General features: G+C 65.4%; 54 protein-coding genes and 5 tRNA genes (2 of these 59 only partly in view). 47 read left to right on the top strand and 12 right to left on the bottom strand.

Annotated features, from left to right (window positions below):
• Positions 1 to 222, top strand: partial view of an NAD(P) transhydrogenase subunit alpha gene (locus ACSYAO_RS03685; protein WP_032130088.1) — the 3' portion only. The gene continues 858 nt to the left of window position 1, outside the view; 222 of the gene's 1,080 nt are visible here — the last part of the coding sequence; the start codon falls outside the window, past its left edge; its stop codon occupies positions 220 to 222.
• Between the two features lie 100 nt (positions 223 to 322).
• Here ACSYAO_RS03685 and ACSYAO_RS03690 read toward each other — a convergent pair whose 3' ends face one another.
• The 3 genes from ACSYAO_RS03690 to ACSYAO_RS03700 are packed head-to-tail and all read right to left on the bottom strand — an operon-like array spanning position 323 to position 1,695.
• A complete protein-coding gene (locus ACSYAO_RS03690) occupies positions 323 to 784 on the bottom strand; it encodes a DUF3106 domain-containing protein (RefSeq protein WP_049463518.1) in 462 nt (153 codons plus the stop codon).
• Between the two features lie 3 nt (positions 785 to 787).
• Positions 788 to 1,114 carry a hypothetical protein gene (locus ACSYAO_RS03695; RefSeq protein ID WP_032130086.1) on the bottom strand — a complete coding sequence of 109 codons (327 nt, stop codon included), beginning with the start codon at positions 1,112 to 1,114 and terminating at the stop codon, positions 788 to 790.
• A complete protein-coding gene (locus tag ACSYAO_RS03700; RefSeq protein WP_080356593.1) occupies positions 1,111 to 1,695 on the bottom strand; it encodes an RNA polymerase sigma factor in 585 nt (194 codons plus the stop codon). The genes ACSYAO_RS03695 and ACSYAO_RS03700 overlap by 4 nt, the downstream gene beginning before the upstream one ends.
• Before the next feature lie 98 nt (positions 1,696 to 1,793).
• Between ACSYAO_RS03700 and ACSYAO_RS03705 the strand changes: the two genes are divergently transcribed.
• Together ACSYAO_RS03705 and ACSYAO_RS03710 are read left to right on the top strand one after the other, a co-directional pair.
• A complete protein-coding gene (locus ACSYAO_RS03705; RefSeq protein WP_005408173.1) occupies positions 1,794 to 2,114 on the top strand; it encodes an NAD(P) transhydrogenase subunit alpha in 321 nt (106 codons plus the stop codon).
• Positions 2,111 to 3,571 (top strand): NAD(P)(+) transhydrogenase (Re/Si-specific) subunit beta, encoded by a 1,461-nt coding sequence (locus tag ACSYAO_RS03710; protein ID WP_005412324.1) that lies wholly within the window; start codon positions 2,111 to 2,113, stop codon positions 3,569 to 3,571. Before ACSYAO_RS03705 ends, ACSYAO_RS03710 begins: the two co-directional genes overlap by 4 nt.
• A gap of 318 nt (positions 3,572 to 3,889) precedes the next feature.
• On the opposite strand, the gene ACSYAO_RS03715 is transcribed toward ACSYAO_RS03710, so the two are convergent.
• Entirely contained in the window at positions 3,890 to 4,309 is a 420-nt protein-coding gene (locus tag ACSYAO_RS03715) for a hypothetical protein (protein WP_049463520.1), read from the bottom strand.
• 122 nt (positions 4,310 to 4,431) lie between these two features.
• Between ACSYAO_RS03715 and sufT the strand changes: the two genes are divergently transcribed.
• From sufT to ACSYAO_RS03745, 6 genes are all read left to right on the top strand, one after another.
• Positions 4,432 to 4,983, top strand: a complete 552-nt coding sequence (sufT, locus tag ACSYAO_RS03720; RefSeq protein ID WP_005415385.1) for a putative Fe-S cluster assembly protein SufT — start codon at positions 4,432 to 4,434, stop codon at positions 4,981 to 4,983.
• A 59-nt stretch (positions 4,984 to 5,042) separates the two neighbouring features.
• Positions 5,043 to 6,137 (top strand): branched-chain amino acid aminotransferase, encoded by a 1,095-nt coding sequence (locus ACSYAO_RS03725; RefSeq protein ID WP_049463521.1) that lies wholly within the window; start codon positions 5,043 to 5,045, stop codon positions 6,135 to 6,137.
• A 174-nt stretch (positions 6,138 to 6,311) separates the two neighbouring features.
• Positions 6,312 to 6,968, top strand: coding sequence for a hypothetical protein (locus ACSYAO_RS03730; RefSeq protein WP_049463522.1), 657 nt, complete (start codon positions 6,312 to 6,314; stop codon positions 6,966 to 6,968).
• A complete protein-coding gene (locus tag ACSYAO_RS03735) occupies positions 6,965 to 7,300 on the top strand; it encodes a transcriptional regulator (RefSeq protein WP_012510131.1) in 336 nt (111 codons plus the stop codon). The genes ACSYAO_RS03730 and ACSYAO_RS03735 overlap by 4 nt, the downstream gene beginning before the upstream one ends.
• A 1-nt stretch (position 7,301) precedes the next feature.
• Positions 7,302 to 8,324 carry a M23 family metallopeptidase gene (locus ACSYAO_RS03740; RefSeq protein WP_049463523.1) on the top strand — a complete coding sequence of 341 codons (1,023 nt, stop codon included), beginning with the start codon at positions 7,302 to 7,304 and terminating at the stop codon, positions 8,322 to 8,324.
• A gap of 378 nt (positions 8,325 to 8,702) precedes the next feature.
• Positions 8,703 to 10,442: a S8 family peptidase gene (locus ACSYAO_RS03745; RefSeq protein ID WP_004144921.1), complete on the top strand. Its 1,740-nt coding sequence runs from the start codon at positions 8,703 to 8,705 to the stop codon at positions 10,440 to 10,442.
• Between the two features lie 120 nt (positions 10,443 to 10,562).
• Here ACSYAO_RS03745 and ACSYAO_RS03750 read toward each other — a convergent pair whose 3' ends face one another.
• The 3 genes from ACSYAO_RS03750 to wrbA form a co-directional block, all read right to left on the bottom strand.
• Positions 10,563 to 11,048 carry an asparaginase domain-containing protein gene (locus ACSYAO_RS03750; protein WP_049463528.1) on the bottom strand — a complete coding sequence of 162 codons (486 nt, stop codon included), beginning with the start codon at positions 11,046 to 11,048 and terminating at the stop codon, positions 10,563 to 10,565.
• A 79-nt stretch (positions 11,049 to 11,127) separates the two neighbouring features.
• A complete protein-coding gene (locus ACSYAO_RS03755) occupies positions 11,128 to 11,463 on the bottom strand; it encodes a DUF2069 domain-containing protein (protein WP_032130425.1) in 336 nt (111 codons plus the stop codon).
• Positions 11,460 to 12,053 carry an NAD(P)H:quinone oxidoreductase gene (gene wrbA / locus ACSYAO_RS03760; protein ID WP_049463524.1) on the bottom strand — a complete coding sequence of 198 codons (594 nt, stop codon included), beginning with the start codon at positions 12,051 to 12,053 and terminating at the stop codon, positions 11,460 to 11,462. The genes ACSYAO_RS03755 and wrbA overlap by 4 nt, the downstream gene beginning before the upstream one ends.
• 77 nt (positions 12,054 to 12,130) lie before the next feature.
• Here wrbA and ACSYAO_RS03765 point away from each other — a divergent pair, with 77 nt between their 5' ends.
• The gene (locus ACSYAO_RS03765) at positions 12,131 to 13,405 is read left to right on the top strand and encodes a YihY family inner membrane protein (protein WP_032130426.1); all 1,275 of its coding nucleotides are present in this window, start codon (positions 12,131 to 12,133) and stop codon (positions 13,403 to 13,405) included.
• The gene (locus ACSYAO_RS03770; protein ID WP_049463525.1) at positions 13,402 to 13,974 is read left to right on the top strand and encodes a TlpA family protein disulfide reductase; all 573 of its coding nucleotides are present in this window, start codon (positions 13,402 to 13,404) and stop codon (positions 13,972 to 13,974) included. The genes ACSYAO_RS03765 and ACSYAO_RS03770 overlap by 4 nt, the downstream gene beginning before the upstream one ends.
• A 575-nt stretch (positions 13,975 to 14,549) precedes the next feature.
• Here the strand turns inward: ACSYAO_RS03770 and ppk2 are convergent.
• Genes ppk2 through hemA form a run of 4 tightly spaced genes read right to left on the bottom strand, consistent with a single transcriptional unit; the run spans position 14,550 to position 19,434 of the window.
• On the bottom strand, positions 14,550 to 15,332 hold the full coding sequence (gene ppk2, locus ACSYAO_RS03775; protein WP_049462703.1) for a polyphosphate kinase 2: 783 nt from the start codon (positions 15,330 to 15,332) through the stop codon (positions 14,550 to 14,552).
• Positions 15,333 to 15,378: 46 nt separating this feature from the next.
• Complete coding sequence (locus ACSYAO_RS03780; protein WP_049462695.1) at positions 15,379 to 17,085, bottom strand: O-linked N-acetylglucosamine transferase, SPINDLY family protein; 1,707 nt, start codon at positions 17,083 to 17,085, stop codon at positions 15,379 to 15,381.
• 5 nt (positions 17,086 to 17,090) lie between these two features.
• Positions 17,091 to 18,173, bottom strand: a complete 1,083-nt coding sequence (prfA, locus tag ACSYAO_RS03785) for a peptide chain release factor 1 (RefSeq protein WP_049462696.1) — start codon at positions 18,171 to 18,173, stop codon at positions 17,091 to 17,093.
• Entirely contained in the window at positions 18,151 to 19,434 is a 1,284-nt protein-coding gene (gene hemA, locus ACSYAO_RS03790) for a glutamyl-tRNA reductase (protein WP_010481752.1), read from the bottom strand. The genes prfA and hemA overlap by 23 nt, the downstream gene beginning before the upstream one ends.
• 63 nt (positions 19,435 to 19,497) lie before the next feature.
• On the opposite strand from hemA, the gene ACSYAO_RS03795 reads away from it, so the two are divergent.
• From ACSYAO_RS03795 to ychF, 8 genes are all read left to right on the top strand, one after another.
• The gene (locus tag ACSYAO_RS03795) at positions 19,498 to 21,183 is read left to right on the top strand and encodes a tetratricopeptide repeat protein (RefSeq protein WP_177179528.1); all 1,686 of its coding nucleotides are present in this window, start codon (positions 19,498 to 19,500) and stop codon (positions 21,181 to 21,183) included.
• Positions 21,180 to 21,839 carry a lipoprotein insertase outer membrane protein LolB gene (gene lolB, locus ACSYAO_RS03800; protein WP_049462698.1) on the top strand — a complete coding sequence of 220 codons (660 nt, stop codon included), beginning with the start codon at positions 21,180 to 21,182 and terminating at the stop codon, positions 21,837 to 21,839. Before ACSYAO_RS03795 ends, lolB begins: the two co-directional genes overlap by 4 nt.
• Positions 21,836 to 22,705 carry a 4-(cytidine 5'-diphospho)-2-C-methyl-D-erythritol kinase gene (ispE, locus tag ACSYAO_RS03805; protein WP_049462699.1) on the top strand — a complete coding sequence of 290 codons (870 nt, stop codon included), beginning with the start codon at positions 21,836 to 21,838 and terminating at the stop codon, positions 22,703 to 22,705. The genes lolB and ispE overlap by 4 nt, the downstream gene beginning before the upstream one ends.
• A gap of 11 nt (positions 22,706 to 22,716) precedes the next feature.
• Positions 22,717 to 22,793, top strand: a tRNA-Gln gene (locus tag ACSYAO_RS03810).
• A 140-nt stretch (positions 22,794 to 22,933) separates the two neighbouring features.
• On the top strand, positions 22,934 to 23,893 hold the full coding sequence (locus ACSYAO_RS03815) for a ribose-phosphate diphosphokinase (protein WP_005415400.1): 960 nt from the start codon (positions 22,934 to 22,936) through the stop codon (positions 23,891 to 23,893).
• A 109-nt stretch (positions 23,894 to 24,002) separates the two neighbouring features.
• Positions 24,003 to 24,620: a 50S ribosomal protein L25/general stress protein Ctc gene (locus ACSYAO_RS03820; protein ID WP_005415401.1), complete on the top strand. Its 618-nt coding sequence runs from the start codon at positions 24,003 to 24,005 to the stop codon at positions 24,618 to 24,620.
• Between the two features lie 48 nt (positions 24,621 to 24,668).
• Entirely contained in the window at positions 24,669 to 25,247 is a 579-nt protein-coding gene (gene pth, locus ACSYAO_RS03825; RefSeq protein ID WP_014036086.1) for an aminoacyl-tRNA hydrolase, read from the top strand.
• Between the two features lie 117 nt (positions 25,248 to 25,364).
• On the top strand, positions 25,365 to 26,456 hold the full coding sequence (ychF, locus tag ACSYAO_RS03830; protein WP_049462700.1) for a redox-regulated ATPase YchF: 1,092 nt from the start codon (positions 25,365 to 25,367) through the stop codon (positions 26,454 to 26,456).
• A 604-nt stretch (positions 26,457 to 27,060) separates the two neighbouring features.
• Here ychF and ACSYAO_RS03835 read toward each other — a convergent pair.
• A complete protein-coding gene (locus ACSYAO_RS03835; protein ID WP_049462701.1) occupies positions 27,061 to 29,793 on the bottom strand; it encodes a TonB-dependent receptor plug domain-containing protein in 2,733 nt (910 codons plus the stop codon).
• A gap of 170 nt (positions 29,794 to 29,963) precedes the next feature.
• On the opposite strand from ACSYAO_RS03835, the gene ACSYAO_RS03840 reads away from it, so the two are divergent.
• From ACSYAO_RS03840 to rplP, 28 genes are all read left to right on the top strand, one after another.
• Positions 29,964 to 30,983: a cyanophycinase gene (locus tag ACSYAO_RS03840; RefSeq protein WP_049462704.1), complete on the top strand. Its 1,020-nt coding sequence runs from the start codon at positions 29,964 to 29,966 to the stop codon at positions 30,981 to 30,983.
• Positions 30,984 to 31,087: 104 nt separating this feature from the next.
• The gene (locus ACSYAO_RS03845; protein ID WP_049462702.1) at positions 31,088 to 32,104 is read left to right on the top strand and encodes an isoaspartyl peptidase/L-asparaginase family protein; all 1,017 of its coding nucleotides are present in this window, start codon (positions 31,088 to 31,090) and stop codon (positions 32,102 to 32,104) included.
• A gap of 137 nt (positions 32,105 to 32,241) precedes the next feature.
• Positions 32,242 to 32,327, top strand: a tRNA-Tyr gene (locus ACSYAO_RS03850).
• 24 nt (positions 32,328 to 32,351) lie between these two features.
• A tRNA-Gly gene (locus ACSYAO_RS03855) sits at positions 32,352 to 32,425 on the top strand.
• A gap of 49 nt (positions 32,426 to 32,474) precedes the next feature.
• Positions 32,475 to 32,550, top strand: a tRNA-Thr gene (locus ACSYAO_RS03860).
• Positions 32,551 to 32,591: 41 nt separating this feature from the next.
• Complete coding sequence (gene tuf / locus ACSYAO_RS03865; protein ID WP_049416993.1) at positions 32,592 to 33,782, top strand: elongation factor Tu; 1,191 nt, start codon at positions 32,592 to 32,594, stop codon at positions 33,780 to 33,782.
• 103 nt (positions 33,783 to 33,885) lie between these two features.
• Positions 33,886 to 33,961, top strand: a tRNA-Trp gene (locus tag ACSYAO_RS03870).
• Positions 33,962 to 34,010: 49 nt separating this feature from the next.
• Entirely contained in the window at positions 34,011 to 34,424 is a 414-nt protein-coding gene (gene secE, locus ACSYAO_RS03875) for a preprotein translocase subunit SecE (RefSeq protein WP_049462865.1), read from the top strand.
• 10 nt (positions 34,425 to 34,434) lie between these two features.
• Positions 34,435 to 34,995, top strand: a complete 561-nt coding sequence (gene nusG, locus ACSYAO_RS03880; RefSeq protein WP_004154362.1) for a transcription termination/antitermination protein NusG — start codon at positions 34,435 to 34,437, stop codon at positions 34,993 to 34,995.
• 259 nt (positions 34,996 to 35,254) lie between these two features.
• Positions 35,255 to 35,683 (top strand): 50S ribosomal protein L11, encoded by a 429-nt coding sequence (rplK, locus tag ACSYAO_RS03885; RefSeq protein ID WP_004145248.1) that lies wholly within the window; start codon positions 35,255 to 35,257, stop codon positions 35,681 to 35,683.
• A 4-nt stretch (positions 35,684 to 35,687) separates the two neighbouring features.
• Complete coding sequence (rplA, locus tag ACSYAO_RS03890; protein ID WP_004154350.1) at positions 35,688 to 36,386, top strand: 50S ribosomal protein L1; 699 nt, start codon at positions 35,688 to 35,690, stop codon at positions 36,384 to 36,386.
• 386 nt (positions 36,387 to 36,772) lie between these two features.
• Positions 36,773 to 37,309 (top strand): 50S ribosomal protein L10, encoded by a 537-nt coding sequence (gene rplJ, locus ACSYAO_RS03895; RefSeq protein WP_010480377.1) that lies wholly within the window; start codon positions 36,773 to 36,775, stop codon positions 37,307 to 37,309.
• A 63-nt stretch (positions 37,310 to 37,372) separates the two neighbouring features.
• A complete protein-coding gene (gene rplL / locus ACSYAO_RS03900; protein ID WP_010480374.1) occupies positions 37,373 to 37,741 on the top strand; it encodes a 50S ribosomal protein L7/L12 in 369 nt (122 codons plus the stop codon).
• 328 nt (positions 37,742 to 38,069) lie between these two features.
• Positions 38,070 to 42,224, top strand: coding sequence for a DNA-directed RNA polymerase subunit beta (gene rpoB, locus ACSYAO_RS03905; RefSeq protein ID WP_049462864.1), 4,155 nt, complete (start codon positions 38,070 to 38,072; stop codon positions 42,222 to 42,224).
• 89 nt (positions 42,225 to 42,313) lie between these two features.
• Positions 42,314 to 46,537 (top strand): DNA-directed RNA polymerase subunit beta', encoded by a 4,224-nt coding sequence (gene rpoC / locus ACSYAO_RS03910; protein ID WP_049462863.1) that lies wholly within the window; start codon positions 42,314 to 42,316, stop codon positions 46,535 to 46,537.
• Between the two features lie 283 nt (positions 46,538 to 46,820).
• On the top strand, positions 46,821 to 47,195 hold the full coding sequence (gene rpsL, locus ACSYAO_RS03915) for a 30S ribosomal protein S12 (RefSeq protein ID WP_004145320.1): 375 nt from the start codon (positions 46,821 to 46,823) through the stop codon (positions 47,193 to 47,195).
• 12 nt (positions 47,196 to 47,207) lie between these two features.
• On the top strand, positions 47,208 to 47,681 hold the full coding sequence (gene rpsG / locus ACSYAO_RS03920; protein ID WP_004145321.1) for a 30S ribosomal protein S7: 474 nt from the start codon (positions 47,208 to 47,210) through the stop codon (positions 47,679 to 47,681).
• A 141-nt stretch (positions 47,682 to 47,822) separates the two neighbouring features.
• Positions 47,823 to 49,964, top strand: coding sequence for an elongation factor G (fusA, locus tag ACSYAO_RS03925; protein ID WP_049422946.1), 2,142 nt, complete (start codon positions 47,823 to 47,825; stop codon positions 49,962 to 49,964).
• 52 nt (positions 49,965 to 50,016) lie between these two features.
• Entirely contained in the window at positions 50,017 to 51,207 is a 1,191-nt protein-coding gene (gene tuf, locus ACSYAO_RS03930; protein WP_049416993.1) for an elongation factor Tu, read from the top strand.
• A 332-nt stretch (positions 51,208 to 51,539) separates the two neighbouring features.
• The gene (rpsJ, locus tag ACSYAO_RS03935; protein WP_005408208.1) at positions 51,540 to 51,851 is read left to right on the top strand and encodes a 30S ribosomal protein S10; all 312 of its coding nucleotides are present in this window, start codon (positions 51,540 to 51,542) and stop codon (positions 51,849 to 51,851) included.
• 11 nt (positions 51,852 to 51,862) lie between these two features.
• Positions 51,863 to 52,513, top strand: a complete 651-nt coding sequence (gene rplC, locus ACSYAO_RS03940) for a 50S ribosomal protein L3 (RefSeq protein WP_004145336.1) — start codon at positions 51,863 to 51,865, stop codon at positions 52,511 to 52,513.
• A gap of 12 nt (positions 52,514 to 52,525) precedes the next feature.
• Positions 52,526 to 53,131, top strand: coding sequence for a 50S ribosomal protein L4 (gene rplD / locus ACSYAO_RS03945; RefSeq protein ID WP_004145337.1), 606 nt, complete (start codon positions 52,526 to 52,528; stop codon positions 53,129 to 53,131).
• The gene (gene rplW / locus ACSYAO_RS03950) at positions 53,128 to 53,427 is read left to right on the top strand and encodes a 50S ribosomal protein L23 (protein ID WP_004145338.1); all 300 of its coding nucleotides are present in this window, start codon (positions 53,128 to 53,130) and stop codon (positions 53,425 to 53,427) included. The genes rplD and rplW overlap by 4 nt, the downstream gene beginning before the upstream one ends.
• Before the next feature lie 10 nt (positions 53,428 to 53,437).
• The gene (gene rplB, locus ACSYAO_RS03955) at positions 53,438 to 54,265 is read left to right on the top strand and encodes a 50S ribosomal protein L2 (protein WP_004145339.1); all 828 of its coding nucleotides are present in this window, start codon (positions 53,438 to 53,440) and stop codon (positions 54,263 to 54,265) included.
• Between the two features lie 6 nt (positions 54,266 to 54,271).
• Positions 54,272 to 54,541, top strand: a complete 270-nt coding sequence (rpsS, locus tag ACSYAO_RS03960) for a 30S ribosomal protein S19 (RefSeq protein WP_004154485.1) — start codon at positions 54,272 to 54,274, stop codon at positions 54,539 to 54,541.
• Between the two features lie 12 nt (positions 54,542 to 54,553).
• Positions 54,554 to 54,889, top strand: a complete 336-nt coding sequence (gene rplV, locus ACSYAO_RS03965) for a 50S ribosomal protein L22 (protein ID WP_004145348.1) — start codon at positions 54,554 to 54,556, stop codon at positions 54,887 to 54,889.
• A gap of 18 nt (positions 54,890 to 54,907) precedes the next feature.
• Positions 54,908 to 55,642: a 30S ribosomal protein S3 gene (gene rpsC / locus ACSYAO_RS03970; protein WP_004145350.1), complete on the top strand. Its 735-nt coding sequence runs from the start codon at positions 54,908 to 54,910 to the stop codon at positions 55,640 to 55,642.
• A gap of 5 nt (positions 55,643 to 55,647) precedes the next feature.
• On the top strand, positions 55,648 to 55,757 hold the beginning of the coding sequence (gene rplP / locus ACSYAO_RS03975) for a 50S ribosomal protein L16 (RefSeq protein ID WP_004154486.1). 304 nt of this gene lie beyond the right edge of the window; 110 of the gene's 414 nt are visible here — the first part of the coding sequence; the start codon lies at positions 55,648 to 55,650; its stop codon lies beyond the right edge, outside the window.

The raw sequence follows: 55,757 nt of genomic DNA on the forward strand, positions 1-55,757 counted from the left end.
GAGAGCGGCGGCAACTGCGCACTGACCCAGCCGGGGCAGTGCATCGAACATCAGGGCGTGACCATCGATGGCCCGCTTGGCCTGGCCAGCCGCGGCGCGACCCAGGCCAGCGAGATGTACGCGCGCAACCTGCTCAACTTCGTCGCCTTGTTCGTGCGCGAAGGGGAGCTCAGTTTCGACTGGGACGACGAGTTGCTGGCGAAGACACGCTGGCAGGCGTGAGCCGGTAGCGCCGGTTGCCTTCCCGGTAGATCCACGCCATGCGTGGAGGAACGGCCCAGCGTGCGGACCAGGGTCCGCACCCACCCTGCGGATGCCGGCGTTACCGCGGCTTCGCCGGCGGCGGGTTGTCGCGCACCCAGTCCTTGCGTTGTTCCGGCGTCATCTGCGACCAGCGCTCGCGCAGGGCGTCGCGCTGTTCCGGCGGCATGTTCCGCATCTGACCGAACAGGGCCCGGGCCTGCTCACGCTGTTCCGGGTTCATGTGCTCGAAGCGGCGCAGGCCACGGCGGGCCTTGTCGCGCTCCTCCGGGCTCATCGATTGCCAGCGCTGGCCATGCGAAAGCATGCGCTGGCGCTGGCCGGCATCGGCGCTGTTCCAGCGGTCGCGCAGCGGCGCCAGCAGGGATTCGCGCTGCGCTTCGCTGAGGTGTTCCCACGCCGGCAGCGGTGCGGCCGGCGCAGGGCGTGCGGCAGGGGCGGGCGCGGCGCTCTGCGCCAGGGCCGGGAAGGCCGGCAGCAGCAACAGGGTCATCAGCAGGGGCAGGGTGTGCAGTCGGGACATGATTCACTCCATCGCCAGGTCGGTATCGCCCAGCCACAGGTACAGATCGGGATTTTCGTCGTAGAGCGCGCTGTTGTCTTCCGCCGAGGCAAGCACAGGTGCCGGCGCAGGGCCCGTCAGGGTGCCGTGGCCGGTGAACTGCAGGCCGATACCCAGTGCCACCACCAGTGAACAGGCACTGGCCAGCCACCAGCGCCAGCGCCCGCGATGGGCGGCCGTGGCGCCGTGGCGAGCCTGGCGCAGCCGGGCCAGCGTTGCCGGCGACAGCGCGTGCAGCGACTGCGCGTGCAGGCTGCGCAGGGTGTCATCGGAAGGCAGGGAGCGGTTCACGGGTGGGTCTCCAGATAATCCTGCAGCGCCTGGCGGGCGCGTGCCAGATGGGTTTTTACCGCGCCTTCGCTGCAGCCCATGGCGCGGGCGGTGGTGGCCCCGTCCAGGTCCTGCAGCACGCGCAGGGTGAAGGCCTCGCGCTGGCGGGCGGGCAGGCGGCGCAACGCGTCCACCAGCTGTTGGTACTGCTGGCGCTGTTCGTGCGCCTGTGCCGGGTCCGGGCCGGGGTCGGCCCAGTCGATCTCGCCGCCGTCGGCGTCCTGGTTGTCGCGCCAGAACGGCAGTCGGAAGCGGCGCCGGCGCTGCACGTCGATCACGCGCCGGCGCAGGATGCTCCAGAACAGCGGGGCCCATTCGGCAGCCGGCTTGTCGGCGTAGTCCAGCATGCGCAGCAGCGCGTCCTGCACCGCGTCCATGGCGTCTTCGCGCTGGCGCAGGCCGGCCTCGGCGAAGCGGAACGCGCGCGGGCCAACACTGGCCAGGAACGCCTCCAGCGACGCCGGCAGGGCATCGGTCTCGGCGCTCGGGGGGACGGGGCTGCTCACCAGCACAGGGTACGGTTCCTCGCTCGGGGTCACCATCGACAACGCGTGAGCGCGGCTTCGGTTGACGCCGGGCGCGCACCGGGTTCAGCCCATGGTTATGATGGGACGACGAAGACAGAGCAGGAGCGTTGCCGGTGAGTGACGGGTTCGTAGCGCTGTACATCTTCATGCTGGCAGCCATCGCCGGCCACGTGATCATTTCGCGGGTGCCGGTGATCCTGCATACCCCGCTGATGTCGGGCTCCAACTTCATCCACGGCATCGTGCTGATCGGTGCAATGGTGGTGCTGGGGCACGCGCAGACACCGCTGGAGAAAGCTCTGGGCTTCCTCGCCGTGGTGCTTGGTGCCGGCAACGCCGCCGGTGGCTACGTGGTCACCGCGCGCATGCTGGAAATGTTCAAGCCGAGCGCGCCCAAGGGCGGCAAGGACGAGCCGAAGGAGCCGCAGGCTTGAACATCAGCACCGTCGAACTGCTCGATTGGCTGGTCAAGGCCAGCTACCTCGTCGCCGCCACGCTGTTCCTGCTGGGCCTGCAGCGCATGGCCTCGCCACTGACCGCGCGCAGCGGCATCCGCTGGGCCGGGCTGGGCATGCTGCTGGCCACGGCGGCGACCTTCTTCCTTCCCGAACTGCACAACGTGCCGCTGATCCTGGTGGCGCTGCTGCTCGGCGCGGGCCTGGCCTGGTGGTCGGCCGGCAAGGTTGCCATCACCGACATGCCGCAGATGGTGGCGCTGTACAACGGCATGGGCGGTGGATCGGCGGCGGCGATCGGCGCGGTGGAGCTGCTGCGCTACGCCTTTCTTGCCAACCGCGATACCAGCCACTGGAGCGCGCAGGCGCTGGCCGACCTCGCCGCGCGCCAGCCGTCGGGCACGGTGCTGCTGCTGGCGGTGGTCGGCGCAGCGATCGGCGCGGTGTCGCTGTCCGGCTCGGTGATCGCCTGGGCCAAGCTGGATGGACGCCTGGACAAGCGCGTGACCTGGCCGGGCCAGCAGGTGATGAACCTGCTGGTGGCGCTGGCGGTGGTGGTACTGGCGATCATCGCCGCCAGCACGCTCAGCACCTGGGCGATCGTTGCCTTCTTCGTACTTGCGCTGGCGCTGGGCGTGCTGATGACGCTGCCGATCGGTGGCGCCGACATGCCGGTGGTGATCTCGCTGTACAACGCGTTCACCGGCCTGGCGGTGTCGTTCGAAGGTTACGTGCTGGGCAACGAAGCATTGATCATCGCCGGCATGATGGTCGGCGCGGCGGGCATCCTGCTGACCCGGCTGATGGCCAAGGCGATGAACCGGCCGATCCGCAACGTGCTGTTCTCCAACTTCGGCGGTGGTGCTGGTGGCGAAGCGCAGGCGATCAGCGGCTCGCAGAAGCCGATCGAAGCGGCTGACGTCGCCGCGATGATGGCCTTCGCCGAGCGCGTGGTGATCGTGCCTGGCTACGGCATGGCCGTGGCGCAGGCGCAGCACAAGATCTGGGAGCTGGCGCAGCGGCTGGGCCAGCGCGGGGTGAAGGTGAAGTTCGCGATCCACCCGGTGGCGGGGCGCATGCCGGGGCACATGAACGTGCTGCTGGCCGAGGCGGGTGTGCCCTACGACCTGATCGCGGACATGGACGACATCAACCCGGAATTTGCCAACACCGATGTGGTGCTGGTGATCGGCGCCAACGACGTGGTCAATCCGGTCGCACGAACCGATCCGGCCAGCCCGATCTACGGCATGCCTGTGCTGGACGTGGTCAATGCGCGCAACGTGGTGGTGATCAAGCGCGGCAAGGGCACGGGCTTCGCGGGCATCGAGAATGCGCTGTTCTACGCCGACAACACCCGCATGCTGTATGGCGATGGTGCGGAAGCGGCGGCCTCGCTGGTGAGCGAACTGAAGGCGCTCGACGGCGGGCATTGAGCGGCGGCTGCATCGGGTAGGTGCGGACCTTGGCCCGCACGCATTTGCCGGCCAGCGGCCGGCACTACCCCCATCCACGCATGGCGGCTGTGCCCGGTAGGTGCGGACCTTGGTCCGCACGTTTCTGCCGGCCAACGGCCGGCACTACCGAATCCCTGCGTGGTGGTTGCATCTGGTAGGTGCGGACCATGGTCCGCACGGTTCTGCCGGCCAGCGGCCGGCACTACCCCCATCCACGCATGGCGGCTGCGCCCGGTAGGTGCGGACCTTGGTCCGCACGCATTTGCCGGCCAGTGGCCGGCACTACCTGCCGGTGGGTCAGCGCGCCAGCCAGGCGCCCACGGCCAGGCCCAGGGCCAGCCACAGCCACTCCACCGCGCCATTGGCCAGGGTGATCAGGGTCCAGGCCAGGTGCGGGCCCATCCGCATCGTGGCGTCCCACAGGTCCAGCCCGATCGAGCCGCCCATCCAGGCGCTGGCGATGGTCCAGTTGGCCACGGCCGCCACCAGCAGGGTGCCCACCACGACCAGCACGATGCGCAGCCGGCCCGGGCCGAGCGTACCCATGCGCAGCATGAACACCAGTTCCAGGGCGGTCAGTACCGCCATCCAGCCGACCTGCCGGCCGGTCATCAGCGCCAGCACCATCCAGGCAAGGGGAGCAACAAGCAGACCCAGCAACAGCATGATGGGCCAGAGCCAGGTCACGGTCCTGGCACGCGCGGCATTGGAGGACATCGAAGCTCCCTGAAGATCACCCACAGGATACTGTGGTTTGCCGCAGTGCACCGGCGGCGGCAGGGCGGCTGGGCTAGAATGCCGTCTTGCGTGGCCTTGGCCACGGCCCCATATCGGTCCCCATGTATTCCCGTAGCAGCGAACCTGTCCACTTCGAACGCGATTGCGAGGCCGTGATGGTCCCGCAGGGCGACACCGTGACCCTGCCCGCCGGCAGCTATGGGTACATCACCCAGGCGCTGGGCGGCAGTTATTCGGTGTTCGTCGAGGGCAACCTGTTCCGCATCGCCGGCAAGGACGGCGACGCCATCGGCAAGGAGGCACCGGCACCGCTCGAGCTGCCGGCTGACGCCACCGATGAACAGGTGGAACAGCTGGTGTGGCAGCAGCTGCGCACCTGCTTTGATCCGGAAATTCCGGTGAACATCGTCGAACTGGGCCTGGTCTACGAGGTCGAGATCAAGCACCTGGACGAAGGCAAGCGCGAGATCGACGTGAAGATGACCCTGACCGCACCGGGCTGCGGCATGGGCGAGATCCTGGTCGACGACGTGCGCAGCAAGCTCGAAATGATTCCGACGGTGGCCGAGGCCGACGTCGACCTGGTGTTCGACCCGCCGTGGAACCAGCACATGATGTCCGAGGCGGCCCGGCTCGAGACCGGCATGCTTTGACCCACGGCCCGCAGTGGCGCGGGCCGGGCATTACCCGCAACCAGAACAGGAAATCTCCGGTGTCCCAGTCCATTCCCAGCTTCGCCGTCACCCGTTCGGACCACCCGCGCAGCGCTGAAGAGCGCGCCCAGATCCTGGAGAAGCCGGGTTTCGGCCTGCACTTCACCGACCACATGGTGGAAGTGCGCTGGGACAAGGACACCGGCTGGCACAACGCCAACGTGCGCGCCTATGGCCCGCTGCAGCTGGACCCGGCCGCGGCCGTGCTGCACTACGGCCAGGAAATCTTCGAGGGCATCAAGGCCTACCGCCATGCCGACGGTTCGATCTGGACCTTCCGCCCGGATGCCAACGGCCGTCGCCTGCAGCGTTCGGCGCAGCGCCTGGCGCTGCCGGAACTGCCGGTGGAGATCTTCGTCGAATCGCTGAAGCAGCTGATCGCCGTCGACAGCGCCTGGGTGCCGTCGGCCGATGAGTCGAGCCTGTACTTCCGTCCGTTCATGATCGGCGACGAAGCTTTCCTCGGCGTGCGCGGCGCGCACAAGGCCGGCTACTACGTGATCGCCAGCCCGGCCGGCCCGTACTTCGCCAAGGGCGTCGCCCCGGTGTCGATCTGGCTGTCGACCGAGTACGCACGTGCGGCCAAGGGTGGCACCGGTGCCGCCAAGTGCGGTGGCAACTACGCCGCCTCGCTGCTGCCGCAGCAGAAGGCACAGGCACAGGGCTGCTCGCAGGTGCTGTTCCTCGACCCGGTCGAGGGCAAGTACCTGGAAGAACTGGGTGGCATGAACGTGTTCCTGGTCTACAAGGACGGCACGCTGGTTACCCCGCAGCTGTCGGGCAGCATCCTCGAAGGCATCACCCGCGAGAGCATCCTGCAGCTGGCCCGCGACCGCGGCATGAAGGTCGAAGAGCGCAAGGTCAGCATCGACGAGTGGAAGGACGGCGTTGCCTCCGGCGAGATCACCGAAGTGTTCGCCTGCGGCACCGCGGCGGTGGTCACCCCGATCGGCCAGCTGAAGGGCGAAGGCTTCTCGGTGGGCGACATCAACGCACCGGCCGGCGAAGTGACCATGTCGCTGCGCAAGGAATTGACCGACATCCAGTACGGCCGCCTGCCGGACCGCCACAACTGGCTGGTCAAGCTGGGCTGATCGCCCGCGTTGAACCGGTAGCGCCGGGCCATGCCCGGCGGCTCTTCTTGAAAGCCCGTTCCAGTGACGGGCTTTCTGCGTTGTGGGCCCGCCCGTCGACGGCAGCAGACGGGCGATTGACGCAAATAGGTTTGCACTGCAAACTAAATTCAAGCGACCCCGATGGAGCGTGTCATGCAGCAGCCGTCCGTCATTGATCCTTCCTCGCGCCTGCAGGCGCTGACCCGTGAATATTCGCGGTACTCGCGAAGTGCCGGGGGCCTGTCGGCGATGGCAGGCGGCATTGCCTGCCTGGCCTCGTTCCTTGCCGGCGCGCTGCTGCCGACCACCCTGGCGCTGCGCATCGTGCTGATTGCCGTGCCGGTGCTGTGGATCGTCGGCAAGCAATGGCTGGCACGCCGTTACTACCAGCGGCTGGGACAGGTCGAGGAGCAGGTCACGCCGGTCGAGCGCAATTTCCAGCGCTTCTTCATTGCCTTCACCGCGCTGGTAAGCGTGCTGGTGATCGGCAGCGTGCTGACCCGGCTGGCGCCGATGGGCGAGCTGCCCTGGGACCTGCGCGCCATCGGTTACCTGGCCGTGGTAGCGCTGCTGCCCTGGGTGGTGTGGCGCTGGCTGCGTACACCGCTGGAGTTCATCGTGGGCGTGTTCCTGTTGTGCCAGGCCGCGCTGGCCTTCACCGGGCAAACGTATGGCTTCGGCCCGAGCACGGCGGTGTTCCCGCTGGCATCCATCGCACTGATCGTGGTCGGCTGGCGTGACCACCAGCGCTTCCACCGGCTGCAGGTAGAGATGCGCGCGTTCATGGCGGCGCGGACGAACGCCGAATGACCCAGCTGCCTGACTCCAGAGCGCTGCTCCAGCTCGACCGCTTGATCCACGAGCCGGCACGCCTGCTGATCCTGTCGATCCTGGCAGGTGCCGAATCCGCCGAGTTCGGTTTTGTCGAACATCTCAGCGGGTTGAGCAAGGGCAACCTGTCCAGCCATCTGAGCAAGCTGGAGGCTGCTGGACTGGTCGCCATCGACAAGTCGTTCCGCGGCAAGCGCCCGCTGACCACCCTGCAGTTGACGCCGATGGGCCGCACTGCCCTGGCCGAGTACCGCACACAGCTGGCGGCGATCGTTGCCGGCATTCCCGATCCGGATCGAAAGGACGCCTGACATGACATTGCTCCCGCGCCTGTTTGCAGTTCTGGTTGTTTCCTTCTCTGCCCTCATCGGCGCGGCTGCGGCTGCAGATCCGCGCCAACAGGGAGCTGCGCTGACCACGCAGTTCTACGAAGGGCACATCGACGCACTGTGGGAACGGATGACGCCGCAGATGCAGGCGGGGCTGCAGTCCCCGCAGAACCTGGTGGCGCTGCGCGAGCAGGTGCTGGCGGGCTGGGGCGCAGAAACCGAGCTGGTCAGTGAGAAGGTCGAGAAGGTTGATGGATTCGACACCTATCTGCGGCAGGCGCGCTTCGCCAGGAGCCCGGACCTGATCCAGGTGCTGTGGGCCATCGATGCCGACGGGCGGATTGGCGGCTTCTACATCCGCCCGCTACAGACCACGCCGCCGCAGGCCGCAGCGAGCGGGTTCCTCGACTACCAGACCCGCACACGGCTGCAACTGCCGTTCGACGATGAGTACTTCGTGTTCTGGGGCGGGCGTACCGTCGAACAGAACTACCATGCGGCCCATGCCGGCCAGCGCTTCGCGCTGGATCTGCTGGTGGTCCGCGATGGCCGGTCGCACCGTGGCGATGGCCTGCGCAACGATGATTACTACTGCTTCGGTCGCCCGATCCTCGCGCCCGCCGACGGCACGGTGGTGGAGGTGATCGAGGGTGTCGCCGACAACGTGCCGGGCCAGATGAATGCCGCCCAGCTCACCGGCAACCGCGTCATCCTCGACCACGGCAACGAGGAATACTCGGTGCTGGCGCACCTGCGCCAGGGCAGTGTGCGTGTGGCGCAGGGACAGGCTGTCCGCAGCGGCGCGCACCTCGGTGACTGTGGCAACAGCGGCAACTCCTCCGAGCCGCACCTGCACTACCAGCTGCAGGCCGGGCCCGTGTTCGGTGTCGGCGAAGCGCTCCCGGCACAGTTCTCCGGTTATGTGGCCGATGACCAGCCAGTTGCACGCGGCGAGCCGGTCAAAGGTCAGCGGATCCGGCCGGCGCGCCTCCCGCAGGCAAAGTAGTCAGCGCGTCCGACGCGATGGGCAGGCACGCCGCGGGCACGCTGCGCCGTCGTTGGTGTCAGCAGTGGACGCCGATGTCGGCAAAGTCATCGCAGGACACGTGATGACCCAGTCAGGTGCGTGCAGGGCAGGAGAAAGTTCCTTCACCTTCACAAACCCTCGACCCGAAAAGTCTCAGAACGAACATTTCATCTTGCTGAAAAGACGCTGAAAATCTTGTGGTGTCCGGTTTTGGTCATTAGCGTCATCTGCACGGCGGATCGTTAGGGGGATCCGCTGGCTCGCCGGACTTCGAACCTCGCCAACGCAAGCCAGCCCAGGGTTCGGGCCGGTGCTTCTGCCGATTCCGGCATTCACACCACAAGAAAGGGAAATACGATGTCCCAGGTAACGCAACCGCGTGTGCGTCGAGTGTGGGTGGTCCTTGGTGCGTCCGTTCTGTCATCGCTGCTGCTGGCCACGCCTGCGCTGGCCGGTGATGTCCAGCTCAGCGGCCTGCAGTCCGCACAGACCCACCAGCGTTTCATCGTGAAGTACCGCGACGGCAGCGCGCCGGTGGCCAACACCACCGCACTGGCCTCTTCGCTGAAGAGTGCCGCCGCCGGCCTGGCCAGCAGCCAGGGCCGCGCGCTGGGCCTGCAGCAGGTCCGCAAGCTGGCCGTCGGCCCGACCCTGGTCAAGACCGATCGTCCGCTCGACCAGGCCGAATCCGAGCAGCTGATGCGCAAGCTGGCCGCCGACCCGAACGTGGAATACGTTGAAGTCGACCAGATCATGCGTGCCACCCTGACCCCGAACGACACCCGCTTCAGCGAGCAATGGGGCTTCGGCACCTCCAATGCCGGCATCAACATCCGGCCGGCCTGGGACAAGGCCACCGGCACCGGTGTGGTCGTGGCGGTGATCGACACCGGCATCACCAACCACGCCGACCTCAATGCCAACATCCTGCCGGGCTACGACTTCATCAGTGATGCGGCGATGGCGCGCGACGGCAACGGCCGCGACAACAACCCGAACGATGAGGGCGACTGGTACGGCGACAACGAGTGCCAGGCGGGCTACCCGGGTTCGAACTCCAGCTGGCACGGTACCCACGTGGCCGGCACGGTAGCGGCGGTGACCAACAACAGCACCGGCGTGGCAGGTACTGCGTTCAACGCCAAGGTCGTGCCGGTGCGCGTGCTCGGCAAGTGCGGCGGTTACACCTCCGACATTGCCGACGCGATCGTGTGGGCGTCCGGCGGCAGCGTCAGCGGCGTGCCGGCCAATGCCAATCCGGCCGAGGTCATCAACCTCTCGCTGGGCGGCGGCGGCAGCTGCTCGACCACCTACCAGAACGCGATCAATGGCGCTGTCGGGCGTGGCACCACCGTGGTGGTCGCCGCCGGCAACAGCAACACCAACGTGTCCTCGTCGGTGCCGGCCAACTGCCCGAACGTGATCGCAGTGGCGGCCACCACCTCGGCCGGTGCACGTGCCAGCTTCTCCAACTATGGCAACGGCATCGATATCTCGGCACCGGGCCAGGGCATCCTGTCCACCCTCAACAGCGGCACCACCACCCCGGGCAGCGCCAGCTACGCTTCGTACAACGGCACCTCGATGGCAGCACCGCACGTGGCCGGCGTGGTCGCGCTGATGCAGTCCGTAGCCCCGAGCCCGCTGAGCCCGGCGCAGGTGGAGAGCATCATCAAGAGCACCGCACGTCCGCTGCCGGGCGCCTGCTCGGGCGGCTGCGGCGCAGGCATCATCGACGCCGACGCGGCCGTGGCTGCGGCGATCAACGGTGGCGGCCCGAACCCGGGTGGCAACGTGCTGCAGAACAACGTTCCGGTGACCGGCCTGGGCGCTGCCAGCGGCGCTTCGCTGAGTTACACCGTGAACGTTCCGGCCGGCAGCACCCAGCTGCGCGTGGCGATCAGTGGCGGCAGCGGTGATGCCGACCTGTACGTGCGCCAGGGCAGTGCCCCGACCGATACCGCCTACACCTGCCGCCCGTACCTGAGCGGCAACAGCGAGACCTGCACCATCAACAGTCCGGCTGCCGGCACGTGGTATGTGCGGGTGAAGGCCTACAGCACCTTCTCGGGCCTGACTCTCAACGCCCAGTACTGAGCCCAAGCCCCTCTCCATGGGCACGCCCCGGCTCCGGCCGGGGCGTTTTTGCATGGGGACGCGCGGTGATGCGAGCCGCCGCGTCGTGGTAGGTGCCGACCTTGGTCGGCACGCTGTTCCTCAGACCGATTCGAAGCGGTTCGCGGCGACGTTCTTGCGCACGTGCTGCGGGTCGAAAATCCGCCCGTTCATCGCGATGTACACGCCGCTCGGCAGCGACTGCACCGCACCGATCGCGCAGCCGATGTTGAACTCCGCATCCGAGCCGCGGAAACGCGCCGGGCTCAGCGCGCCGGTCATCACGATGGTCTTGTCCGCGATCGTCGCCAGCACCTTGCCGGTCTGCACCATCGAATCGGTGCCGTGGGTCACCAGCACGTGGCGGGTCGGCTGTGCGGCGATGGTGGCGCGGATCAGTTCGCGGTCCTCATCGTTGATGTGCAGCGAATCCTTGCGCAGGATCGGAATCACGTTGAAGCGGAACGTCACGCCCAGCTCGCGCAGGATCATGCCGATCTGGGGGTCGCCGATCTGGTAGTCCGACTTGTCGTCGAAGTAGATCTTGTCGATCGTGCCACCGGTGGTGACGACCAGGAGCTCTTCCATCATGTGCATGCGCGAAACCAGGACAGGTACAGCGGCGCGGGGCCAGGAACACAGATGATACGGCCCGGCGGCCGCAGCGTCAGCGTCGCTTGCCGAAGCGGGCGCGCAGCCCGGGGAGGCTGGCGCTGAAGATCACCAGCAGGGCCAGCGCGATCTCGATCAGCGCCAGCCAGCGTGTTTCCGGGTGGCTCCAGGCACTCATCACCCCGTGGCTGAACCAGCCCAGGGCCAGCACCGAGGCCCAGAAACCGGCCTTGCGCCAGCCCAGTCGCAGGGCAACGGCCAACGCCAGCGGCGGCGCGGTGAACACCAGCTGGGTGGCCAGCCAGTGTTTGTCATTGATGAACCAGCCGGCGAACAGCGCGGCCAGCCCCATCAGGGCCAGCAGCAGGACCGTGCGCGGCGCCGCGCTCATCGGGCCAACCGCTGTGCGATGTCGGCCACCCGGCGGCCCAGCGCGCGCGCCAGCACGGCTTCATCGTCGGTCGGCTGCGGGTCGTCGGCTGCACCGGCCACATGGCTGGCGCCATACGGCGTGCCGCCACTGGTGGTGTGGCTCAGCGCCGGCTCGGTGAACGGGATGCCGACGATCACGCAGCCATGGTGCAGCAGCGGCACCTGCATCGACAGCAGGGTCGATTCCTGGCCGCCATGCATCGAGGCGGTGGAGGTGAACACGGCGGCCGGCTTGCCGGAGAGGGTGCCGTTGACCCATTCGGCGCCCAGCCCGTCCAGGAAGTGCTTGACCGGCGCCGCCATGTTGCCGAAGCGGGTCGGGCTGCCGAGCAGCAGACCCTGGCATTCGACCAGGTCCTGCACGCTCACGTAGGGGGCACCATCGTCGGGGACCGGCGGCTGTGCGGTCTGGGTCACGGCGGCCACCGGCGGCACTGTGCGCAGGCGCGCGGTCATGCCCGGCACTTCGCCGATGCCCCGCGCGATCTGGCGCGCCAGCCGTGCCACTGAACCGCCCCGGCTGTAGTACAGCACCAGAATCTCGCCCATCGTGCCCGCTTCTCCTCGTCGTGTGGCCACCAGTATGGCTATCCTGCGAGCATTCCGCATCGGGTACCCTTTCGCCGATGGAACCTTTGGATACGCTCAACCTGTGGATGGAGCGCGCGCGGGATCGCGCACGGGCCATCAGTTTCGGCCGCTTCCTGTGGCATCGCTTCCTCGACGACCGCCTGTTCCAGGCGGCGGCGGCGCTCGCGTACACCACGGTGTTCGCGCTGGTGCCGCTGGCCATCGTGGTGTTCGGCGTGCTCTCGGCCTTCCCTGTCTTCGACCGCTGGAGCGACCAGCTCAGCGATTACGTCTTCTCCAACTTCGTGCCCAACGCCGCGCGTGCGGCCGAAGGCTACCTGCGGCAGTTCTCGGCCAGTGCCGGGCAGCTCACGGCTGCCGGCTTCATCGCACTGGTGGTCTCGTTGCTGATCACCCTCAACAGCGTTGAAGAGACCTTCAACCAGATCTGGCGGGTCGGCTCGACCCGGCCCAAGCTGACCCGCTTCCTGGTCTACTGGACCGTGCTGACCCTGGGCGCAATGCTCGCTGCCGCTTCGCTGGCGGTGTCGGCGCGGGTGTTCGCGATGCCACTGTTCGGCACCCAGGAGGGCCGCTGGCTGGCCGAGTTCGCGCTGCGGCTGGCGCCGATCCTGATCGAGTTCGTCTGCATCACGCTGATGTTCCGGGTGGTGCCGCACCACACCGTGAAATGGCGGCACGCGGTGCCCGGCGCGATTCTCGCGGCGGTCATCCTGGAACTGGTGAAATGGGGCATCGGCGCCTACCTGGGCAGCTTCCAGTCCTACCAGAAGCTCTACGGCACGGTCGCCTTCGTGCCGATCCTGCTGCTGTGGATCTACCTATGCTGGGTGGCGGTGCTGCTGGGCGCGTCGCTGTCCTCGTCGATGGCCGCCTTCCGCTACCAGCCGGTGGAACTGCGCCTGCCGCAGGGCTACGAGTTCTATGGCCTGCTGCGCCTGCTCGGCCGCTTCCACCATGCCCGAGCCAAGGGCAAGGGCCTGGCCGATGATGAAATCCTGCGGCTGGAGCCGATGCTGACCGATTCGCTGCTGCAGGACCTGGCCTGTAACCTGCAGGAGATCGGCCTGCTGCGCCGCGATGAACGTGGCGAATGGCTGCTCTCGCGCGACCTGGACCAGGTCAGCTTGGCCGATCTGTACGAATGTACCCAGTTGCGCATTCCGGTAGCCGAGCAGCATCTGCCATACCGCGACGACACACTGGGCCGTGCTGCGCTGGCGGCACTGGACGATCTGCGGCTGCCCCTGCGCGAACGCCTCAAGCGCAAGGTCAGCGATATCTACACCGATTCCGGAGACATGCCATGACCCGCAAGACCCCGTTGCTGCTGCTTCCGCTGGCCCTGCTGCTGGCGCTGTCGGCCTGCAAGCCGGCGCAGGAGCCGACCCCCGCCAGCAGCCAGCCGCCGGCACAGGCTCCGACGCCGACCACACCGGCACCGGTCGAAGAGACCCCGGCCGAGCGCACCACTGCCGAGTTCCCCACGCTGAGGATGAAGGCGGTGGATGGCAGCGACTACGACCTGGCGGCGCACCGCGGCAAGTGGGTGATCGTGAATTTCTGGGCGACCTGGTGTGCCCCGTGCCGCAAGGAGATGCCGGAGCTGTCGGCGCTGCATGCGATGCGCAGCAACATCGAGGTGGTTGGCCTGGCCTATGAGGATATTGAGGTGCCGGAGATGCAGTCGTTCCTGACCAAGCATCCGGTGACCTATCCGATCGTGATCGTGGACCCGTTCGATCCGCCGGCGGACTTCGCCACGCCGCGAGGCCTGCCGTTGACGCATCTGCTGGATCCGCAGGGCAAGCTGGCGCACACCTTCCTCGGCCCGGTGACGGCCGCCGACATCGAAAAGCAGATCGCTGCTGCCAAGTAATGGGGTTGGGCGGCAGGGCCTGCGGCCCTGCACCCGCGGTAGTGCCGGCCGCTGGCCGGCAACCCCAGCAACAGCAAAAGCAACAGCCCAAGCGGGGTTTCCTGTGGGTAGGCGGGGTGGGTCCGGTGGCGGGGGGCGCTGCAAGTACGTCCATGTAAGCTCGGTCGCCGCATCCATGCGGCTCACGCCCCCGCCACCGGACCCACCCCGCCTTCGACAGTTCTCCGCGATCTGTCGGAATGCATGGCCTGCTCTTGGTGGGTGTCGACCTTGGTCGACACGTAGATCCACGCCATGCGTGGATGCTCTTCGTTCAATTGTCGAAATAATCGATTTCAATGGAGATTCATCCACGCATGGCGTGGATCTACCTCCGTCACCGGAAATCCGTCGGGAATGGGGCGGTGTGGGTTGGCAGGACCGTTGGCGCCATGGATGGCGCCATCGAGCCCCCATGGATGGGTTTACGGCGTGTCCTGCCAACCCACACCACCCCAGCCAACAAGCAAAACTCCCAGAGCCGGCTGTTGTCGTTGCCTCTGCAGGTGCAGGGCCGCAGGCCCTGCCGACCCACCCTAATCCTCGACCGGGAAGTCCTCGATCGGCTTCAGCACATCATAGTGCTCGCGATGCAGCTTGCCCTTCAGCTTCGGCAGCTCCGGCAACGGTGCATCCACCCGCGTGTCCGGCAACCGGTCCAGCAGGTTGCGCACCAGCGTCAGCCGACCCAACCGCTGGTCGTTGAAATCCACCAGCGTCCACGGCGCCGCCTCGCGATGCGTCGCGCGCAGCATCGCCTCGCGGGCCTCGGTGTAGGCGCTGTACTTGCTGCGGGATTTCAGGTCCACCGGGGAGAGCTTCCAGCCCTTCAGCGGATCGAGGTGGCGCTCGGCGAAGCGTTTTTCCTGCTGTTCCTGATCCACGCACAGCCAGTACTTGAACAGCAGGATGCCGTCGTCCACCAGCAGTTGCTCGAATACCGGCGCCTGATGCAGGAACTGCTGGTACTCGGTTTCGCTGCAGTAGCCCATCACCCGCTCCACGCCGGCACGGTTGTACCAGCTGCGGTCCATCAGCACGATCTCGCCGGCGGCCGGAAGATGCGAGGCATAGCGCTGGAAATACCACTGGGTGGCTTCGCGGTCGGTGGGCCTGGGCAGTGCCACCACCCGGCATTGACGCGGGTTGAGGTGCTGGCTGATGGCCTGGATCGCGCCGCCTTTGCCTGCGGTATCACGGCCTTCGAACAGCACCAGCAGGCGTTGCCCGCTGTGCTGCACCCAGCGCGCCATCGCGGTCAGTTCCAGCTGCAGCGGCAGCAGCAGTTCGTCGTAGTCCTTGCGCTTGAGCTTGGCCATCATCACACCACGCGGGGAGGGAGCCCGAGCGTAGCGCAGGGATCGCTCAGGCGATGTCGAGGCCCTGCCAGCCATGCTCGCCGGCCAGTCGCTGCAGCAGCGCCGACAGGTCGCGGGCGAAGCTGGCCATGTCGAACAATCCACTGCGCTCGCGTGCCTGCGCCAGCTCGGCGTGCAACGCTGCCAGTGCTGCCGGGTCGTTGCCCAGCGCGCTGGCGGTGGCGATGAATGCCGCATCGTCGGCGACATTCATCCGTGCCAGCCCCAGATGGTGATTGAGGCTGCCGGCCACGCGCGCGGCGAAGGTGTCGCCGGGGCAGGTCAGCACCGGGCAGCCGGCCCATAGTGCGTCGGACGCGGTGGTGTGCGCGTTGTACGGATGCGTGTCGAGGAACAGGTCGGCCAGCGGATAGCGAGCCAGGTACTGCGGATGTGGCAGCTTGGCCATGAACACCAGGCGTGCCGGATCCAGGCCAGCGGCCTGTGCGGCGCTGCGCAGGCGCGCGTCGGCCTGGCCGGGACCGGACAGCAGCCACAGCACGCTGCCGGGCACCGCCTGCAGCACCGCGAAGGCGCGGCCCATGCTGCGTGGATTGAGCTTGTAGCTGTTGTTGAAGCAGCAGAACACCACGCCCTGTTCGGGCAGGCCGCACTCGGCCCGGGACGGTGCCAGTTCCAGCAAGCGGGTGTTGTCCGAGGGCTGGAACGCACGCGGCAGGCGCAGTACGCGCTCGCTGTAGTGGGGTTCCAGTGACGGCGGCAGAACGAAGCTGTCGCCGATCACCGCATCCATCCACGGCGCACCGGACGTGCCGGGATAGGCCAGCCAGTTCAACTGCAGCGGGGCAGGGCGCATCGCCAGCACTTCCGGCGTACCGCCGCCGCCCCAGCCGCGCAGGTCGAACAGCAGGTCGATGCCCTGTGCGCGGATGCGTGCAGCAGTGTCTGCATGGCGCAGCGCGGCCACATCATGCAGCTGCGTGGCCACCTGCAGGCGCTGGCGGATGCGGCTGCCGTCATCGTGGTTCAACGCGAACAGGTGCAGCTGCAACGCCGGGTCATGACGCAACTGCTCGAACAGGGCCACGGTCAACAATCCGGTGGGATGGGCGCCGAAACCATTGGAAAGGAAGCCGACCCGCAGCGGGCCCTGGGAACGCACCTTCACTGGCGGCAACGGCCGCACAGAAGCGGCAACGGCGGATGCACGGGCACGCGCGCAGGCCAACTGCTCGGCTGCGCTGGCATCTTCGCTGAGGAACGCGAACGGTTCGACCACGCCCTGCCCAGAGGCAAGTGCACCACGTACCTGTGCCGCCAGCACGTCCACGTCCTGCCAGTCGCACAGGCGACGCTGCCAGGCCAGGCGCTGGGCGGCGATATAGGGTTCGCCCGGCATCAGTGCATGCGCACGGCGATAGGCTGCCGCCGCGCCTTCGGCATCATCGGCATCTTCCAGCGCATGGCCCAGCCACAGGGCAATGCCCGGGTGCTGCGGGGCCAACGCCGAGGCCTGGCCGAGCAGTTTCGCCGCATCGGCATGCGCGCCGGCCATCCAGGCCACGCGGCCCAGCCGCGCCAGCGCTTCAGGGTGGTTCGGGCGCAGCTGCAGTGCACGGCGCGCGGCCTGCTCGCCGGCGGCTATGTCGCCGGCTTCCAGTTCCAGGTCCGCCAGCATCACCCAGGCGACGAAGTCGCCCGGCTGGCGTGCAATCGCCTGTTGCAGGTGCTGCCGCTGCTGCCAGGCCGACATGCGACTCAGCCCGCCGACAACTGGGCCAGGGCGTCGACCTGGTGCTCGTGGCTGAGCCGCTGCAGCAGCGGGTCGAGGTCGCCGGCCAGCACGTTGGGCAGGTCGTACAGGGTCAGGCCTTCCACGCGGTGGTCGGTGATCCGGCCCTGCGGGAAGTTGTAGGTGCGGATGCGTTGGCTGCGGTCACCGCTGCCCACCTGCAGGCGCCGCGACTCGGCCTGCGCCGCGTCCTGGCGCTGGCGCTCGGCATCGAGCAGCTGTGCCTTCAGGCGCTTCATCGCCTTGTCGCGGTTGGCGTGCTGGCTGCGCTCGGTCTGGCATTCCACCACCACGCCGGTCGGCACGTGGGTGATGCGGATGGCCGATTCGGTCTTGTTGACGTGCTGGCCGCCGGCACCGGACGAACGAAACGTATCCACCTTCAGGTCGGCCGGGTTGATGACGATGTCATCAACCTCATCGGCCTCGGGAATGATCGCCACGGTGGCCGCCGAGGTATGGATGCGGCCCTGCGATTCGGTGGCCGGCACGCGCTGCACGCGGTGCGTGCCCGATTCGAACTTCAGGCGCGAGAACGCGCCACGCCCGACCACGCGCGCCACCACTTCCTTGAAGCCGCCATGCTCGCCCGGGCTGTCCGATTCGATCTCGACCTTCCAGCCCTGGCGCTCGGCGTAGCGGGCGTACATGCGGAACAGGTCGCCAGCAAAGATCGCGGCCTCGTCGCCGCCGGTACCGGCGCGCACTTCCAGGAACAGGTTGCCTTCGTCACGCGGGTCGCGCGGCACCAGCAGCAGCGCCAGCTCCTGCTCCAGTTCCTGCAGGCGCGCCTGTGCAGCAGCGATTTCCTCATCGGCCAGCTCGCGCAGGTCCGGGTCGGCGCGCATGCCTTCGGCGGCGGCCAGATCGGCCTTGGCACGGGCTTCATCGGCCAGGGCGATGGCGATCGGTTCAAGTTGGGCGAATTCGCGCGAAAGGTCGCGGAAACGAGTGTTGTCGGCGACCACATCGGGTTCGGCGAGCAGGCGTTCCAGTTCTTCGCGGCGCTCGGCCAGCGCTTCCAGCTTACGGCGCAGGGTCGGCGTCATCGGGTCTCACGGGTGGGTGGCGGTAACCCGGCGTGGCCGGGAACAGGCGCTCGGCGGCGCGGGTCAGGTCGGCATCGCCACTCAGCGCGGCCGCACGCAGGGCGGCGGTCGGCGGATGCAGCAGGCGGTTGGTCAGGCCGTGGGCAAGCAGCTCCAGCACTTCGTCGGCCGGCTTGCCGTTGGCCAGTTGCTGGCGTGCGCGCTCCAGCAGCTCGGCACGGGTGGCTTCGCCGAACGCGCGCAGCTGTCGCAGCGGCGCCTGGTGGGCACTGGCCTGCTGGGTCTCGACGAAGCGCGACACCTGAAGGTCGATGATCGCTTCGGCCTCGGCGGCCGCTTCGCGGCGACCACGGCGGTTGTCTTCCACCGCGCGTTCGAGATCGTCCACGGTGTAGAGGAAGGCGTCGTTGAGCGTGCCGACCTCGGCCTCGATGTCGCGCGGTACGGCCAGGTCGAACAGCAGCATCGGCTTGTGCCGGCGCGCGCGCAGGGCCTTGGCCACCATTTCGCGATGGATCACCGGTTCGCGCGCAGCGGTGGCCGAGAACACCACGTCGGCCTCACCCAGGTGGCGGTCCAGTTCGGTCAGCGGCAGCGCCACGCCACCATGTCGGCTGGCCAGTTCCTGCGCGTGGGCGAGGGTGCGGTTGGCGATCAGCAGCCGGCGTACCTTGCCTTCGCTCAGGTGCCGTGCAGCCAGTTCGATGGTCTCGCCGGCACCGACCAGCAGTACGGTGGAATCGTCCAGCCGCGCGAACGCGTTCTGCGCCAGGCGCACCGCAGCCGACGCCACCGATACCGGGTTGGCGCCGACCTGGGTATCGGTGCGCGCACGCTTGGCCACCGAGAAGGTCTGCTGGAACAGGCGGTCCAGGCGTTGGCCGAGCAGGCCATGGTCGCGCGCGGTCGACCAGGCATCCTTCACCTGGCCGAGGATCTGCGGTTCACCCAGCACCATCGAGTCCAGCCCGGTGGCGACCCGGAACAGGTGGCGCACGGCCTCGGCGTCAGCGTGCTGGTACAGGTAGCCCTGCAGGTCGCCGGCCTGGGTGTGCAGCCACTGGTCCAGCGCCTGTGCCGAATCGGCCACGGCGTACAGCTCGGTGCGGTTGCAGGTGGACAGCAGCACCGCCTCGGCGATCTGCGGAGTATCGCGCAGCGAACCGAGCGCGCGCGGCAACGCCTCACCGGCGAAGGCCGCGCGCTCGCGCAGCTCCACCGGTGCGGTCTGGTGATTCAGTCCGAGCACCCACAGGGTCATTGTTCAGTTGCTTGCGATAAGCTGCTGGCCATTGGACGACATTTTAAGGCCCCGATGCCGACGATGCCCGCATTGATTCGCATCCCCAGTGTTCTGCTGCTGTCCCTGGCCTGCAGCCAGGCCCTGGCGGCGGTGCCGGCCAAGGCCCCCGTGCGGGCTGCGGCCACTGAGGAACTGGCGCTGGAACCGGTGATGGCCGGTGAGTTCGCCCTGCAGGCCGGCAAGCTGGCCGAGGCCGCGCGCTGGTACCTGCAGGCGGCCCAGCAGACCGACGGCGACGCCGGCCTGGCCGAGCGCGCGACCCGCATTTCCATGCTCGCCAACGATGATGCCAGCGCCGCCAAGGGCCTGGCCCTGTGGCAGCAGCGCGCCCCGCGTTCGTTGACCATGCGCAGTGCGGCCGGTGCACTGGCCATGCGCCAGGGCGATGTGAAGGCGGCCCGCACCGAACTGCAGGGCCTGCTGGCCGACCCCGACGAGCGCGGCTGGAAGTTCGCCCTGGCCGCACTGATCGGTGGCGGCCGTGATCCGGCGGTGCCCGCGCAGGTGCTGGGTGAGCTGGTCGACGCCAATGCCATTCCGCCGAAGATCGAAGCCTGGCAGGAGTTTGGCCGCCTTGCCCTGCGCATGGAAAAGCCCGAGCTGGCCCGGCGCATGATCGATGAAGTGGTCAAGCGCTTCCCGGAAGAGCCACGTGTGGCGCTGCTGCGTGCCAGCCAGCTGCAACAGGCGGGCGAGACCGGCAAGGCGTTGTCGCTGCTGCACGATGTGGAGCCGAAGACCCGCCAGGACCCGGAGCTGCGCAATGCGGTGGCCATTGCCTATGACAGTCTCGGCCAGCCGTCCGCCGCCGAGCGCGTGCTGGCGTTCGGCCCGCAGGACGTGCAGACCTGGGGCATGCGCGCCTCGCTGCTGGCCAAGCAGGGCGACAAGGCCGCGCTTTCCAATCTCTACAACGAACTGTCGCGGCAGGCGGCCAAGCCGGACCCGGCGCAGCGCCTGCTGCTGGGCAAGATCGCCGAGTACCTGAAGCGTTATCCCGAGGCGGTGCAGTGGTACCACAGCGTGCCCGGTGGCGATGAGCTGAGCGAAGCGCGCCTGCGCGCAGCCAATGCCCAGGCCCTGGCCGGGCGCCTGCCGCTGGCGCTGGAAGAAGTGCATGCGATCCAGTCCGATGCTGTGGTCGACGACGATGTGCGCCGCGACGCCTACCTGCTGGAAGCCGAACTGCGCCAGCGCGCCGACGACAGCGCCGGTGAACTGGATGCGCTGGCCCGCGGCCTGGCCGCTTACCCGGATGACAACGGCCTGCTGTACGCCCGTGCGCTCACCTGGGAACGCCGCGACGACATCCCGCGCGCCGAGGCGGATCTGCGCAAGATCCTGGTGACCGAGCCGGAGAACGTGCCGGCTTTGAACGCGCTGGGTTACACCCTGGCCGATCGCACCGGCCGCCTGCAGGAAGCACTGGAGCTGATCGACCGCGCCCGCGTGGCCGAACCGGACAACGCCGCCATCGTCGACAGCTACGGCTGGGTGCTGTATCGCCTGGGCCGCAAGGAAGAGGCACTGGTGCAGCTGCGCCGGGCCTGGACCCTGGCCAAGGACCCGGAGATCGCTTCGCACGTTGGCGAAGTGCTATGGGTGCTGGGCAAGCACGATGAGGCCCGTCATTTCTTCGAGGAAGCGGCCAGGCTCGACCCTGAAAACCGCGCGCTGCTGCGCGCCCGCGAGAAATTCAATCCATGAGTGTTTCCCTGATCCGGCCGCTGCTGTTGGCGGCCGCGACCCTGGCGGTCAGCGCCTGCACCAGCGTGGGCACGCAGAAGATCCCGGCGCCGGCGGTGGTCGAGATCGTTTCGGCCGAAGCGGCGCAGGCCGAGGCCGCACGCGTGGCCGCGCTGCAGGCACAGCCGGACTGGGCCTTCCAGGGCCGGGTCGCGGTCAGCAAGGGCAAGGACGGTGGCAGCGGTCGCATCGACTGGAAGCAGGAAGGGCGCCGTTATGTGGTCGAGCTGAGCGCGCCGGTGACCCGGCAGAGCTGGAAGCTGACCGGCGATACCCATTCCGAAGCTGGCCGCCTGGAAGGGCTGGCCGGCGGTCCGCGCGATGGCGAGGACGCCCAGCAGCTGCTGCTGGAGGCGACCGGCTGGGACATTCCGGTCAACCAGCTGCCGGAGTGGATCCGTGGCCTGGTGGTCGGCGACGCCGCTGGCCCGGAAAAGGTCGAGCGCGACGGTGAAGGCCGGCCGCGTCGCATGCAGCAGATGGGCTGGCAGGTGCAGTACCTGGACTGGTACCCGGCCGAGGCCGGGCACCAGGCGTTGCCGCGCCGGATCGAAGCCAGCAATGGCGACGCCAAGGTACGCCTGCTGGTGGACCAGTGGGGGCAGGGCGCGCCATGAGCGGGGCAGTCGACGACGCGGGCTGGTCCTGGTGGCCGGCCCCGGCCAAGCTGAACCTGTTCCTGCACATCACCGGCCGCCGCGCCGACGGTTATCACGAGCTGCAGACCGTGTTCCGGCTGCTGGACTGGGGCGACCGCATCGGCCTGCGCCTGCGTGAAGACGGCCAGGTGCGCCGGCAGGGCGAGGGGCTGGCTGGCGTGGCCGAGGCCGATGATCTGGCGGTGCGTGCCGCGCGATTGCTCAAAGAAGTGGCAAATGTCGCGCAAGGTGCTGACATCGTCGTTGAAAAGCATGTATCTGCCGGTGGTGGCTTCGGCGGCGGTTCGTCCGATGCCGCCACCGTGCTGGTGGTGCTGAACCGCCTGTGGCGGGCCGGTCTGGACGAGGACGCGCTTGCCGCGCTGGGCCTGCGCCTGGGGGCGGACGTGCCGGTGTTCGTGCGCGGGCGCAATGCCTGGGCCGAAGGGGTGGGCGAGCGCCTGCAGCCGATCGCGCTGGAACCGGCCTGGTATGTGGTGGTTGAACCGGGCGTTCATGTTCCCACCCCGGCCCTGTTCGCAGACCCGGATTTGACGCGCGACAGCCCAGTGGCGAAAATAGAGGACTTCGCTTCCGGAACCCTGGTCGGGAACGCGTTCGAACCGGTGCTGCGCCGCCGTGAGCCTGCCGTCGAGGCAGCGTTCGCCGCGTTGAGCGATATCGGCACGGCGCGGCTGACCGGTTCGGGAAGTGGTTGTTTCGTCGAGTTCGCATCGCAGTCTGCCGCAGAGCAGGGACGGTCGAAGTTGCCGAAGGAGTTGCGGGCAAGGGTGGCAGCGGGCGTTGCGCGTTCGCCACTGCTGGATGCACTCGAGCAACACTGATTTATCAATGCAGGGGCGTCGCCAAGAGGCCCAAGGCACCAGGTTTTGATCCTGGCATTCGTAGGTTCGAATCCTACCGCCCCTGCCAATAGCGGCTGTGTCCGCGCCTTCCAGCGCATCGCCCGCGCGGGACGTGGAAACAACCGCGGTGTTGTCAGCAGCAAGGGTCCATCGGGGTCCTTGCCGACTCCGGATCCCCGCCACTCGTCCCCGCCCGAGACAATCATGATGCAAGAGTCCCCGAACCTGCTGGTCTTTTCCGGCAACGCCAACAAACGTCTGGCGCAGAACATCTGCAAGGAACTGGGGGTTCGCCCGGGCAAGGCGCTGGTCTCGCACTTCTCCGATGGTGAAGTGCAGGTGGAGATCGAAGAGAACGTCCGCAAGCAGGACGTGTTCGTGATCCAGCCGACCTGCGCGCCGAGCGCGGAAAACCTGATGGAACTGCTGGTGCTGATCGACGCGCTCAAGCGCGCATCGGTGGCCAGCGTGACCGCCGTGGTGCCGTACTTCGGTTACTCGCGGCAGGATCGCCGCATGCGTTCCTCGCGCGTGCCGATCACCGCCAAGCTGGCGGCGAAGATGTTCAGCACCGCTGGCGCTGATCGCGTGCTGACCGTCGACCTGCACGCCGACCAGATCCAGGGCTTCTTCGATATTCCGGTGGACAACGTGTATGCGTCCCCGCTGCTGCTGGCCGACATCTGGCGCGCCTACGGCACCGAGAACCTGATTGTTGTCTCGCCGGACGTGGGCGGCGTGGTCCGCGCCCGTGCGGTGGCCAAGCGCCTGGATGACGCCGACCTGGCGATCATCGACAAGCGCCGCCCGCGCGCCAACGTCTCCACCGTGATGAACATCATCGGTGACGTCGAAGGCAAGACCTGCGTGATGGTCGATGACATCGTCGACACCGCCGGCACCCTGTGCGCCGCTGCTGCTGCCCTGAAGGCGCGCGGTGCGCTCAAGGTCGCTGCCTACTGCACCCATGCGGTGCTGTCGGGCCCGGCGGTGGACAACATCACCAATTCCCAGCTCGACGAGCTGGTGGTGACCGACACCATCCCGCTGAAGGACGCGGCGCGGGTGTGCAGCAAGATCCGCCAGCTGAGCGTGGCGGAAATGCTGGCCGAAACGATGCGCCGCATCGCCTTCGGCGAGTCGGTCAGCTCGCTGTACGTCGACTGAGTTCTTCGCCCCTGCCGGCAACGGCGGGGGCATACCCGGATGCTTCTGGTCGCGGAAGCATCTTCAACCGCCACGCCGCAGGGCGCGGCAACAACCTGAGTAGTCGAAAATGTCGAAGACCCATGAAATCAAGGTCACCAAGCGTGAACTGCAGCGTAAGGGTGCGAGCCGCCGCCTGCGTCACGCCGGTGTGATCCCGGCCATCGTGTACGGCGGCAACGCCGAGCCGGTCGCCATCAGCCTGGACCACAACGAAATCTGGCTGGCCCAGCAGAACGAGTGGTTCTATGCCTCGATCCTGGACCTGAACCTGGATGGCCAGGTGCAGAAGGTCCTGCTGCGTGACATGCAGCGCCACCCGTACAAGCAGCTGATCATGCACCTGGACTTCCAGCGCGTGAACGAGAACGAAGCCCTGACCGCTTCGGTCCCGCTGCACTTTGTCAACGAAGACACCTCGCCGGCCGGCAAGGCTGCCGACGTCGTGGTCACCCACGAACTGAAGGAAGTGACCATCACCTGCCTGCCGAAGGACCTGCCGGAGTCGATCGAAGTCGACCTGGGCGAGCTGAAGGCCGGTGACGTGGTGTACCTGTCCGACATCAAGCTGCCGAAGGGCGTGGAAATCCCGGCCCTGGCGCTGGGCAAGGACCACGACGACGCCATCGTCACCGCTAAGGCCGGCAAGGCCGACGCGGCTGACGAAGAAGCGGCTGCCGCCGAGTAATACCGCTACGGTGCCTGCCTCCGGGCAGGCACCGTATTGGAAGGAACCATGGCAGGACTGCGACTGATCGTCGGTCTGGGCAACCCCGGATCGGAACACGCCCGGACCCGGCACAATGCCGGGTTTCATTTCGTTGAGGCCCTGGCGGAAAAAGCCGGTGCACGATGGAATGTGGACAGCAAGCTGTTCGGTGAGACCGCCAAGGTCGAGATCGCCGGGCAGACGGTGTGGCTGCTCAAGCCCGCCACCTTCATGAACCTCAGCGGCAAGTCGGTCACCGCCGCACAGCGGTTCTGGAAGATCGAGCCGGAAGAAACCCTGCTGGCCCACGACGAACTGGACCTGGCGCCCGGCGTGGCGCGGCTGAAGTTCGACGGTGGCCACGGTGGCCAGAACGGCCTGCGCGACACCATCCGCCTGCTCGGCCACGGCAAGTTCCATCGCCTGCGCGTGGGTATCGGCCATCCTGGCCACAAGGACCGCGTGGTGGGTTGGGTGCTGGGACGCCCTTCCAAGGATGATGACGTACTGATTTCGCGCGCCATCGACGATGCCATCGACGTGCTGCCGCTGGCAGTGCAGGGCGACTTCAGCGAAGCGATGAAGCGGCTTCATACCCCGAAATAGCCCGCTTTCGGTAGGTGCCAACCTTGGTTGGCACACAATGATCGACACCGAGATGGATTGGCCAAGCAGCGCGCGCGCTGTTTCACCAATCACTTTCACCCCAGAGAGCTGTCACCCATGGGTATCAAATGCGGCATCGTCGGCCTGCCCAACGTCGGCAAGTCGACCCTGTTCAATGCGCTGACCAAGGCGGGTATCGCCGCAGCGAACTTCCCGTTCTGCACCATCGAGCCGAACGTCGGCATCGTGCCGGTGCCGGATCCGCGCCTGAACGAGCTGGCAGCGATCATCAACCCGCAGAAGGTCATCCCGACCGCGGTCGAGTTCGTCGACATCGCCGGCCTGGTGGCCGGTGCCGCCAGCGGTGAAGGCCTGGGCAACAAGTTCCTGGCGCACATCCGCGAAGTCGATGCGATCACCCACGTGGTGCGCTGCTTCGAGAACGCCGATGTCATCCACGTCAACAACAAGGTCGACCCGATCTCGGACATCGAAACCATCGATACCGAGCTGGCGCTGGCCGACCTGGACAGCGTCGAGAAGGCGCTGAACCGTGCCGAGCGTGCGGCCAAGGGCGGCGACAAGGACGCCGCGGCGCGCAAGCCGGTGCTGGCCAAGCTGCAGGCGGCGCTGTCCGACGGCAAGTCCGGCCGTTCGGTGGGCCTGGACGAGGAAGAGAAGGCGCTGGTGCGCGATCTGTTCCTGCTGACCCTGAAGCCGGTGATGTACATCGCCAACGTGCTGGAAGACGGTTTCGACAACAACCCGCACCTGGAAGCCGTGCGCGCGCATGCCGCCGCTGAAGGCGCGCAGGTGGTGCCGGTGTCGGCCGCGATCGAAGAAGAGCTGTCCCAGCTCGACGACGAAGACCGCGATACCTTCCTCGCCGACCTGGGCCTGAGCGAGCCGGGCCTGAACCGCGTGATCAACGCGGCCTACAGCCTGCTCGGCCTGCAGACCTACTTCACCGCCGGCGTGAAGGAAGTCCGCGCGTGGACCGTGCGCAAGGGCGCCACCGCCCCGCAGGCTGCCGCGGTCATCCACACCGACTTCGAGAAGGGCTTCATCCGCGCCGAAACCATCGCGTATGACGACTTCATCAAGTACAAGGGCGAAGCCGGCGCCAAGGAAGCCGGTCGCCTGCGCCTGGAGGGCAAGGAATACCGCGTGCAGGAAGGCGACATCCTGCACTTCCGCTTCAACGTCTGATCCAGCAGCAGCGGATCGACCCAGGACGCCCCGCCTTGTGCGGGGCGTTCGCGTTTCCGGCGTCGGTTGCATGCGTGGACAAAAATTGATCATGCTCTGAAGCGCCTGCGGCACAGGGCTCGCAAGTACTTGTCCACACCAAACCCCCACCGCTTTCCACGCACGGTGTGGAAAACCCTGCGTATCGCTGCAGGGCCGAGCCCATGCTCGGCTGATGCCAGCCGGAGCCGAGCATGGGGGCGGTTCTACAGGGATTGCCCGGGCAGTGTGGATAAATTTTCGCCATGCTTCGAAACGCTTGCGTGGCAACACTCCCACTTACTTGTCCACACCTAGTTCCCATCGCTTTCCACGGCGCATGTGGAAAACCCGGATTCTGTCTGGACAAAAAATTGCCACCCTTCGAAACCATTGCAATGCGTGGCTCGCAGGGACTTGTCCACACCAAACCCCCATCGCTTTCCACGTGCGGTGTGGAAAACCCAGGGCGAGTGCGCGGCAACGAATGCCCACCAAGGTGGGCATCTACCGGGTGCGGTGTGCATGAACAACAAGGCCCGCCAATGGCGGGCCTTGTCGTCCACGTTCTGCAATGCGGCGTGCCTTACAGCGCGCTGCCACCGAACTTGTGGGTGTACTGCAGGTTGATGGTGCGGCCGACGCTGTCGAACCAGGACACGTCGTAGTACGGATACGCGGTGTACGTGGCGTCCTTCGGCGGCATCTTGTTGAACACGTTGACCACCGACAGCGACAGGCGCGAGTGGTCGTCGAAGCGGTACTGCAGCGACGCGTTGTAGCGGTAGGTTGCCTTGATGTACGGGCTGTCACCGCTGTCCCACTTGAATACCTGGTCGTAGCTGTCCGAGGTCGGCAGCTTGCCCAGGCGCGAACCATAGACCGTGGCCGACCACGCGTCCTTCTCCCAGGTCACGCTCAGGCTGGTCTTGGTACGCGGGATGTCGAAGTTGCTGTTGACCGCGAACTGGTCCTGGATCGGATCACCGGGGTAGCGCTGGAAATCGTGCTTCTTCACCCAGGTGTGGGTGCCGTTGAGGATGAAGTCGCCGATGCCGGTCTGCAGGCGGTAGCGCAGGCCAATGTCGATGCCGGAGGTGGATTCGCGGGCGACGTTGATCGGGGCGACACGCACGCCGTACAGGCGGCCATCACTGGTGCGGGTGATGCGGTCGAGCGCGTCCACGCAGGTCGGCGAGTTGATGTCGGCACTGCCGAGGCGGCAGTTCGCTTCGCTGGCCAGGATCGTGCGCACGTCCATGTCCTGCACCTGCTTGCGCATGTCGATGTCGAACCAGTCCACCGACAGGTCCAGGCCGATTGCCGGCGACCAGACGAAGCCGGCACTCCACGAGGTGCTGGTTTCCGGGTCGAGCTGGCGGTTGCCGGTGCGGCTGCGGATGATGCTGACGTCTTCGTCGCATTCGGTGCCATTGACGCGACAGTCGTACAGATCCACTACGTCAGTCTCGTCGTTGCCCGGGCCGGCGAACACGTAGTGCAGGTCCGGCGCACGGAACGCGGTGCCGTACGAACCACGCACCAGCAGGGTGTCGATCGGGCGCCATTCCAGGCCACCGCTCCAGGTCGCCTTGCCGATGGTGTGGCCGGAATAGCGGTACTGGTCGTAGCGGCCGGCCACGCTCAGGTTGACCGTCTCGTGCAGCGGCATGCGCAGCTCCGCAGCGGTCGCCCAGCGGTTGCGCGAACCGTTGCCGTCCGAATCCTTCCAGCTGTAGTAGTAGTACTGGGTCGCCAGCGGATCGGGATTGAGCGAGTACGCCTGCTGGCCCACTTCCACGGTCGCGGCGAAGCCAGCATCACCGCCCGGCAGGCCGAACAGCGCGGAATTGGTCAGCGTGAACGCAGCCGTCTCGGTGCGCGACTTCGGGGTGTAGGTGGTGCGCGCCGCGATCGAATCGTACTCGGCGCGGGTCAGCGGCCGGTACAGGCGCGACGGGTCGGCGTTGTAGATCGGGAAGCCGTCGTCGTCCACGCCCAGCTGTGGGCCCAGGAACAGGTCATTGGCTTTGGCGGCGATGATCTGTGCCCAGCTGATCCGCGACTGGTACTGCGAATGGCTCAGGGCCGCTTCGTAGTCCCAGTTGCCGGCCAGGTTGCCCTTGAAGCCGGTGGTCACGCTGAAGGTCTTCTGCGTGCTGCGCACCATTGCATTGCGCAGGCCACCCATCTCCTCGGGCGAGAACTGGCGCTGCCAGAACTCGATCTCGCCGGTGGCCTGGTTGTTGAAATAGCCCGACTCATCGCCGTTGGCGTCCATGCGGCCCCACTTGGTGACGTCGCGCATCAGCGACATCGTGTGGTAGCCCAGCTGCACATCGGCGAACCACTGCTGGCCGTTGTCGAAGTCGTAGCTCAGCGAGGCGTAGCCATTGGCGCCGCGGCGCTTGCTGAGGATGGTGCCGTAGCCGATCGAACTGTCGCTGCCGCAGTAGTAACCGTAGCGCGGGCGGTAGGCGCGGTAGGTGCTGCCCTGGTTCTGCCCGGCCAGCGCTTCGCAGGTGGCCGCGCCCGGATCCAGGTAGTCGTCGTTGTAGTCCGTGCGCAGGTAAGCGCGGCGTGCGATGCGTGAGCCCTCGGTGGGGCCGTCCTGGGTCGAATCCTGGATATCGCGCTCGTACGCCCACAGCGGGGTCTGCGACTGCAGTTCAACGCTGTACACGGCGTTGAAGTTGCCACGGCTGAAGCCACTGGCCAGGCTCATGTCGAACGACTCGCCACCGCCTTCGCTGGTGGTGCCCATGCGCATGTCGACGGTGGTGCCGTCGGCCTTCTTCTTCAGGATGAAGTTGACCACGCCGGCGATCGCGTCCGAACCGTAGATGGCCGAGGCACTGCCGGTCAGCACTTCGATGCGCTCGATCATGCCCAGCGGGATGTTGGAGACGTCGGTGAAGTTGCTGCGGCCCTTGAACGGCATCGGGAAGTCGGCGATGCGGCGGCCATTGACCAGCACCAGCGTGTGATTCGGGCCCAGCCCGCGCAGGTCCACCTGCTGGGCGCCCGGCGAGAAGTCGGCGCCGCTGGACGACTGCTGGCTCTGCGTCTCACCGCCGTTCTGGGTCATCGAGCGCAGCACGTCGGGCACGCTGGTGAAGCCGCTGGAGCGGATCTGCTCGGCGCTGATCACCGTGATCGGGGCGGGGCCTTCCACCTGGGCGCGCGGAATGCGCGAACCGGTGACCTGCACCGCATCCAGTTGTTGAACCGAAGAGGAAGCCGGTGCCTGGGCCGCCGCGGAAGCAGCCACGCCCATCAACGCCAGCTGGATCGACCACGCCATCGCCTTTCTACGCATGAGGAATTCTCGAAAATGAAGCCGGCCCGCAGAGGAGGGGCCCTGTCCCCCATTCAGATTTCCGGAATGGGCGCGCGCATTTAACGCCTTTTTCATGCCCTTGACTACTGGGTCCCTATCTGGCAAAGAGTGAAAACGCTTGCAAGTCGATTTTGTTCAGGGAGATCAAGATGCGACGCCTCCATTGCACCCTGCGTGCCCCCTTCGCCTGGCTGGCGCTGCTGGTGTTGGCCGTGCCGTTGGCCGCCCTTGCGCAGGACCTGCAGGGCCCGGGCTTCGCCTACTACGAAGCCGGGGATCTCGACGCACCCCGGCCCGGCCCGCGCGCGCCGGCCATGATGCTGATGGGCGGTGGCGAATGGGTGCCGGAGGCCTTTCACTGGTGGCTGAAGCAGGCCGGCAACGGCCGCGTGCTGATCCTGCGCGCTTCTGGCAGTGATGAACTGCAGGACCGCCTGTATCGCGAGATTGGCGGGACCACCGCAGTGCAGACGCTGGTCTTCGACAGCCGCCGCGGCGCCGACGATCCGGCCGTGCTGCGCGTGGTGGCTGCGGCCGATGCCATCTTCATTGCCGGTGGTGACCAGTCGCGCTACATCCGCTTCTGGAAGGGCACCGCGCTCAACCGCGCGCTCAATGCCCATGTGCGCGCCGGCAAGCCGATTGCCGGTACCAGCGCCGGGCTGGCCATCCTCGGTGGCTACGCCTACGGCGCGATGGACGGCGGCAGCATCACCTCCGCCGGTGCGCTGGCCGACCCGATGGGCAGTGCGGTGACCATGGACAGTGGCTTCCTGCAGATGCCCTACCTGCAGCGCGTGGTCACCGACACCCACTTCGACAAGCGCGATCGGCTCGGCCGCCTGATCGTGTTCGTGGCGCGCGCCGCGCAGGACAGTGGCGACCCCGACATCGTCGGCATCGGCGTCGACGAGGACACCGCCCTGTGCGTGGAGCCCGATGGCCAGGCGCAGGTCTACAGCGCCGACGGCGAAGGCAAGGTCTGGGTGGTCAGCCCCGGCCGCGATGCCGACCGTCTGGTCGAGGGCGAGCCGCTGCGCTTCCACGCGGTACCGGTAACGGTGGTCGCCAGCGGCAGCCGCATGCGCCTGGATGACTTCCAGGCCGACGCCGACTACCAGGCCGTGGCCGACGTCAGCGACGGCGAGATTGAGTTCACGCTTCGGTAGTGCCTGCCGCTGGCCGGCAACTCACCTTCCCTGATGCGCCCCTGCCGGCCAGCGGCCGGCACTACCCCGCAATCCATTCCCTCGTTCTGCTGGAGACGTAACCGATGAAACTGCGCCTGGCGCTGTCCGCACTGTTGTCCCTGCCCATGCTTGCCCAGGCCGCACCGGCGGCTTCACCGCTGCTGGTCATCCACGGCGGCGCCGGCGTCGAGCGCAAGGACCTGTCGCCGGCCGAGGAAAAGGCCGCACGTGACGCGCTGCGGGCGGCCCTGTTGAAGGGGCATGCGGAGCTGGCGGCGGGTCGCCCCGCGTTGGCTGCAGTCACCGCTGCGATCACCGTCCTGGAGGACGATCCCACCTTCAACGCCGGCAAGGGCGCGGTGTTCACCCATGACGGCCACAACGAGCTGGATGCCGCAGTGATGGACGGGGCCACCCAGGCTGCAGGCGCGGTGGCCGGCGTGCAGCGGGTGCGCAACCCGATCCTGCTGGCGCAGACCGTGATGCAGAAATCCAGGCACGTGATGATGGTCGGGCAGGGCGCCGAAGCCTTCGCGGTCGAGCAGGGGATGTCTCTGGTCGATCCCTCCTACTTCCGTACGGAGAAGCGTTGGCAGCAGCTGCAGCGTGCACTGAAAGAAGAGGCCAGTGGCCAGGCGCATGCCGACCTGGAGACTGCAAAGCACTTCGGGACCGTCGGTGCGGTCGCATTGGATGCGCAGGGGCACCTGGCCGCCGGTACCTCCACTGGTGGCATGACCAACAAGCGCTATGGCCGGGTGGGTGACTCGCCGATCATCGGTGCAGGCACCTGGGCCGATGCGCGCTGTGCGGTGTCCGGCACCGGCTGGGGCGAGTACTACATCCGCACCGCGGCCGCGCACGAGATCTGCGCACGCATGCGCTACCAGGGGCAGACGCCGGAACAGGCCGGCAAGGGCGTGATCAACGAGACGATTCCGCAGATGGGGGGTGACGGCGGTGCGATCGTGCTCGCTGCAGACGGAAAAATGGCCACGCCATTCAACACCCAGGGCATGTATCGGGGCTGGATCGGCGGCGACGGCGTCCCTCATGTCGCAATTTTCGCCAACGAGACCCTGCCGGTTCCCGGGCAATAACCTTGCGTATCAATGGGTTTGCGACAGCGTGTGAAAAAAATGGAAAAAAGCGTTGACAGCCCCCCGTCCCATCAGCAGAATAAGCGGCTCACCACCACACACCGCAACGCTTCGGCGGCAACGGAATGGGGTGGTAAGGAGGGATACCCAAGCGGCCAACGGGGGCAGACTGTAAATCTGCTGGCTTACGCCTTCGGTGGTTCGAATCCACCTCCCTCCACCAGTTTCACGTTGTGACATTCCCGGCGCGGGAGTAGTTCAATGGTAGAACCTCAGCCTTCCAAGCTGATGGTGCGGGTTCGATTCCCGTCTCCCGCTCCATTGAATGAACTTTGAATATTATCGAGTTCATGTCATAATGCAAAACTCGGCTCACGTAGCTCAGTCGGTAGAGCACTTCCTTGGTAAGGAAGAGGTCGAAGGTTCGATTCCTTTCGTGAGCACCATCTTAAGCATCACCTCTCAGACGAATTCGAGATAAGCAGCCATGGCCAAGGGTAAGTTCGAGCGCACCAAGCCGCACGTCAACGTCGGCACCATCGGTCACGTCGACCACGGCAAGACCACGCTGACCGCCGCACTGACCAAGATCGGTGCCGAGCGCTTCGGTGGCGAGTTCAAGGACTACTCCTCGATCGACGCCGCGCCGGAAGAAAAGGCGCGTGGCATCACGATCTCGACCGCGCACGTCGAATACGAATCCCCGATCCGTCACTACGCCCACGTTGACTGCCCGGGCCACGCTGACTACGTCAAGAACATGATCACCGGTGCCGCCCAGATGGACGGCGCGATCCTGGTGTGCTCGGCCGCTGACGGCCCGATGCCGCAGACCCGTGAGCACATCCTGCTGTCGCGCCAGGTCGGCGTGCCGTACATCGTCGTGTTCCTGAACAAGGCCGACATGGTGGACGACGCCGAGCTGCTCGAGCTGGTCGAGATGGAAGTGCGCGAGCTGCTGAGCAAGTACGAGTTCCCGGGCGACGACACCCCGATCATCGCCGGTTCGGCCCGTCTGGCGCTGGAAGGCGACCAGAGCGACATCGGCGTGCCGGCCATCCTGAAGCTGGTCGACGCGCTGGACAGCTGGATTCCGGAGCCGGAGCGTGCGATCGACAAGCCGTTCCTGATGCCGGTGGAAGACGTGTTCTCGATCTCGGGCCGCGGCACCGTGGTGACCGGTCGTATCGAGCGCGGCGTGATCAAGGTTGGCGACGAAATCGAAATCGTCGGCATCCGTCCGGTGCAGAAGACCACCGTGACCGGCGTTGAAATGTTCCGCAAGCTGCTGGACCAGGGTCAGGCAGGCGACAACGCTGGCCTGCTGCTGCGCGGCACCAAGCGTGACGACGTCGAGCGTGGCCAGGTACTGGCCAAGCCGGGCACGATCAAGCCGCACACCAAGTTCGAAGGCGAAGTGTACGTCCTGTCGAAGGACGAGGGCGGCCGCCACACCCCGTTCTTCAACGGCTACCGTCCGCAGTTCTACTTCCGCACCACCGACATCACCGGCGCCGCCAAGCTGCCGGAAGGCGTCGAAATGGTGATGCCGGGTGACAACGTCAAGATGGAAGTCACCCTGATCAATCCGGTGGCAATGGACGAAGGTCTGCGCTTCGCCATCCGCGAAGGCGGCCGTACCGTCGGCGCCGGCGTGGTCTCGAAGATCATCGAGTAAGCCTGCAGTACCGGTGGTTGCATAGCGCCGCCGGTTACGCGAATGGCGGGCCGGGAACCTCGGTCCGCCTTCGCCGTCTAAGGGAAGGCAAGTTTCAATACGTACGCCAGTAGCTCAATTGGCAGAGCAGCGGTCTCCAAAACCGCAGGTTGGGGGTTCGAGTCCCTCCTGGCGTGCCATCTGCCCACCTTATCCAGCGGCCTGGGCCGCTAAAGCAGACACAGTCGGATGAATAGCAAGATCGAACACTCCAAGGACAGCTCCGCCAACGGCGGGGATATCGTCAAGTACGTCGCCGCATCGCTGCTGGTGCTGGCCGGTCTGTTCGTCTGGTTCTGGTTCTCCGCCGACTCCGGTCGCGCCACCCAGCTGGGTGCGTGGGCGGGTCAGCTGCGTGCGTTGGCGGTCGTGGTCGGTCTGGTTGGCGGTATCGGCGTGTTCATGCTGACCGGCAAGGGGCGCGACACCCGCGAATTCCTCTCCGAGTCGCGCTTCGAACTGCGCAAGGTGGTCTGGCCGACGCGCCAGGAAGCCATCCGCATGACCTGGGTCGTGATGGTGGTGGTGACCATTCTCAGTCTGTTGCTGGGTGGGTTCGATTACGTCATTCAGTGGCTGGTTCAGTTGTTCCTGAGCCGCTAAGGAGAATTGCATGAAGCGTTGGTACGTCGTTCACGCCTATTCGGGCTTCGAGAAGTCGGTGGCGCAGGCTCTGCGCGATCGCATCGTCCGTGACGGCATGGAAGAGCGCTTCGGCGATGTCCTGGTCCCGACCGAAGAAGTGGTCGAGATGCGCGCTGGCCAGAAGCGCCGCTCCGAGCGCAAGTTCTTCCCGGGTTACGTGCTGGTCCAGATCGAGACCCACGAAGAAGCCGGTATTCCGCGCATCGACAACGAAAGCTGGCACCTGGTCAAGGAAACCCCGCGCGTGATGGGCTTCATCGGCGGCACCGCCGACCGTCCGCTGCCGATCGCCGATTCCGAGGCCGAAGCCATCCTGAATCGCGTTCAGGAAGGTGTCGAGAAGCCGCGTCCGAAGGTGCTGTTCGAGCCGGGCCAGATGGTCCGCGTTACCGACGGCCCGTTCAACGATTTCAATGGCGTCGTCGAAGAAGTCAACTACGAGAAGAGCCGTCTGCGCGTCTCGGTGCTGATCTTCGGTCGTGCCACTCCGGTCGAACTCGAGTTCGGCCAGGTCGAAAAGGCCGTCTGATCCGGCCGTGGGTCGAGCAAGCTCGACCGCTACGGGACCAGAAACCGGGCGCTGCCCGGTTTCTCTCGTTTACGTGCCGCTTCAGGCATGTGAAGAAAAAACCTGATATAGTGCGCGGCTCCCCGCTGGGAAGCCAGCAGGACGAGGCCGCCGCAAGGTGGCCTTCAGCATGATTTCAAAACGCGATGCCGGGACGCGTGATTCCCGGTCCGATGGGGAGCCTGTTGTCGAAAGGCGCTAGCACCCGGAGAGTACTCACATGGCAAAGAAAGTTGTCGGTTACATCAAGCTGCAGGTGAAGGCCGGTCAGGCCAACCCCTCGCCGCCGGTCGGTCCTGCGCTGGGTCAGCGCGGTCTGAACATCATGGAATTCTGCAAGGCGTTCAACGCTGCCACGCAGAAGCTCGAGCCGGGCCTGCCGGTTCCGGTGATCATCACGGCCTACTCGGACCGTACGTTCACCTTCATCACCAAGAGCACCCCGGCCACCACCCTGCTGAAGAAGGCCGCTGGCATCTCGTCGGGCTCCAAGCGCCCGAACACCGAGAAGGTCGGCAAGGTCACCCGTAAGCAGCTGGAAGAGATCGCCAAGGCGAAGGAACCGGATCTGACTGCCGCCGACCTGGACGCCGCCGTGCGTACCATCGCTGGCTCTGCCCGTTCCATGGGCCTCGTGGTGGAGGGTTAATAAGATGGCACAGACCAAGCGTGAGAAGGCCATCAAGGCCGCCGTCGTTCCGGGCAAGGCATACGCCTTCGAGGACGCGATCAACATCCTGAAGAGCGCCACCAAGGCCAAGTTCGTCGAGTCGATCGACGTCGCTGTGCGCCTGGGCGTCGATGCGAAGAAGTCCGACCAGCAGGTCCGTGGCTCCACCGTGCTGCCGGCCGGTACCGGCAAGTCGGTCCGCGTCGCCGTGTTCGCTCCGGCCGGTGCCAAGGCTGACGAAGCCCTGGCCGCTGGCGCCGAAGCCGTCGGTATGGATGATCTGGCCGAGAAGATGCAGGCCGGCGATCTGAACTACGACGTCGTCATCGCGACCCCGGACGCCATGCGCGTCGTCGGTAAGCTGGGCACCGTGCTGGGCCCGCGCGGCCTGATGCCGAACCCGAAGGTCGGCACCGTTTCCCCGAACCCGGGTGAAGCCGTGAAGAACGCCAAGTCGGGTCAGGTCCGTTACCGCACCGACAAGGCCGGCATCATCCACTGCACCATCGGCAAGGCCGACTTCGCCGAAGACGCGCTGAAGTCGAACCTGACCGCGCTGCTGCTGGACCTGATCAAGGCCAAGCCGGCCACCTCGAAGGGCACCTACCTGCAGAAGGTTTCGGTCAGCTCGACGATGGGCCCGGGCGTCACCGTCGACCAGTCGTCGCTGACCCTGAAGTAATTGTTTCAAGCGGTCACGGTACCTTCGGTGCCGTGACCGTGACATTTGAAGGCATCGCTGGCCTTACATCGCCCGCGGTAGCCGTCAAAGACCGCAGGCGCGGTCGTGGCAATACCGGCGACGGGCACGGAAGCTCGATCTGGCAAGGAGTCGCCGCCGGAGCAGTCATGAGCGCTTAATCGATTCCCCGGAATCACCCTGCGTAGATGGTGCCCTTCTGGAGTTTTTCTGGTTCACGCACGTCTGGGTTTCCCAGGTTGGCCCACTCCAGGTCTAGAACGGCCCACCCCCGGAACATCATCCCGATGTTCCCGGCGTCCAGGACGGATGCCGCACAGGACCGCACACGGCAGGAGCCGTAAGCGGAGTTCAATAGGAGGAGTGCAATGGCTCTCAATCTGTCCCAGAAGCAAGAAGTAGTCGCCGAGCTGGCAGACGTCGCCGCCAAGGCCCACTCCTTGATCGCAGCCGAATACGCTGGCACCACGGTCGCCCAGATGACCGCGATGCGCAAGCAGGCTCGTGAAACCGGTGTTTTCTTGAAGGTTGTCAAGAACACCCTGGCTTCGCGCGCCGTTGAAGGCACCGAGTTCGCAGTCGCCCAGGACCAGATGGTTGGTCCGCTGCTGTACGCGTTCTCGCTCGAGGAGCCCGGCGCTGCCGGTCGCCTGATCAAGGAAGCCGCCAAGGGCAACGACAAGCTGAAGGCTAAGGTCGTCGCCATCGGTGGCGAAGTGTTCCCGGCAAGCCACGTCGAAGTGCTGGCCTCGCTGCCGACCCGCGACCAGGCCCTGGCCATGCTGGCCCGCGTCCTGACCGAGCCGGTCACGATGTTTGCCCGCGCCATCAAGGCCGTTGGCGAGAAGCAGGGTGGTGGCGACGTCGCCGCCGACGCTGCCGAGCCGGCCGCCGAGACCGCCTGAGTTTCGACTTACCGTGGTTCCTGACGGAACCTCAACCCAGAAAATCATCCAAAGGTATTAATCATGTCCCTTACCAACGAACAGATCGTCGACGCCATCGCCGAGAAGTCCCTGATGGAAGTGATGGAGCTGGTCAAGGCCATCGAAGAGAAGTTCGGCGTCTCCGCCGCTGCTCCGGTTGCCGTGGCTGCTGCCGCTGGCCCGGCCGCTGCTGTTGAAGAGCAGACCGAGTTCACCGTCACCCTGAAGTCGGCCGGCGACAAGAAGGTCGAAGTCATCAAGGCCGTCCGCGCCATCACCGGCCTGGGCCTGAAGGAAGCGAAGGACCTGGCCGAAGCCGGTGGCGTCCTGAAGGAAGGCGCTTCGAAGGACGACGCCGAGAAGATGAAGAAGGACCTGGAAGCTGCTGGCGCGACTGTCGAAGTCAAGTAAACAGTTACCTTGCATCGTCACCGATTCACGGCGATGCAGCCAAGGCTGGGGGCGTAAGCCCCCGGCCTTTGGTCGTTGTTGCAGTACCGGTAGGGTCGACTGTTGGTCGACTGTTTCAAAAGCAGAAAAAGCCCAACACGGGCTGCGGTCAGACCCCGGCAGGCCAGCGCAGAGCGCGGCAGCGGGGGAGTGGATGCAGACGAGTTGGCAGTTGGAAGTAGCGGGAGAAGGCGTGCTGGTGCCGGCAATACCAGCGACTTCCAACTGACAATTTCAAGTTCCCTTCGGATCGTGGGCGCACGATCCGCACAACAAGGTGGAAGACCTCATGACGTCCTATTCGTTCACCGAAAAAAAGCGTATCCGCAAGGATTTCGGCAAGCAGCGCTCGATTCTCGAAGTGCCGTTCCTGCTCGCCATCCAGGTGGATTCCTATCGTGAATTCCTGCAGGAAAACGTCGATCCGGCCAAGCGCACGGACCACGGCCTGCACGCTGCGCTGAAGTCGGTCTTCCCGATCGCCAGCTACAGCGGCAATGCTGCCCTGGAATACGTCGGCTACAAGCTGGGCGAACCGGTCTTCGACGAGCGTGAGTGCCGCCAGCGTGGCATGAGCTACGGCGCGCCGCTGCGCGTGACCGTGCGCCTGGTGATCTACGACCGTGAGTCGTCGACCAAGGCCATCAAGTACGTGAAGGAGCAGGAGGTCTATCTGGGCGAAATCCCGCTGATGACCGAGAACGGCACCTTCATCGTCAACGGCACCGAGCGCGTCATCGTCTCGCAGCTGCACCGTTCGCCGGGCGTGTTCTTCGACCACGACCGTGGCAAGACCCACAGCTCGGGCAAGCTGCTGTACAGCGCCCGCATCATTCCTTACCGCGGCTCCTGGCTGGACTTCGAGTTCGACCCGAAGGACGCGCTGTTCACCCGTATCGACCGCCGCCGCAAGCTGCCGGTGTCGATCCTGCTGCGCGCGCTCGGCTACAGCAACGAAGAGATGCTGGCCGAGTTCTTCGAGATCAACACCTTCCACATCAACCCGGATGAAGGCGTCCAGCTGGAGCTGGTGCCGGAGCGCCTGCGCGGCGAAACCCTGGGCTTCGACCTCGCCGACGGCGACAAGGTCATCGTGGAAGCCGGCAAGCGCATCACCGCGCGCCACATCAAGCAGCTGGAAGCCTCGGGCATCGCCGCTCTGGCCGTGCCGGACGACTACATCGTCGGCCGCATCCTGTCGCACGACGTGGTCGATGCTTCGACCGGCGAACTGCTGGCCCAGGCCAATGACGAGATCACCGACGAGCAGCTGCAGGCCTTCCGCAAGGCCGGTGTGGATGCCGTGGGCACCCTGTGGGTGAACGATCTGGATCGTGGCCCGTACCTGTCCAACACCCTGCGCATCGACCCGACCAAGACCCAGCTGGAAGCCCTGGTCGAGATCTACCGCATGATGCGTCCGGGCGAGCCGCCGACCAAGGACGCCGCGCAGAACCTGTTCCACAACCTGTTCTTCACCTTCGAGCGCTACGACCTGTCCGCGGTCGGCCGCATGAAGTTCAACCGTCGCGTGGGCCGCAAGGAAACCACCGGCGAAGCCGTGCTGTACGACCGCAAGTACTACGGTGAGCGCAACGACGAAGAGTCCAAGCGCCTGGTTGCCGCCCATGGCGACAGCTCCGACATCCTGGACGTGATCAAGGTCCTGACCGAGATCCGCAACGGTCGTGGCGTGGTCGATGACATCGATCACCTGGGCAACCGTCGCGTGCGTTCGGTCGGCGAAATGGCCGAGAACGTGTTCCGCGTGGGCCTGGTCCGCGTCGAGCGCGCGGTCAAAGAGCGCCTGTCGATGGCCGAGTCGGAAGGCCTGACCCCGCAGGAGCTGATCAACGCCAAGCCGGTCGCCGCTGCCATCAAGGAGTTCTTCGGCTCCTCGCAGCTGTCGCAGTTCATGGACCAGAACAACCCGCTGTCGGAAGTGACCCACAAGCGTCGCGTCTCGGCCCTGGGCCCGGGCGGCCTGACCCGTGAGCGCGCCGGCTTCGAAGTGCGCGACGTGCACCCGACCCATTACGGCCGCGTCTGCACCATCGAAACCCCGGAAGGCCCGAACATCGGCCTGATCAACTCGCTGGCCGTGTACGCCCGCACCAACCAGTACGGTTTCCTCGAGACTCCGTACCGCAAGGTCGTGGACGGCAAGGTCTATGACGAAGTCGAGTTCCTGTCGGCCATCGAAGAAAACGAGTACGTCATTGCGCAGGCCAACGCGCTGACCAATGCCGACAGCGTGCTGACCGAGCAGTTCGTTCCGTGCCGCTTCCAGGGTGAGTCGCTGCTGAAGCCGCCGGCGGAAGTCCACTTCATGGACGTCTCGCCGATGCAGACCGTGTCGATCGCGGCCGCGCTGGTTCCGTTCCTGGAGCACGATGACGCCAACCGCGCACTGATGGGCGCCAACATGCAGCGTCAGGCCGTGCCGACCCTGCGTGCGCAGAAGCCGCTGGTCGGTACCGGCATCGAGCGCGCCGTGGCGCGTGACTCCGGTGTGACCGTGAATGCCCGTCGTGGTGGCGAGATCGTGCAGATCGATGCCGCCCGTATCGTGGTCAAGGTCAACGAGGAAGAGATCGTTGGCGCCACCGACGCAGGCGTGGACATCTACAACCTGGTCAAGTACACCCGTTCGAACCAGAACACCTGCATCAACCAGCGTCCGCTGGTCCAGGTGGGTGACGTCATCGCCCGCGGCGACGTGCTGGCCGACGGTCCGTCCACCGACATCGGCGAACTGGCCCTGGGCCAGAACATGCTGATCGCGTTCATGCCGTGGAACGGCTACAACTTCGAAGACTCCATCCTGCTCTCCGAGCGTGTGGTGGAAGAGGATCGTTACACCACGATCCACATCGAAGAGCTGACCTGCGTCGCGCGTGACACCAAGCTGGGGCCGGAGGAAATCTCCGCCGACATCCCGAACGTCTCCGAGCAGGCGCTGAACCGCCTGGACGAGAGCGGCGTGGTGTACATCGGTGCGGAAGTCCGTGCCGGCGACATCCTGGTCGGCAAGGTCACGCCGAAGGGCGAAAGCCAGCTGACCCCGGAAGAAAAGCTGCTGCGCGCGATCTTCGGCGAGAAGGCTTCGGACGTGAAGGACAGCTCGCTGCGCGTTCCGCCGGGCATGGACGGTACCGTCATCGACGTGCAGGTCTTCACCCGCGACGGCATCGAGAAGGACAAGCGCGCCCGCCAGATCGAAGAGTCTGAAATCAAGCGCGTCAAGAAGGACTTCGACGACCAGTTCCGCATCCTGGAAGCCGCCATCTACATGCGTCTGCGTTCGCAGATCGTGGGCAAGGTGGTCAACGGTGGCGCTGGCCTGAAGAAGGGCGACGTGATCAGCGACGCCTTCCTGGACGGCCTGAAGAAGGCTGACTGGTTCGCCCTGCGCATGAAGGACGAGGACGCTTCGGAAGCCATCGAGCGCGCCCAGAAGCAGATCCAGGCGCACGAGAAGGAATTCGAGCGTCGCTTCGCCGACAAGCGCGGCAAGATCACCGCCGGCGACGACCTCGCCCCGGGCGTGCTGAAGATGGTCAAGGTGTTCCTGGCCGTGAAGCGCCGCATCCAGCCGGGCGACAAGATGGCAGGCCGCCACGGTAACAAGGGTGTGGTCTCCAACGTGGTGCCGGTCGAGGACATGCCGTACATGGCCTCGGGCGAAACCGTGGACATCGTGCTGAACCCGCTGGGCGTGCCGTCGCGTATGAACATCGGCCAGATCCTGGAAGTGCATCTGGGCTGGGCTGCCAAGGGCCTGGGCCGCAAGATCCAGGCGATGATGGAAGCCCAGGCGGCGGTCGCCGACCTGCGCAAGTTCCTGGACGACATCTACAACCACGACGACACCAACGTGGCCAACCGTGTCGACCTGTCGCAGTTCAGCGACGAGGAACTGCTGCGTCTGGCCCGTAACCTCACCGACGGCGTGCCGATGGCCACCCCGGTGTTCGACGGCGCCACCGAAGCGGAAATCAAGCGCATGCTGGAACTGGCCGACCTGCCGAGCAGTGGCCAGACCCAGCTGTACGACGGCCGCACCGGTGAAGCGTTCGATCGCCACACCACCGTGGGTTACATGCACTACCTGAAGCTGAACCACCTGGTCGACGACAAGATGCACGCCCGTTCGACCGGCCCGTACTCGCTCGTCACCCAGCAGCCGCTGGGCGGCAAGGCGCAGTTCGGCGGCCAGCGCTTCGGTGAAATGGAAGTCTGGGCGCTGGAAGCCTACGGCGCGGCCTACACCCTGCAGGAAATGCTGACGGTGAAGTCCGATGACGTGCAGGGCCGCAACCAGATGTACAAGAACATCGTCGACGGTGAGCACGAGATGGTCGCGGGCATGCCGGAATCCTTCAACGTGCTCGTGAAGGAAATCCGCTCGCTGGCCATCAACATGGAACTGGAAGACAACTGATCCATGCCGGCGCGGCGGTCAACGCCGCCGCGCCGCTGGCAGTGAACTGAAAGCCCATCGACACAGCATTCCTCCTTCTGGAGAACACCATGAAAGACCTGCTCAACCTCTTCAACCAGCAGCGCCAGACGCTGGACTTCGACGCGATCAAGATCGCGCTGGCTTCGCCGGACCTGATCCGTTCGTGGTCCTTCGGCGAAGTGAAGAAGCCGGAAACCATCAACTACCGTACCTTCAAGCCGGAACGCGACGGCCTGTTCTGCGCCGCCATCTTCGGCCCGGTGAAGGACTACGAGTGCCTGTGCGGCAAGTACAAGCGCATGAAGCACCGCGGCGTGGTCTGCGAAAAGTGCGGCACCGAAGTGACCCTGGCCAAGGTGCGTCGCGAGCGCATGGGCCACATCGACCTGGCTTCGCCGGTCGCGCACATCTGGTTCCTGAAGTCGCTGCCGTCGCGCATCGGCCTGATGCTGGACATGACCCTGCGCGACATCGAGCGCGTGCTGTACTTCGAAGCCTACGTGGTGACCGAGCCGGGCCTGACCGCCCTGGAGCGCCGCCAGCTGCTGACCGAAGAACAGTACCTGCAGGCCCGCCAGGAGCACGGTGACGACTTCGACGCCGCGATGGGCGCCGAGGCCGTGTACGAACTGCTGCGCACGATCGACCTGCAGTCGGAAATGACCCGCCTGCGCGAGGAAATCGCCGCTACCGGTTCGGAAACCAAGCTCAAGCGCCTCACCAAGCGCATCAAGCTGATCGAAGCCTTCCTGGAATCGGGCAACCGTCCGGAGTGGATGGTCATGACCGTGCTGCCGGTGCTGCCGCCGGACCTGCGTCCGCTGGTCCCGCTGGATGGCGGCCGCTTCGCGACCTCCGACCTGAACGACCTGTACCGCCGCGTCATCAACCGTAACAACCGCCTGCGCCGCCTGCTCGAACTGAGCGCGCCGGATATCATCGTGCGCAATGAAAAGCGCATGCTGCAGGAATCGGTCGATGCGCTGCTGGACAACGGCCGTCGTGGCCGTGCCATCACCGGCACCAACAAGCGCCCGCTGAAGTCGCTGGCCGACATGATCAAGGGCAAGCAGGGCCGCTTCCGCCAGAACCTGCTGGGCAAGCGCGTCGACTACTCGGGCCGTTCGGTCATCGTGGTCGGTCCGTACCTGCGCCTGCACCAGTGCGGCCTGCCGAAGAAGATGGCGCTTGAGCTGTTCAAGCCGTTCGTCTTCGCCAAGCTGCAGCGTCGTGGCCTGGCCACCACCATCAAGGCCGCCAAGAAGCTGGTCGAGCGCGAAGAAGCCGAAGTCTGGGACATCCTGGAAGAGGTCATCCGCGAGCATCCGGTGATGCTGAACCGTGCGCCGACCCTGCACCGTCTGGGCATCCAGGCGTTCGAGCCGGTGCTGATCGAAGGCAAGGCCATCCAGCTGCACCCGCTGGTCTGCACCGCGTTCAACGCCGACTTCGACGGTGACCAGATGGCCGTCCACGTGCCGCTCTCGCTGGAAGCCCAGCTGGAAGCGCGTGCGCTGATGATGTCGACCAACAACATCCTGTCGCCGGCCAACGGCGAGCCGATCATCGTGCCGTCGCAGGACGTCGTGCTGGGTCTGTACTACATGACCCGCTCGCTGGAAAACAAGAAGGGCGAGGGCATGGCCTTCGCCAACATCGCCGAAGTGAAGCGTGCCTACGACAACCGCGTGGTGGAACTGCACGCGCGCGTCAAGGTCCGCATCACCGAAGTGGTGACCGACGAAGACGGCAACAAGCAGAACAAGACCTCGATCGTGGACACCACGATCGGTCGCGCCCTGCTGGCTGAAATCCTGCCGGAAGGCCTGCCGTTCGCGCTGGCCAACACCGAGCTGACCAAGAAGAACATCAGCCGCCTGATCAACTCCAGCTACCGCCAGCTGGGCCTGAAGGACACGGTCGTGTTCGCCGACAAGCTGATGTACACCGGCTTCGCGTACGCGACCCGCGCCGGCGTCTCGATCGGCATCGACGACATGCTGATCCCGGACGAGAAGAAGGGCATCCTCACCGAGGCCGAAGCCGAAGTGCTGGAAATCCAGGAGCAGTACCAGTCGGGCCTGGTCACCGCCGGCGAGCGCTACAACAAGGTGGTCGACATCTGGTCGCGCACCAACGAGCGCATCGCCAAGGCGATGATGGACACCATCGGTACCGAGAAGGTGGTCAATGCCAAGGGTGAGACCATCGACCAGAAGTCGATGAACTCGCTGTACATCATGGCCGACTCCGGTGCGCGTGGTTCGCAGGCGCAGATCCGTCAGCTGGCCGGCATGCGTGGCCTGATGGCCCGCCCGGACGGCTCGATCATCGAGACGCCCATCAAGGCGAACTTCCGCGAAGGCCTGAACGTGCAGGAGTACTTCAACTCCACCCACGGTGCCCGTAAGGGTCTGGCCGATACCGCGCTGAAGACCGCGAACTCGGGTTACCTGACCCGTCGTCTGGTCGACGTGGCACAGGACGTGGTGATCACCGAGGTGGATTGCGGTACCACCGAAGGCCTGATCATGACCCCGATCGTGGAAGGCGGCGACGTGGTCGAACCGCTGAAGGACCGTGTGCTGGGTCGCGTGGTTGCCGAGGACGTGTTCCTGCCGGGCAACGACGAAGATCCGATCGTCACCCGCAACACCCTGCTGGACGAAGCCTGGGTTGCCAAGCTGGAAGACGCCGGCGTGCAGACCATCAAGGTCCGCTCGACCATCTCCTGCGAATCGGCCTTCGGCGTCTGCTCGCGCTGCTACGGCCGCGACCTGGCCCGTGGCCACCTGGTCAACATCGGTGAAGCGGTCGGCGTCATCGCCGCCCAGTCCATCGGTGAGCCGGGTACCCAGCTGACCATGCGTACGTTCCACATCGGTGGTGCGGCGTCGCGAGCTGCTGCGGTCGACAACATCACCGTCAAGACCACCGGCTCGGTCAAGTTCAGCAACCTCAAGTCGGTCGAGCATGCCAACGGCTCGCTGGTGGCAGTGTCGCGCTCGGGCGAAATCTCGGTGCTCGATGCCCACGGCCGTGAGCGTGAACGTTACAAGCTGCCGTACGGTGCGACCATCACGTCCAAGGACGGTGATGCGATCAAGGCTGGCCAGACCGTGGCCAACTGGGATCCGCATAACCACCCGATCGTGTCGGAAGTGGCCGGTTTCATCCGCTTCATCGACTTCGTCGACGGCATCACCGTCATCGAGAAGACCGACGAGCTGACCGGCCTGGCGTCGCGCGAAATCACCGATCCGAAGCGTCGTGGTACCCAGGCCAAGGACCTGCGCCCGATCGTGCGCATCGTCGACGCCAAGGGCAACGACCTGTCGATTCCGGGCACCGACCTGCCGGCGCAGTACCTGCTGCCGCCGCGCTCGATCGTCAACCTGCAGGACGGCGCTGCCGTCGGTGTGGGTGACGTGGTCGCCAAGATCCCGCAGGAAGCGTCGAAGACCCGCGACATCACCGGTGGTCTGCCGCGCGTGGCCGATCTGTTCGAAGCGCGCAAGCCGAAGGATCCGGCGGTGCTGGCCGAGCGTTCGGGCATCATCAGCTTCGGCAAGGACACCAAGGGCAAGCAGCGCCTGATCATCAAGGACACCGATGGTTCGGAGCACGAAGAGCTGATCCCGAAGTACCGCCAGGTCATCGTGTTCGAAGGCGAGCATGTCACCAAGGGTGAAACCATCGTGGACGGCGAGCCGAGCCCGCAGGACATCCTGCGCCTGCTGGGTGTCGAACCGCTGGCCGCCTACCTGGTGAAGGAAATCCAGGACGTGTACCGCCTGCAGGGCGTGAAGATCAACGACAAGCACATCGAGGTGATCACCCGCCAGATGCTGCGCAAGGTCGAGATCACCGACCAGGGCAGCAGCAAGTTCCTGAACGGCGAACAGGTGGAGCGCCAGCGCGTTATCGAGGAGAATGCCCGCCTTGCAGCCCGCAATGAGCTGCCGGCGCACTTCGATCCGGTCCTGCTGGGTATCACCAAGGCGTCGCTGGCGACCGAATCGTTCATCTCGGCCGCTTCGTTCCAGGAAACCACCCGCGTGCTGACCGAAGCGGCCGTCCGCGGCACCTCGGACAACCTGCGTGGCCTGAAGGAAAACGTCATCGTGGGTCGCCTGATTCCGGCCGGTACCGGCCTGGCGTACCACAGCAACCGCCGTCGCGGCGCTTCCGGCCTCACCGAGTCGGAAATGCAGACCCTTGCCGGCACCCCGGCCGCGGTCGAGGCACCGGTGGTTGAAGCCGAAGCTGAACAGGCGTCGGGCGAAGAATGAGGTATCCGGTCCGGCTGCAAGGCCGGACCACCCCGTCGGTCCATCGATGGGAGTGGGAAAGGGCAGGGAGATCGTCCGCGATCGACCCTGTCAATCTGAACGGGGTACATGGAGGCCCCCCAGTAACGTCCCGGGATCAGGGACGGGCTTGACAGGAGGCGTTTGACTGCTTTCCTGGCAGGTTGCTACAATCGTCTGTCTCAGCAGGCCAGAATTTCGGCCTGCTTTAACATTTCCGCATCTCTGGTCGGATTTTCCGGCCACCAATCAGAAGAACCTACTGATGGCGACGATCAACCAGCTGGTCCGCAAGCCGCGGCAAGCGACCACCTACAAGAGTGCCTCGCCGGCGCTCGACAAGTGCCCGCAGCGCCGTGGCGTCTGCACCCGTGTCTACACCACCACTCCGAAGAAGCCGAACTCGGCTCTGCGCAAGGTTGCCAAGGTCCGCCTGACCAACCAGGAAGAAGTGATTTCCTACATCGGTGGTGAAGGCCACAACCTGCAGGAGCACTCCGTGGTCCTGATCCGCGGCGGTCGCGTCAAGGACCTGCCGGGTGTGCGTTACCACACCGTTCGTGGCTCGCTCGACGCCGCCGGCGTTGCCAAGCGTCGCCAGGCCCGTTCCAAGTACGGCGCCAAGCGTCCGAAGGCATAAGGAGAGAGCACTATGTCGCGTAAGGGTAATACTCCGCAGCGTTCCGTCCTGCCCGATCCGAAGCACGGAAGCGAAACCATCGCCCGCTTCATCAACATGGTCATGCAGAGCGGCAAGAAGTCCGTCGCCGAAAAGATCGTGTACGGCGCCATGGACGTGATCACCGAGAAGAACAGCAGCGCCAACGCCATTGAACTGGTGCAGAAGGCTCTGGACAACGTCGCTCCGGCGGTCGAAGTCAAGTCGCGCCGCGTCGGTGGTGCCACCTACCAGGTGCCGGTCGAAGTGCGTTCGTCGCGCAAGATGGCCCTGGCCATGCGCTGGCTGATCGACTCCGCGCGCAAGCGTGGCGAGAACACCATGCCGAAGAAGCTGGCTGCTGAACTGATCGACGCCTCGGAAAACCGTGGCGGCGCCATCAAGAAGCGCGAAGAAACCCACCGCATGGCCGAAGCCAACAAGGCATTCGCCCACTACCGCTGGTGAGTTTGACGGCCTTGTAAAACAGGCAGGGCAGCACCACTTCGGTGCGTGCTGCCTCGCGGTCCCAGAAGGGCTGCGCCAATCCGAAGGCCGCCGAAAGGCGGCGTTCGGCCATCCGAAATCCAAGAAATCTGAGAGGCTCCCGTGGCCCGTTCCACTCCCATCGAGCGTTACCGTAACTTCGGCATCATGGCTCACATCGATGCCGGCAAGACCACCACGTCCGAGCGCATCCTGTTCTACACCGGCAAGAGCCACAAGATCGGTGAAGTGCATGACGGCGCCGCCACCATGGACTGGATGGAGCAGGAGCAGGAGCGTGGCATCACGATCCAGTCCGCTGCCACCACCGCGTTCTGGAAGGGCATGGACAAGTCCCTGCCGGAGCACCGCTTCAACATCATCGACACCCCCGGGCACGTCGACTTCACCATCGAAGTGGAGCGCTCGCTGCGCGTGCTCGACGGTGCCGTCTTCGTCCTGTGCGCCGTCGGTGGCGTGCAGCCGCAGTCGGAAACCGTGTGGCGCCAGGCCAACAAGTACCACGTGCCGCGCATCGCGTTCGTCAACAAGATGGACCGTACCGGTGCCAACTTCCAGAAGGTCGTCGGCCAGCTGAAGGCCAAGCTGGGCGCGGTTGCCGTGCCGATGCAGCTGCCGATCGGCGCTGAAGACAACTTCAAGGGCGTCGTCGACCTGCTGAAGATGAAGGCCATCCACTGGGATGAAGCTTCGCAGGGCATGAAGTTCGAATACGGCGACATCCCGGCCGAACTGCAGGGCCCGGCTGAAGAGGCTCGCCAGTTCATGGTCGAGACCGCTGCCGAAGCCAGCGAAGAGCTGATGGAAAAGTACCTGGGCGGCGAAGAGCTGGCCGAGGCTGAAATCATCAATGCCCTGCGTACCCGCACCCTGGCCACCGAGATCGTGCCGATGTACTGCGGCTCGGCCTTCAAGAACAAGGGCGTGCAGGCCATGCTGGATGGCGTGATCCAGCTGCTGCCGTCGCCGGTCGACGTGCCGGACGTGAAGGGCGTGGACGTTGACGACGACACCGTCGAAATGACCCGCAAGTCGGACGACAAGGCTCCGTTCTCGTCGCTGGCCTTCAAGATCATCACCGACCCGTTCGTCGGCGCGCTGACCTTCTTCCGTGTCTACTCGGGCACCCTGAACGGTGGCGACACCGTGCTGAACTCGGTGAAGGGCAAGAAGGAGCGCATCGGCCGCATCCTGCAGATGCACTCGAACAACCGCGAGGAAATCAAGGAAGTTCTGGCCGGTGACATCGCCGCTGCCGTGGGCCTGAAGGACACCACCACCGGTGACACCCTGTGCGCCGTGGACGCCCCGATCATCCTGGAGCGCATGACGTTCCCGGAGCCGGTGATCTCGATGGCCGTCGAGCCGAAGACCAAGTCGGACCAGGAAAAGATGGGCCTGGCCCTGGGCCGTCTGGCACAGGAAGATCCGTCGTTCCGCGTCAAGACCGACGAAGAATCCGGCCAGACCATCATCTCGGGCATGGGCGAGCTGCACCTGGACATCATCGTTGACCGCCTGAAGCGCGAGTTCAACGTTGAAGCCAACGTTGGCGCGCCGCAGGTGGCCTACCGCGAAACCATCACCCTGGCTGACGTCAAGTCGGACTACAAGCACGCCAAGCAGTCCGGTGGTAAGGGTCAGTACGGTCACGTCGTGATCGAACTGTCGCCGATCACTGCTGCCGACCGTGCCGATCCGAAGATCGCTCCGATGATCAAGGACGACTTCCTGTTCATCAACGACATCACCGGCGGCGTGATCCCGAAGGAATTCATCCCGTCGGTCGAGAAGGGCCTGCGCGAAACCATCACCAGCGGCCCGCTGGCTGGCTTCCCGGTCGTGGACGTCAAGGTGAAGCTGGTGTTCGGTTCGTATCACGACGTCGACTCCTCGGAAATGGCGTTCAAGCTGGCTTCGTCGATGGCCTTCAAGCAGGGCTTCGCCAAGGCCAAGCCGGTGCTGCTGGAGCCGATCATGAAGGTCGAGATCGTGACCCCGGAGGATTACCAGGGTGACGTGATGGGCGACGTCAGCCGTCGTCGCGGCGTGCTGCAGGGTTCCGACACCACCGGTGACGGTTCGGCCAGCATCATCAACGCGATGATCCCGCTGGGTGAAATGTTCGGCTACGCCACTGCACTGCGTTCGCAGACCCAGGGCCGCGCCACCTTCACCATGGAATTCGATCACTACGAGCCGGCTCCGACCAACATCGCCGAAGCCGTCATGAAGAAGGGCTGAGCCTCGCTCAGCCTCTCTTGAAACCACTTACGAACAATCAAGGTATAGAACAATGGCAAAGGGTAAGTTCGAACGCACCAAGCCGCACGTCAACGTCGGCACCATCGGTCACGTCGACCACGGCAAGACCACGCTGACCGCCGCACTGACCAAGATCGGTGCCGAGCGCTTCGGTGGCGAGTTCAAGGACTACTCCTCGATCGACGCCGCGCCGGAAGAAAAGGCGCGTGGCATCACGATCTCGACCGCGCACGTCGAATACGAATCCCCGATCCGTCACTACGCCCACGTTGACTGCCCGGGCCACGCTGACTACGTCAAGAACATGATCACCGGTGCCGCCCAGATGGACGGCGCGATCCTGGTGTGCTCGGCCGCTGACGGCCCGATGCCGCAGACCCGTGAGCACATCCTGCTGTCGCGCCAGGTCGGCGTGCCGTACATCGTCGTGTTCCTGAACAAGGCCGACATGGTGGACGACGCCGAGCTGCTCGAGCTGGTCGAGATGGAAGTGCGCGAGCTGCTGAGCAAGTACGAGTTCCCGGGCGACGACACCCCGATCATCGCCGGTTCGGCCCGTCTGGCGCTGGAAGGCGACCAGAGCGACATCGGCGTGCCGGCCATCCTGAAGCTGGTCGACGCGCTGGACAGCTGGATTCCGGAGCCGGAGCGTGCGATCGACAAGCCGTTCCTGATGCCGGTGGAAGACGTGTTCTCGATCTCGGGCCGCGGCACCGTGGTGACCGGTCGTATCGAGCGCGGCGTGATCAAGGTTGGCGACGAAATCGAAATCGTCGGCATCCGTCCGGTGCAGAAGACCACCGTGACCGGCGTTGAAATGTTCCGCAAGCTGCTGGACCAGGGTCAGGCAGGCGACAACGCTGGCCTGCTGCTGCGCGGCACCAAGCGTGACGACGTCGAGCGTGGCCAGGTGCTGGCCAAGCCGGGCACGATCAAGCCGCACACCAAGTTCGAAGGCGAAGTGTACGTCCTGTCGAAGGACGAGGGCGGCCGCCACACCCCGTTCTTCAACGGCTACCGTCCGCAGTTCTACTTCCGCACCACCGACATCACCGGCGCCGCCAAGCTGCCGGAAGGCGTCGAAATGGTGATGCCGGGTGACAACGTCAAGATGGAAGTCACCCTGATCAACCCGGTGGCCATGGACGAAGGTCTGCGCTTCGCCATCCGCGAAGGCGGCCGTACCGTCGGCGCCGGCGTGGTCTCGAAGATCATCGAGTAATCTGGTAGTATCAGCGCCCCGATGTTGCCTGGGTAGGGCATCGGGGCGTATCAAATGGGAAAGCAGGCACAGGATGTGCCTTGTGTTCCCCGGACCAGGAAGGGTCAATGCCATTCAGGCGGCGTCAACAGGCGACTGTTGACAGCTGCCTTGCGTGCCATTATGCTTCTACGTCTGGGCAGGCCGGGTAACTGGTCTGCCTACGTTTTTGAGGTCGATGGATTGACCTTGGCGGCCTGCAGGACTGCGGGCTGTCCGTATTCAGGAATTTCATGGGACAAAGCAACCCAGAGGCTTTGTCTGTCGCTCTTTTAACGAAGGAACCTACCGCCATGGCGGACCAAAAGATCCGGATCCGGCTGAAAGCGTTCGATCATCGTCTGATCGACCGTTCGGCCAGCGAGATCGTTGAAACGGCAAAGCGGACCGGCGCGCAAGTGCGTGGCCCGATCCCGCTGCCGACCAAGATCGAGCGTTACACCGTTCTCGTTTCCCCGCACGTCGACAAGGACGCGCGTGACCAGTACGAGACCCGCACGCACAAGCGCGTGCTCGATATCGTTGACCCGAATGACAAGACCGTGGACGCGCTGATGAAGCTCGAACTGGCTGCCGGCGTCGACGTTCAGATCAAGCTGACCTGAGGACTACGACCATGACGAAGAAGTATTCGTTGGGCTTCGTGGGCCGCAAGGCTGGCATGAGCCGCGTGTTCACTGAAGATGGCCGCTCCATCCCGGTGACCCTGATCGAAGCAACCCCGAACCGCATCGCGCAGATCAAGACCGTCGAAACCGACGGCTACAGCGCCGTGCAGGTGACCGTCGGCGCGCGTCGCGCTGCCCTGGTCAACAAGCCGGAAGCCGGCCACTTCGCCAAGGCGAAGGTGGAAGCGGGTCGTGGCCTGTGGGAATTCCGCGTTGAAGACGCGCAGCTCGGCGATTTCGCCGTTGGCGGCGAAGTCAAGGCGGACATCTTCGAAGTCGGCCAGATCGTCGACGTCCAGGGTGTCACCAAGGGTAAGGGCTTCCAGGGCACCATCAAGCGCCACAACTTCCGTATGGGCGATGCAACCCACGGTAACTCGCTGTCGCATCGCGCGCCGGGTTCGCTGGGTCAGCGCCAGACCCCGGGTCGCGTTTTCCCGGGCAAGAAGATGTCGGGCCACATGGGCGCGGTGCAGCAGAGCACCCAGAACCTGGAAGTGGTCAAGGTCGACGTCGAGCGCGGTCTGATCGCCGTTCGCGGCGCCGTTCCGGGCGCGGCGGGTGGCGACGTGATCGTCCGTCCGGCGAGCAAGGCATAAGGAGAGATGACGATGGAACTCGTTATCACGGGTAGCAACAACAAGGTCTCGGTCTCCGACGCCGTGTTCGGTCGCGATTTCAGCGAAGATCTGGTCCACCAGGTCGTCGTTGCCTACCGCAACGCCGGTCGCGCCGGCACCAAGGCACAGAAGACTCGCTCCGAAGTGGCTGGTACCACCAAGAAGTCGAAGAAGCAGAAGGGCGGCGGCGCGCGTCATGGCGCACTGACGGCTCCGATCTTCGTCGGCGGCGGTGTCACCTTCGCGGCCAAGCCGCGCAGCTTCGAGCAGAAGGTCAATCGCAAGCAGTACCGTGCCGCCATGTGCGCGATCCTGTCCGAGCTGAACCGTCAGGGCCGTCTGACCATCGTGGAGTCCTTCGACGTCGAAGTGACCAACACGAAGGGTCTGATCGCCAAGCTGGCCGGCCTGGAAGTGGGCAAGCGCCCGCTGATCGTCACCGAAGAAGCGTCCGAGCACCTGTACCTGTCCGCCCGCAATCTGCCGTACGTGCAGGTGCGTGACGTCCAGGGTCTGGATCCGGTCTCGCTGGTGGGTGCCGACACGGTCGTCATCACCGCTGACGCGGTCAAGAAGGTCGAGGAGTGGCTGGCATGAACAGCAACGAAAAAATCTTCAGCGTGCTGCGTGCCCCGCGTGTCTCCGAAAAGACCGCGCGCCTGCAGGAACTCTCCAACCAGTATGTCTTCGAAGTTTCGAACGAAGCCACCAAGGCCGATGTAAAGGCCGCGGTTGAGCAGCTGTTCGACGTCAAGGTCGAAGCCGTCAACGTGGTCAACGTCAAGGGCAAGAACAAGTCCTTCCGTAACCGTGCTGGCCGCCGCGGCGATTGGCGCAAGGCGTACGTTCGCCTGGCCGATGGCCAGTCGATCGATGTAACGGCCAAGGCCTGAGGTACATCCCATGCCATTGATGAAATTCAAGCCCACTTCCCCCGGCCGCCGTTCGGCCGTGCGCGTGGTCACTCCCGACCTGCACAAGGGTGCTCCGCACGCTGCGCTGGTCGAGTCGCAGAGCCGCTCGGGTGGTCGTAACCACCATGGCCGCATCACCGTGCGTCACGTCGGTGGTGGTGCCAAGCAGCACTACCGCATCATCGACTTCAAGCGCAACAAGCTGGGCATCCCGGCGCGCGTGGAACGCATCGAATACGATCCGAACCGCACCGCGCACATCGCTCTGCTGTGCTACGTCGACGGTGAGCGTCGCTACATCATCGCCCCGAAGGGCCTGAAGGCTGGTGATCAGGTGATCGCTGGTTCGGATGCCCCGATCAAGGCTGGCAACACCCTGCCGCTGCGCAACATTCCGGTCGGCACCACCATCCACTGCATCGAACTGAAGCCGGGCAAGGGCGCTCAGATCGCTCGCGCCGCTGGTGCGGCCGTGCAGCTGGTGGCTCGCGAAGGCATCTACGCCACCCTGCGCCTGCGCTCGGGTGAAATGCGTAAGGTTCCGGTCGAGTGCTGCGCCACCATCGGCGAAGTCGGCAACGACGAGCACAGCCTGGAAAAGCTGGGCAAGGCCGGTGCCAAGCGTTGGCGCGGCGTCCGCCCGACCGTTCGTGGTGCTGCCATGAACCCGGTTGACCACCCGCACGGTGGTGGTGAGGCGAAGGCCGGCCAGGGTAACCCGCATCCGGTCACCCCGTGGGGTGTCCCGACCAAGGGTTACAAGACGCGCCATAACAAGCGCACTCAGCAGTTCATCGTCCGCGATCGTAGGGGCTAATCGACCATGGCACGTTCACTCAAGAAGGGCCCGTTCGTCGATCACCACCTCGTCAAGAAGGTGGAGGCCGCTGCGGGCAGCAAGAAGCCGATCAAGACCTGGTCGCGCCGTTCGATGATCCTGCCTGACATGGTAGGCGTCACCATTGCCGTGCATAACGGCAAGAACCACATCCCGGTTCTCGTCAACGAGAACATGGTCGGCCACAAGCTCGGCGAATTTGCCATCACCCGGACCTTCAAGGGTCACGGTGGTGACAAGAAGTCGGGCAAGTAAGGAGAGATGACAATGGAAGCGAAAGCCATCCTGCGCACTGCGCGCATCTCCCCGCAGAAGGCTCGTCTGGTCGCTGACCAGGTGCGCGGTCTGCCGGCCGAGCGTGCGGTCAACCTGCTGAAGTTCTCGGACAAGAAGGCTGCCCACCTGATCAAGAAGGTGGTGGAGTCGGCAATTGCCAACGCCGAGAACAACCAGGGCGCCGACGTCGACGAGCTGAAGGTTCAGACCATCATGGTTGATGAAGGTCCGACCCTGAAGCGTTTCATGGCGCGGGCGAAAGGCCGCGGTACCCGCATCCTCAAGCGCACCAGCCACATCACTGTGGTTGTGGGCGCCGCCAAGTAAGCGGATAAGGAAAAGACCATGGGTCATAAAGTTCATCCGATTGGTATCCGCCTCGGCATTTCCAAGGACTGGAACTCCAAGTGGTACGCCAACAAGGCCGAGTTCGCTGGTTACCTGGCAGCCGACCTGAAAGTGCGCGAAATGCTGCGCAAGAAGCTGGCTCAGGCCGGCATCAGCAAGATCCTGATCGAGCGTCCGGCCAAGACCGCTCGCGTGACGATCCACACCGCCCGTCCGGGCGTGGTGATCGGCAAGCGCGGTGAGGACATCGAGAAGCTGCGCAAGGAAGTGAGCGAGATGATGGGCGTCCCGGCGCACATCAACGTCACCGAAGTGCGCAAGCCGGAACTGGACGCGCAGCTCGTTGCCGAGTCGATCGCCCAGCAGCTGGAGCGTCGCATCATGTTCCGCCGTGCAATGAAGCGCTCGGTCGGCAACGCGATGCGCCTGGGTGCCCTGGGCATCAAGGTCAACGTCGGTGGCCGCCTCAACGGTGCAGAAATCGCCCGTTCGGAGTGGTACCGCGAAGGCCGCGTGCCGCTGCACACCCTGCGTGCCGACATCGACTATGGCTTCGCTGAAGCCAAGACGACCTACGGCATCATCGGCATCAAGGTCTGGATCTACAAGGGCGAGGTCTTCGATTTCTCCCAGGTTGGCCAGGAAAAGCAGGACGACACCCCGTCGCGCAACGATCGTCACGATCGCGGCGACCGTGGTGACCGTCAGCGCCCGGCCCGTGAAGCGAGGTAACGACAATGTTGCAACCCAAGCGAACCAAGTACCGCAAGGTACACAAGGGCCGTAACGATGGCCTGAGCTGGAGCGCCAACGCTGTCAGCTTCGGCGAATACGGCCTGAAGGCAAC

It is taken from the genome of Stenotrophomonas sp. STK16_22 (genome assembly GCF_051984505.1).
Lineage (GTDB): Bacteria > Pseudomonadota > Gammaproteobacteria > Xanthomonadales > Xanthomonadaceae > Stenotrophomonas > Stenotrophomonas maltophilia_A.

Coding starts and splice junctions, on each gene's coding strand:
- ACSYAO_RS03795 (WP_177179528.1), top strand. CDS start 19,498: ATGCCCGCATTGATTCGCATCCCCAGTGTTCTGCTGCTGTCCCTGGCC.
- rplK (WP_004145248.1), top strand. CDS start 35,255: ATGGCAAAGAAAGTTGTCGGTTACATCAAGCTGCAGGTGAAGGCCGGT.
- rplD (WP_004145337.1), top strand. CDS start 52,526: ATGGAACTCGTTATCACGGGTAGCAACAACAAGGTCTCGGTCTCCGAC.
- ACSYAO_RS03820 (WP_005415401.1), top strand. CDS start 24,003: ATGTCGAAGACCCATGAAATCAAGGTCACCAAGCGTGAACTGCAGCGT.
- ACSYAO_RS03730 (WP_049463522.1), top strand. CDS start 6,312: ATGCAGCAGCCGTCCGTCATTGATCCTTCCTCGCGCCTGCAGGCGCTG.
- ACSYAO_RS03815 (WP_005415400.1), top strand. CDS start 22,934: ATGCAAGAGTCCCCGAACCTGCTGGTCTTTTCCGGCAACGCCAACAAA.
- tuf (WP_049416993.1), top strand. CDS start 50,017: ATGGCAAAGGGTAAGTTCGAACGCACCAAGCCGCACGTCAACGTCGGC.
- pth (WP_014036086.1), top strand. CDS start 24,669: ATGGCAGGACTGCGACTGATCGTCGGTCTGGGCAACCCCGGATCGGAA.
- rplA (WP_004154350.1), top strand. CDS start 35,688: ATGGCACAGACCAAGCGTGAGAAGGCCATCAAGGCCGCCGTCGTTCCG.
- rplW (WP_004145338.1), top strand. CDS start 53,128: ATGAACAGCAACGAAAAAATCTTCAGCGTGCTGCGTGCCCCGCGTGTC.
- ACSYAO_RS03690 (WP_049463518.1), bottom strand. CDS start 784: ATGTCCCGACTGCACACCCTGCCCCTGCTGATGACCCTGTTGCTGCTG.
- ACSYAO_RS03700 (WP_080356593.1), bottom strand. CDS start 1,695: ATGGTGACCCCGAGCGAGGAACCGTACCCTGTGCTGGTGAGCAGCCCC.
- rpsS (WP_004154485.1), top strand. CDS start 54,272: ATGGCACGTTCACTCAAGAAGGGCCCGTTCGTCGATCACCACCTCGTC.
- ACSYAO_RS03755 (WP_032130425.1), bottom strand. CDS start 11,463: ATGAGCGCGGCGCCGCGCACGGTCCTGCTGCTGGCCCTGATGGGGCTG.
- ychF (WP_049462700.1), top strand. CDS start 25,365: ATGGGTATCAAATGCGGCATCGTCGGCCTGCCCAACGTCGGCAAGTCG.
- rpoC (WP_049462863.1), top strand. CDS start 42,314: ATGAAAGACCTGCTCAACCTCTTCAACCAGCAGCGCCAGACGCTGGAC.
- ACSYAO_RS03715 (WP_049463520.1), bottom strand. CDS start 4,309: ATGTCCTCCAATGCCGCGCGTGCCAGGACCGTGACCTGGCTCTGGCCC.
- rplL (WP_010480374.1), top strand. CDS start 37,373: ATGTCCCTTACCAACGAACAGATCGTCGACGCCATCGCCGAGAAGTCC.
- prfA (WP_049462696.1), bottom strand. CDS start 18,173: ATGACGCCGACCCTGCGCCGTAAGCTGGAAGCGCTGGCCGAGCGCCGC.
- ACSYAO_RS03740 (WP_049463523.1), top strand. CDS start 7,302: ATGACATTGCTCCCGCGCCTGTTTGCAGTTCTGGTTGTTTCCTTCTCT.
- secE (WP_049462865.1), top strand. CDS start 34,011: ATGAATAGCAAGATCGAACACTCCAAGGACAGCTCCGCCAACGGCGGG.
- ACSYAO_RS03845 (WP_049462702.1), top strand. CDS start 31,088: ATGAAACTGCGCCTGGCGCTGTCCGCACTGTTGTCCCTGCCCATGCTT.
- ACSYAO_RS03745 (WP_004144921.1), top strand. CDS start 8,703: ATGTCCCAGGTAACGCAACCGCGTGTGCGTCGAGTGTGGGTGGTCCTT.
- rplB (WP_004145339.1), top strand. CDS start 53,438: ATGCCATTGATGAAATTCAAGCCCACTTCCCCCGGCCGCCGTTCGGCC.
- ACSYAO_RS03750 (WP_049463528.1), bottom strand. CDS start 11,048: ATGGAAGAGCTCCTGGTCGTCACCACCGGTGGCACGATCGACAAGATC.
- rplV (WP_004145348.1), top strand. CDS start 54,554: ATGGAAGCGAAAGCCATCCTGCGCACTGCGCGCATCTCCCCGCAGAAG.
- ACSYAO_RS03765 (WP_032130426.1), top strand. CDS start 12,131: ATGGAACCTTTGGATACGCTCAACCTGTGGATGGAGCGCGCGCGGGAT.
- rpsG (WP_004145321.1), top strand. CDS start 47,208: ATGTCGCGTAAGGGTAATACTCCGCAGCGTTCCGTCCTGCCCGATCCG.
- ACSYAO_RS03835 (WP_049462701.1), bottom strand. CDS start 29,793: ATGCGTAGAAAGGCGATGGCGTGGTCGATCCAGCTGGCGTTGATGGGC.
- rplC (WP_004145336.1), top strand. CDS start 51,863: ATGACGAAGAAGTATTCGTTGGGCTTCGTGGGCCGCAAGGCTGGCATG.
- wrbA (WP_049463524.1), bottom strand. CDS start 12,053: ATGGGCGAGATTCTGGTGCTGTACTACAGCCGGGGCGGTTCAGTGGCA.
- ispE (WP_049462699.1), top strand. CDS start 21,836: ATGAGCGGGGCAGTCGACGACGCGGGCTGGTCCTGGTGGCCGGCCCCG.
- rpsJ (WP_005408208.1), top strand. CDS start 51,540: ATGGCGGACCAAAAGATCCGGATCCGGCTGAAAGCGTTCGATCATCGT.
- ACSYAO_RS03780 (WP_049462695.1), bottom strand. CDS start 17,085: ATGTCGGCCTGGCAGCAGCGGCAGCACCTGCAACAGGCGATTGCACGC.
- sufT (WP_005415385.1), top strand. CDS start 4,432: ATGTATTCCCGTAGCAGCGAACCTGTCCACTTCGAACGCGATTGCGAG.
- hemA (WP_010481752.1), bottom strand. CDS start 19,434: ATGACCCTGTGGGTGCTCGGACTGAATCACCAGACCGCACCGGTGGAG.
- ACSYAO_RS03770 (WP_049463525.1), top strand. CDS start 13,402: ATGACCCGCAAGACCCCGTTGCTGCTGCTTCCGCTGGCCCTGCTGCTG.
- tuf (WP_049416993.1), top strand. CDS start 32,592: ATGGCCAAGGGTAAGTTCGAGCGCACCAAGCCGCACGTCAACGTCGGC.
- rpoB (WP_049462864.1), top strand. CDS start 38,070: ATGACGTCCTATTCGTTCACCGAAAAAAAGCGTATCCGCAAGGATTTC.
- ACSYAO_RS03840 (WP_049462704.1), top strand. CDS start 29,964: ATGCGACGCCTCCATTGCACCCTGCGTGCCCCCTTCGCCTGGCTGGCG.
- nusG (WP_004154362.1), top strand. CDS start 34,435: ATGAAGCGTTGGTACGTCGTTCACGCCTATTCGGGCTTCGAGAAGTCG.
- rplJ (WP_010480377.1), top strand. CDS start 36,773: ATGGCTCTCAATCTGTCCCAGAAGCAAGAAGTAGTCGCCGAGCTGGCA.
- lolB (WP_049462698.1), top strand. CDS start 21,180: ATGAGTGTTTCCCTGATCCGGCCGCTGCTGTTGGCGGCCGCGACCCTG.
- rpsL (WP_004145320.1), top strand. CDS start 46,821: ATGGCGACGATCAACCAGCTGGTCCGCAAGCCGCGGCAAGCGACCACC.
- rpsC (WP_004145350.1), top strand. CDS start 54,908: ATGGGTCATAAAGTTCATCCGATTGGTATCCGCCTCGGCATTTCCAAG.
- ppk2 (WP_049462703.1), bottom strand. CDS start 15,332: ATGGCCAAGCTCAAGCGCAAGGACTACGACGAACTGCTGCTGCCGCTG.
- ACSYAO_RS03735 (WP_012510131.1), top strand. CDS start 6,965: ATGACCCAGCTGCCTGACTCCAGAGCGCTGCTCCAGCTCGACCGCTTG.